The organism is Roseovarius sp. MMSF_3298 (assembly GCF_030733705.1).
Taxonomy (GTDB): domain Bacteria; phylum Pseudomonadota; class Alphaproteobacteria; order Rhodobacterales; family Rhodobacteraceae; genus Roseovarius; species Roseovarius confluentis.
The window spans coordinates 113,259-170,929 of record NZ_JASHIN010000005.1 but is presented as its reverse complement, the minus strand read 5'-3'; the positions used below and the strand labels follow the sequence as shown (position 1 = coordinate 170,929).

General features: G+C 62.0%; 42 protein-coding genes, 1 tRNA gene and 2 pseudogenes (2 of these 45 cut by a window edge). 21 read left to right on the top strand and 24 right to left on the bottom strand.

Features of this window, described 5'->3' with window-relative positions; translation table 11 throughout:
* Positions 1-607 carry the 5' portion of a TIGR04283 family arsenosugar biosynthesis glycosyltransferase gene (locus RBB18_RS07040; RefSeq protein WP_306110629.1) on the bottom strand. 68 nt of this gene lie to the left of the window's left edge, so the window shows 607 of its 675 coding nt (coding positions 1-607); its start codon is at positions 605-607; its stop codon lies beyond the left edge, outside the window.
* A gap of 67 nt (positions 608-674) precedes the next feature.
* Here RBB18_RS07040 and RBB18_RS07035 point away from each other — a divergent pair, with 67 nt between their 5' ends.
* On the top strand, positions 675-1,406 hold the full coding sequence (locus RBB18_RS07035) for a folate-binding protein YgfZ (protein WP_306110628.1): 732 nt from the start codon (positions 675-677) through the stop codon (positions 1,404-1,406).
* Between the two features lie 48 nt (positions 1,407-1,454).
* Here the strand turns inward: RBB18_RS07035 and efp are convergent, their stop codons facing one another.
* A complete protein-coding gene (efp, locus tag RBB18_RS07030; RefSeq protein ID WP_103762309.1) occupies positions 1,455-2,018 on the bottom strand; it encodes an elongation factor P in 564 nt (187 codons plus the stop codon).
* A gap of 218 nt (positions 2,019-2,236) precedes the next feature.
* On the opposite strand from efp, the gene RBB18_RS07025 reads away from it, so the two are divergent.
* The gene (locus tag RBB18_RS07025) at positions 2,237-2,557 is read left to right on the top strand and encodes a DUF6280 family protein (RefSeq protein WP_103762308.1); all 321 of its coding nucleotides are present in this window, start codon (positions 2,237-2,239) and stop codon (positions 2,555-2,557) included.
* A 64-nt stretch (positions 2,558-2,621) separates the two neighbouring features.
* Here RBB18_RS07025 and RBB18_RS07020 read toward each other — a convergent pair whose 3' ends face one another.
* Positions 2,622-3,197, bottom strand: coding sequence for a cobalamin biosynthesis protein CobQ (locus tag RBB18_RS07020; RefSeq protein ID WP_103762307.1), 576 nt, complete (start codon positions 3,195-3,197; stop codon positions 2,622-2,624).
* Between the two features lie 171 nt (positions 3,198-3,368).
* Between RBB18_RS07020 and RBB18_RS07015 the strand changes: the two genes are divergently transcribed.
* Entirely contained in the window at positions 3,369-4,796 is a 1,428-nt protein-coding gene (locus RBB18_RS07015; protein ID WP_306110627.1) for a cobyric acid synthase, read from the top strand.
* On the opposite strand, the gene RBB18_RS07010 is transcribed toward RBB18_RS07015, so the two are convergent.
* The 4 genes and pseudogenes from RBB18_RS07010 to RBB18_RS06995 form a co-directional block, all read right to left on the bottom strand.
* Positions 4,793-6,025, bottom strand: a complete 1,233-nt coding sequence (locus tag RBB18_RS07010) for a hypothetical protein (protein ID WP_306110626.1) — start codon at positions 6,023-6,025, stop codon at positions 4,793-4,795. The two genes, RBB18_RS07015 and RBB18_RS07010, sit on opposite strands and share 4 nt — an antisense overlap.
* 111 nt (positions 6,026-6,136) lie before the next feature.
* A complete protein-coding gene (locus RBB18_RS07005; protein ID WP_306110625.1) occupies positions 6,137-7,522 on the bottom strand; it encodes a TolC family outer membrane protein in 1,386 nt (461 codons plus the stop codon).
* A gap of 74 nt (positions 7,523-7,596) precedes the next feature.
* Positions 7,597-8,250: a protein-L-isoaspartate O-methyltransferase gene (locus RBB18_RS07000; protein WP_103762303.1), complete on the bottom strand. Its 654-nt coding sequence runs from the start codon at positions 8,248-8,250 to the stop codon at positions 7,597-7,599.
* 178 nt (positions 8,251-8,428) lie between these two features.
* Positions 8,429-8,853 (bottom strand): annotated as a pseudogene (locus RBB18_RS06995) (DDE-type integrase/transposase/recombinase); the annotation flags it as partial.
* Between the two features lie 76 nt (positions 8,854-8,929).
* Here RBB18_RS06995 and RBB18_RS06990 point away from each other — a divergent pair.
* Both RBB18_RS06990 and RBB18_RS06985 read left to right on the top strand, forming a co-directional pair.
* A tRNA-Cys gene (locus RBB18_RS06990) sits at positions 8,930-9,003 on the top strand.
* A gap of 292 nt (positions 9,004-9,295) precedes the next feature.
* Positions 9,296-10,657: a site-specific integrase gene (locus RBB18_RS06985; RefSeq protein ID WP_306110624.1), complete on the top strand. Its 1,362-nt coding sequence runs from the start codon at positions 9,296-9,298 to the stop codon at positions 10,655-10,657.
* Positions 10,658-10,885: 228 nt separating this feature from the next.
* On the opposite strand, the gene RBB18_RS06980 is transcribed toward RBB18_RS06985, so the two are convergent.
* The 8 genes and pseudogenes from RBB18_RS06980 to RBB18_RS06945 all read right to left on the bottom strand — a co-directional run bounded on the left by RBB18_RS06980 (position 10,886) and on the right by RBB18_RS06945 (position 22,296).
* Positions 10,886-12,319, bottom strand: coding sequence for a hypothetical protein (locus RBB18_RS06980; protein WP_306110623.1), 1,434 nt, complete (start codon positions 12,317-12,319; stop codon positions 10,886-10,888).
* A 53-nt stretch (positions 12,320-12,372) separates the two neighbouring features.
* Entirely contained in the window at positions 12,373-13,362 is a 990-nt protein-coding gene (locus RBB18_RS06975) for a restriction endonuclease (protein ID WP_306110622.1), read from the bottom strand.
* A 47-nt stretch (positions 13,363-13,409) separates the two neighbouring features.
* Positions 13,410-16,862, bottom strand: a complete 3,453-nt coding sequence (locus tag RBB18_RS06970; protein ID WP_306110621.1) for a DNA methyltransferase — start codon at positions 16,860-16,862, stop codon at positions 13,410-13,412.
* Between the two features lie 46 nt (positions 16,863-16,908).
* On the bottom strand, positions 16,909-18,540 hold the full coding sequence (locus RBB18_RS06965) for a TIGR04141 family sporadically distributed protein (RefSeq protein ID WP_306110620.1): 1,632 nt from the start codon (positions 18,538-18,540) through the stop codon (positions 16,909-16,911).
* 651 nt (positions 18,541-19,191) lie between these two features.
* A pseudogene (locus RBB18_RS06960) lies at positions 19,192-19,323 on the bottom strand (IS110 family transposase); the annotation flags it as partial.
* A 162-nt stretch (positions 19,324-19,485) separates the two neighbouring features.
* Positions 19,486-20,688 (bottom strand): CaiB/BaiF CoA-transferase family protein, encoded by a 1,203-nt coding sequence (locus RBB18_RS06955; protein WP_274592487.1) that lies wholly within the window; start codon positions 20,686-20,688, stop codon positions 19,486-19,488.
* Positions 20,685-21,461 carry an enoyl-CoA hydratase/isomerase family protein gene (locus tag RBB18_RS06950; protein WP_103762300.1) on the bottom strand — a complete coding sequence of 259 codons (777 nt, stop codon included), beginning with the start codon at positions 21,459-21,461 and terminating at the stop codon, positions 20,685-20,687. The genes RBB18_RS06955 and RBB18_RS06950 overlap by 4 nt, the downstream gene beginning before the upstream one ends.
* 133 nt (positions 21,462-21,594) lie before the next feature.
* Positions 21,595-22,296, bottom strand: a complete 702-nt coding sequence (locus RBB18_RS06945) for a GntR family transcriptional regulator (protein ID WP_274592489.1) — start codon at positions 22,294-22,296, stop codon at positions 21,595-21,597.
* Between the two features lie 401 nt (positions 22,297-22,697).
* Between RBB18_RS06945 and RBB18_RS06940 the strand changes: the two genes are divergently transcribed.
* The 5 genes from RBB18_RS06940 (at position 22,698) to RBB18_RS06920 (ending at position 27,313) form a co-directional block, all read left to right on the top strand.
* Entirely contained in the window at positions 22,698-23,885 is a 1,188-nt protein-coding gene (locus RBB18_RS06940; protein WP_306110619.1) for an alanine--glyoxylate aminotransferase family protein, read from the top strand.
* Between the two features lie 33 nt (positions 23,886-23,918).
* Positions 23,919-24,899, top strand: coding sequence for a TRAP transporter substrate-binding protein (locus RBB18_RS06935; protein WP_103762297.1), 981 nt, complete (start codon positions 23,919-23,921; stop codon positions 24,897-24,899).
* A 108-nt stretch (positions 24,900-25,007) separates the two neighbouring features.
* Complete coding sequence (locus RBB18_RS06930; protein WP_103762296.1) at positions 25,008-25,550, top strand: TRAP transporter small permease; 543 nt, start codon at positions 25,008-25,010, stop codon at positions 25,548-25,550.
* Positions 25,550-26,830 (top strand): TRAP transporter large permease, encoded by a 1,281-nt coding sequence (locus RBB18_RS06925; protein WP_103762295.1) that lies wholly within the window; start codon positions 25,550-25,552, stop codon positions 26,828-26,830. Before RBB18_RS06930 ends, RBB18_RS06925 begins: the two co-directional genes overlap by 1 nt.
* Before the next feature lie 63 nt (positions 26,831-26,893).
* The gene (locus RBB18_RS06920) at positions 26,894-27,313 is read left to right on the top strand and encodes a heme-binding protein (protein WP_274592491.1); all 420 of its coding nucleotides are present in this window, start codon (positions 26,894-26,896) and stop codon (positions 27,311-27,313) included.
* A 487-nt stretch (positions 27,314-27,800) separates the two neighbouring features.
* On the opposite strand, the gene RBB18_RS06915 is transcribed toward RBB18_RS06920, so the two are convergent.
* From RBB18_RS06915 to RBB18_RS06895, 5 genes are all read right to left on the bottom strand, one after another.
* Positions 27,801-30,437 (bottom strand): phosphoenolpyruvate carboxylase, encoded by a 2,637-nt coding sequence (locus RBB18_RS06915; protein ID WP_306110618.1) that lies wholly within the window; start codon positions 30,435-30,437, stop codon positions 27,801-27,803.
* A gap of 623 nt (positions 30,438-31,060) precedes the next feature.
* Positions 31,061-33,070 (bottom strand): CocE/NonD family hydrolase, encoded by a 2,010-nt coding sequence (locus tag RBB18_RS06910; protein WP_306110617.1) that lies wholly within the window; start codon positions 33,068-33,070, stop codon positions 31,061-31,063.
* A gap of 151 nt (positions 33,071-33,221) precedes the next feature.
* Positions 33,222-34,520 (bottom strand): acetyl-CoA carboxylase biotin carboxylase subunit family protein, encoded by a 1,299-nt coding sequence (locus RBB18_RS06905; protein ID WP_306110616.1) that lies wholly within the window; start codon positions 34,518-34,520, stop codon positions 33,222-33,224.
* Between the two features lie 65 nt (positions 34,521-34,585).
* Positions 34,586-37,228 (bottom strand): cyanophycin synthetase, encoded by a 2,643-nt coding sequence (gene cphA / locus RBB18_RS06900; protein ID WP_274592494.1) that lies wholly within the window; start codon positions 37,226-37,228, stop codon positions 34,586-34,588.
* On the bottom strand, positions 37,215-38,075 hold the full coding sequence (locus tag RBB18_RS06895; RefSeq protein WP_103762290.1) for a cyanophycinase: 861 nt from the start codon (positions 38,073-38,075) through the stop codon (positions 37,215-37,217). Before RBB18_RS06895 ends, cphA begins: the two co-directional genes overlap by 14 nt.
* Positions 38,076-38,264: 189 nt before the next feature.
* On the opposite strand from RBB18_RS06895, the gene RBB18_RS06890 reads away from it, so the two are divergent.
* Positions 38,265-39,191 (top strand): isoaspartyl peptidase/L-asparaginase family protein, encoded by a 927-nt coding sequence (locus RBB18_RS06890; protein ID WP_306110615.1) that lies wholly within the window; start codon positions 38,265-38,267, stop codon positions 39,189-39,191.
* Between the two features lie 34 nt (positions 39,192-39,225).
* Here RBB18_RS06890 and RBB18_RS06885 read toward each other — a convergent pair whose 3' ends face one another.
* Positions 39,226-40,377: an AI-2E family transporter gene (locus RBB18_RS06885; protein ID WP_103762288.1), complete on the bottom strand. Its 1,152-nt coding sequence runs from the start codon at positions 40,375-40,377 to the stop codon at positions 39,226-39,228.
* Between the two features lie 416 nt (positions 40,378-40,793).
* Here RBB18_RS06885 and RBB18_RS06880 point away from each other — a divergent pair, with 416 nt between their 5' ends.
* Both RBB18_RS06880 and RBB18_RS06875 read left to right on the top strand, forming a co-directional pair.
* Positions 40,794-42,548, top strand: coding sequence for an autotransporter assembly complex family protein (locus tag RBB18_RS06880; protein WP_274592496.1), 1,755 nt, complete (start codon positions 40,794-40,796; stop codon positions 42,546-42,548).
* Positions 42,548-46,804: a translocation/assembly module TamB domain-containing protein gene (locus RBB18_RS06875; RefSeq protein WP_306110614.1), complete on the top strand. Its 4,257-nt coding sequence runs from the start codon at positions 42,548-42,550 to the stop codon at positions 46,802-46,804. Before RBB18_RS06880 ends, RBB18_RS06875 begins: the two co-directional genes overlap by 1 nt.
* On the opposite strand, the gene RBB18_RS06870 is transcribed toward RBB18_RS06875, so the two are convergent.
* Positions 46,798-47,706 carry a hydrogen peroxide-inducible genes activator gene (locus tag RBB18_RS06870; RefSeq protein WP_306110613.1) on the bottom strand — a complete coding sequence of 303 codons (909 nt, stop codon included), beginning with the start codon at positions 47,704-47,706 and terminating at the stop codon, positions 46,798-46,800. The genes RBB18_RS06875 and RBB18_RS06870 overlap by 7 nt on opposite strands.
* Before the next feature lie 190 nt (positions 47,707-47,896).
* On the opposite strand from RBB18_RS06870, the gene katG reads away from it, so the two are divergent.
* The 4 genes from katG (at position 47,897) to RBB18_RS06850 (ending at position 52,551) form a co-directional block, all read left to right on the top strand.
* Entirely contained in the window at positions 47,897-50,116 is a 2,220-nt protein-coding gene (gene katG / locus RBB18_RS06865) for a catalase/peroxidase HPI (RefSeq protein WP_306110612.1), read from the top strand.
* Between the two features lie 151 nt (positions 50,117-50,267).
* Positions 50,268-50,822, top strand: a complete 555-nt coding sequence (locus RBB18_RS06860; protein WP_103762284.1) for a response regulator transcription factor — start codon at positions 50,268-50,270, stop codon at positions 50,820-50,822.
* 2 nt (positions 50,823-50,824) lie between these two features.
* Positions 50,825-51,226, top strand: a complete 402-nt coding sequence (locus RBB18_RS06855) for a thiol-disulfide oxidoreductase DCC family protein (RefSeq protein WP_103762283.1) — start codon at positions 50,825-50,827, stop codon at positions 51,224-51,226.
* Positions 51,223-52,551, top strand: coding sequence for an AarF/ABC1/UbiB kinase family protein (locus RBB18_RS06850; protein WP_306110611.1), 1,329 nt, complete (start codon positions 51,223-51,225; stop codon positions 52,549-52,551). The genes RBB18_RS06855 and RBB18_RS06850 overlap by 4 nt, the downstream gene beginning before the upstream one ends.
* On the opposite strand, the gene RBB18_RS06845 is transcribed toward RBB18_RS06850, so the two are convergent.
* The gene (locus RBB18_RS06845; protein WP_211286116.1) at positions 52,548-52,688 is read right to left on the bottom strand and encodes a DUF2256 domain-containing protein; all 141 of its coding nucleotides are present in this window, start codon (positions 52,686-52,688) and stop codon (positions 52,548-52,550) included. The two genes, RBB18_RS06850 and RBB18_RS06845, sit on opposite strands and share 4 nt — an antisense overlap.
* Before the next feature lie 225 nt (positions 52,689-52,913).
* Between RBB18_RS06845 and RBB18_RS06840 the strand changes: the two genes are divergently transcribed.
* From RBB18_RS06840 to RBB18_RS06830, 3 genes are all read left to right on the top strand, one after another.
* Entirely contained in the window at positions 52,914-54,494 is a 1,581-nt protein-coding gene (locus tag RBB18_RS06840) for an ABC transporter substrate-binding protein (protein WP_306110610.1), read from the top strand.
* A gap of 75 nt (positions 54,495-54,569) precedes the next feature.
* Positions 54,570-55,556 (top strand): ABC transporter permease, encoded by a 987-nt coding sequence (locus tag RBB18_RS06835; RefSeq protein ID WP_306112094.1) that lies wholly within the window; start codon positions 54,570-54,572, stop codon positions 55,554-55,556.
* Positions 55,556-56,512, top strand: coding sequence for an ABC transporter permease (locus RBB18_RS06830; protein WP_103762278.1), 957 nt, complete (start codon positions 55,556-55,558; stop codon positions 56,510-56,512). The genes RBB18_RS06835 and RBB18_RS06830 overlap by 1 nt, the downstream gene beginning before the upstream one ends.
* Positions 56,513-56,523: 11 nt before the next feature.
* Here RBB18_RS06830 and RBB18_RS06825 read toward each other — a convergent pair whose 3' ends face one another.
* Positions 56,524-56,736, bottom strand: coding sequence for a hypothetical protein (locus RBB18_RS06825; protein WP_103762277.1), 213 nt, complete (start codon positions 56,734-56,736; stop codon positions 56,524-56,526).
* 191 nt (positions 56,737-56,927) lie between these two features.
* Here RBB18_RS06825 and RBB18_RS06820 point away from each other — a divergent pair, with 191 nt between their 5' ends.
* A protein-coding gene (locus tag RBB18_RS06820) for an ABC transporter ATP-binding protein (RefSeq protein WP_306112093.1) crosses the window boundary here: on the top strand, positions 56,928-57,671 show its 5' portion. It continues 252 nt past the right edge of the window; 744 of the gene's 996 nt are visible here — the first part of the coding sequence; it begins with the start codon at positions 56,928-56,930; its stop codon lies off the right edge, out of view.

Below are 57,671 nucleotides of genomic sequence, written 5' to 3'. Positions count from 1 at the left end.
GCCCACCACGGCGCAGCCACCCGTCGCGCCTGTAGCGTTCCGCGCTGGTCGTCACCGTCGCGGGCAAAAGCGTGATCCGCCGCCCCAGCGCCCTTGCAAGGGCCACATCCTCCATCAGGGGGATGTCCGGATAACCTCCGGCGGCATCGTAGTCGAACCGCGACAGCAACAGCCCCTGGTCCCCATAGGGCAGCCCGAAAACGTTGCTACGCAGGTTCGCCCAGCCTGCCACGACCCGCGGCATCAGCCCCCGCGAATCGAACGAAAGCCGGAACGCCGCCGGTCCCTGCCCGTTTGCGATATGCGCCTTCACGACCTCCGGCCAACCCGGCGGCAAACCCGTGTCCGCGTGCAGCACCAACAGCCACTCGCCCCGCGCCACGCGCACGCCCCGCCGCAATTGCCCGCCGCGCGACGCCGCGCCGGTGACCAGCACCGCCCCCGCGGCCTCGGCAATCTGGCTCGTGGCATCCTCCGATCCTCCGTCAGAGATCACCAGTTCCCGGATCAGTCCCGCCTCCAACCCTTCGGCCAGCGCGGGCAGCGACCGCGCCAGCCCGGCCTCGGCGTTCAGTGTCGGCATCACCACGGAAAGTTTTGCCCGCATCGCTGCAAACCCTGTCATTTCATTGCCGGTTTCTTATATGACGCCCATGACAAAGACGAGGCCCCCGATGACCCGCAAGATATTTCAAATCACCGGCGCCGAGGCCAGGTCCTTTCTCCAGGGGCTGGTCACCAACGACATTGCGAAACTGGACCAGGGTCTGGTCTATGCCGCCATGCTGACACCGCAGGGCAAGTATCTCGCCGACTTCCTTCTGGTCCCGTGGGACGGCGCGACCCTGCTCGACGTCGACGAAAGCCTGGCCGACGGGCTGCTGCAACGGCTCAACATGTACAAGCTGCGCGCCGATGTGCAGATCACGCAGACCGACCTTGCCGTCTGGCGTGGGACCGGCGAGCGTCCCGAGGGTGCCTTTGCCGATCCGCGCCACCCTGCCCTCGGCTGGCGCCTTTACGGTGCCGAGTCAGGCGATGACGGCAGCGATTTCGAGGCCATCCGCGTGGCGCATTGCATTCCCCGCACGAATGTCGAGCTGACGCCTGATACCTTCATCCTCGAGGCCGGGTTCGAGCGACTGAACGGCGTCGATTTCCGCAAGGGATGTTATGTCGGGCAGGAAGTGACCGCGCGAATGAAGCACAAGACCGAACTGCGCAAGGGGCTGGCATCCGTTGCGCTCGATGGCAGCGCCCCGGTCGGCACGCCGATCACCGCGGACGGCAAGGACGCGGGCACGCTGTTCACCCAATCGGGCGACCGCGCCATCGCCTATCTGCGATTTAATCGTGCGAAAGGCGCGATGCAGGCGGGATCGGCGACCGTCACCCTGCCCGAGTGACGCGACGTCTCGACGCAGCCGGCCCGGCGCAGGCGGTGCGCCAGAGGATCAGGCGCGTTCGGCGTAATCCATCGTTTCGGTGTTGACGACGATTTCCTCGTCGGGGCCGACGAAAGGCGGCACCATCACCTTTACTCCGTTGTCGAGAATCGCCGGCTTGAAACTGTTGGCGGCCGTCTGCCCCTTGACCACAGGCTCGGTCTCGGCCACGCGGCAGTTCACCTTCTGCGGCAAAGTCGCGTTCAGCGCCTCGTTCTCGTAAAATTCGACGGTGATCGTCATGCCGTCCTGAAGAAAGGGACGGCGCTCACCCAAAAGCTCGGCAGGCAGTTCGATCTGCTCGTAAGTCTCTGAATCCATGAAGACAAGCATTCCGTCCGTCTCATAAAGGAACTGCTGATCCTTTTGCTCCAGCCGGACGCGCTCGACTTTGTCAGCACTTCTAAACCGTTCGTTAAGCTTTGATCCGTTACGAAGGTTGCGCAACTCCACCTGGGCGAACGCGCCGCCTTTGCCGGGCTTGACGTGATCCACTTTGACGGCACTCCAAAGGCCATCATTGTGCTCTAGGACGTTACCGGGACGTATTTCGTTTCCGTTGATTTTGGGCATTGTGACGAAACCATGACAAGAGGTTGATCGATATTAGTCCAACCCTATATCTAGCGAAGCGATGACGTGCAAGACGACGACATATCGTGCTGCAAGCGCAGCCAGCCATGCGGGAAATGCAAGGGTGTTATGTGATTGGGGGCTATCCGAATCGCAAAAAACTCTCCATAACCGGCGTCACGCCTGAAGCACAAGAGCAATAAAAACAAGGACGAAACATGAAAGATTTCGTTGACGGTACGGCTTTCAACGCTGAACAAGGCAACCGTGCCCGCAAACTCTTCGCAGCCGTCGTACTGGCTGCTCTGGACGACGCCATTGCCGACGACAAGAAGTATGGCAATGGGCCGGAACAGATCGCCCGCTGGGCCCGTTCCCGCGATGGACGCGAGGTGTTGTCCTGCGCCGGGATCGACCCGAACGAACGTGTCGTGACCGGTCTGATGGATTTCGTGGGCAAAGGTGTGCGCACCTCGGTTGCCCTGTCGCGCGAGGAAAGCGAGCGTCGCAATGCCGCCGCGCAGGCCGAAGCCGCCTGACACGCGACAAACCCCAAAGTGAAAGAGCCCTGCCGATGCGGCAGGGCTCTTTCGTTTCCAACGGTTACGTGGCGAACACGAAGGCCCAGATGAACAGCGGGAAAAGCTCCAACCCCGCCAACACCGCGATCAACAGCCGCGACCGCAAACTGGGAAACCGCCATATCAGAACGCCGCACAGCACCGCCGACACGCCCATTTCAATCGGCCCGACCACCCCGGCATGATGCGCCCTGTCCCAGTAACTGATCGGGCTTTGAAACACCCAGTCGGTCAGCGGCCAGAAATGCGGCCGTCCGTCATCGTGGTGCAAGGCCAAATCCAGCGCCAGATGCATCAGGCCTGATGCGGCAAACACCATGCCGTTCCGCGCGCCACACCACCACGACAATACCAGCCCCAGGCCCCAGACAAGAACCGAATTGTCGATCCGGAACACCTGTTGCCACGCGTCGGAAAAGTAAAGCGTGCCAAAAACATACCCCGGATCAAGCCCCAGCAGGTAAAGCGAGACCGCGACCATCACGTAAAGCGACAGATCAGGCGCCAGCCCGCCGGCCACAGCGGCAACCGTGCGCCGCCGATCAAACGGTCGGGCAAAGGCCGCCGCCGCGAATATCACGTGGGCCGGCGTGTTCATCTCTTCCCTCCCCGCCGGTGCAACCGTACCCCTGTGCACGAACTAAAGCGTTTCGCGATAACCCTGTGTCACAGCTTATCGCGAAACGCAGCACAACAGCCAATCGTTGCAGGCGTTTCGCCTTTCGCTGCTGGCTCAGGTAAAAGGCGAAACGCTTTATGGAGAGGCACCGTGGCAAAATCCATCATGATCCAGGGCACCGCCTCGAATGTAGGCAAGTCCCTGATCGTCGCCGGTCTGGGCCGGGCCTGCCTGCGCCGCGGCCTGTCCGTCGCCCCGTTCAAGCCACAGAACCTGTCCAACAACGCGGCTGTCACTGAAGATGGCGGCGAGATCGGCCGCGCCCAGGCATTGCAGGCCAGGGCCTGTGGTCGCGCGCCCCACACGGACATGAACCCTGTGCTGCTCAAGCCTCAGGCCGAGGGCGACATGCAGGTAATTGTACACGGGCAACGATGCACCGATCCCCGGCCTCTCCTGCCTCTGGTCATGGACAGTTTTCGAAGGCTCTGTGGAACTGCCGATCTGATCCTGGTCGAGGGCGCGGGAAGCCCGGCAGAGATCAACCTGCGCCAGTCGGACATCGCCAACATGGGCGTCGCCGAAGCAGCCGACCTGCCCGTCATCCTCGTGGGCGACATAGAGCGGGGCGGCGTCATCGCCCAGCTTGTCGGCACCCAAGCGGTGCTCGCGCCCTCCGACGCAGCGCGCATCAAGGCCTTTGCCATCAACAAGTTCCATGGTGATCCCCGGCTGTTCGACGACGGGCTCGCACAGATCGCCGCCCGCACCGGCTGGTCTTCGCTGGGCGTCATCCCGTGGTTCCACGACGCCTGGCGCCTGCCTGCCGAAGACGTGATCGACATCGCCCAGTCCGCCGGCGCCGGGCTGCGCGTGGCCGTACCTCAGCTCGATCGCATCGCCAATTTCGACGATTTCGATCCGCTCGCTTGCGAGCCGCAAGTCAGCGTCGAGATCATTGCGCCCGGCCGCCCCCTGCCGGGCGATGCAGATCTCGTGCTGATCCCCGGCAGCAAATCCACCATCGCCGATCTTGCCGCCTTCCGCGCCAATGGCTGGGACATAGACCTTGCCGCGCATATCCGTCGCGGCGGGCATGTACTCGGGCTTTGCGGCGGCTATCAGATGCTGGGCCGCTCGGTGTCCGACCCAGAGGGGATCGAAGGCACGGCTGGAACCGTTGCCGGCCTTGGCCATCTGGACTGCAAAACCCTCCTGGGTCCCGAGAAGCACCTGTCGCAGGCAAGAGCCACCTACCTGCCGACAGGCGAAACGCTGACAGGCTACGAGATCCACATGGGCCGCACGGAAGGTTCCGATTGTGCCCGGGCCTGGCTGTCCATCGACGGCCGCCCCGAGGGCGCCGCCGATCCCTCGGGCCGCATCATGGGCTGCTACATGCACGGGATTTTCGCTTCAGACACGTTCCGCGCAGCTTTCCTCGCCGGTTTCGGGCAACGATCAGAAATCGCTTTCGACATGTCTGTCGAGGCGGCGCTCGACGCGCTGGCCGATCACCTGGAAAACACACTGAACGTAGATATGATTCTGGATCTGGCCGAAACACCCAGGGGCTAGTCGAGGTCCTGGCCCATCATCGCGCGGTGGATTTCGCGCCGTACCAGTTTCCGAACGTTGCGCGTGATCCGTTCACCCAGCGTGCCTTGCAATTCCTGCCGCACGATCTCGCTCACCAGGTCGCGCAGCGCGTCCTCGTCCAGGACCGCGTCGGTATCCTCGCGGTACCAGCTATTGTCGTTTCCGGCATTCTCTGCCTCGACGGTGCCGGACTTGCGCGCGTGCGAGGCCTGCCCCTCATCCTTCTCCGCCTCTGGCTCGGGGCGCGCGGTCTGGCCGGACGCCATGTCCGGCTCCGCAAAGGTCATGTCAGCATCTGGCTCGCCCGCGTCCTGGGCGGCATCCGCCGGCTCTTTATGCATCATGCGCGACGTGAAAACGGGCACGGCCGCCTCTAAATGATCTTCCCAAGGCAGCGGTTCAGTCTGCCCCCCCGCATAGGCGTCTTCGGACGCGCCATCCGGCTCCCATTGATCATCGCGCGCGGCGACGGCGGCCTCGACCTCCGCGATCCGCGCCTCAAGCTCTGAGCCCACGGTCTCACGTCCGGACCATTCGCCTTCGGCGGCAACGCCGGCCTCACCGGGCGCGACATCCACATCTTCCGCGAACGCCGCCGCTTCGAAATCATCATCCTCGTCGGACAGGTCCTCGGGCCCGTCGCCAGGCGCCTCGTTCTCGTCTTGCCAAGCGTCAGGGGACGCGGCCATGTCGCCCTCTGCGGTCAGCCACTCTTTCAGCTGCGCGTCGTCACCCTGCGGCGACTCCTCGCTCTCTTCGGGCGACAGATCGCTCAGAGCCTCCGGCTGCGTTGTTTCGTGGTCGTCATCCGGGTCACCTTCATCCGACTGCTCCAGCGCCCCAGCCTCGGCATCATCGGGATCGACCTGCCATTGCCCAAGCGTCAGATGCTGCGGGTCCTCGTCCTCTGGCGCTTTCACGTCATGCTCGGCGCCGTCCGCGTCGTCCTTCTGATCTTCCGGCTCAACCCGGAACGACGGGGTCAGCACCAGCCGCGCATCGCCTTTGGGCGCAGCCTCGTCCGGCTTGACGGGCGCGGCATCATCGGGCAGCCCGTGATCTTGGAGAGAATGGTCCGTGGCTTTCTCGGCCTCGGCTGCACGCTCAGGGCTCGCGTCCTTCGAAACAGAGGGTTTGTCGACGGATACGAGCCGACGAATAGAAGACAAAACGTCTTCGATTTCCGCATTCGAGACGGGATCAGACATGCTCAACTACCATTCTTGCCTGTGCGTCACTGTAGCGGCTGCTGCATATTCGCACAACATTTTAGAACGCCGCCTTTTAGGCGCTTTCGCCGCTCCGGGCCCGCTTGGCGGTCATTTACGTCCAAGCGATTTCAGAACCCGGTCCAGTTGCTTTCCCTGCTTGCTCAGCGGCACGGGCGCATCCTTGACCAGGTTGTAATAGGCCGCCGGGTCGTAGGTCTGCACGTTCAGGTTCAGGTCCTTCGCCGTCAATTGGCCGATGGCCGAAAGTACCTGGTAAGCCGCGATGGCCACGTCGACATCCGCTGAAATCAGGTTGCTGCGTGCGTCGAGCAGTTCCTGCTCGGCGTTCAGCACATCCAGCGTCGTCCTCGCGCCCAGCGTCGCCTCTTCGCGGACGCCACGGAACGCAACTTGTGCTGCGCGCACTTGCTCACGGCTGGCTTCACGCACAACCTGGGCCGATTGCAAGATGGCAAATGCGTTGCCGACGTCCTGCACGACCGCGCGGCGCACAACGTGAAGGTTGCCTCGGGCCGCGTCACGCTGTGCCTGCGCTTGCCGCTTGGCCGAACTCAGCAGCCCACCCTGGTAGATCGGCGCCCGCATGTTCAGCCCGAAACTGCCCGACCGGTTGTAATCGCTGTTGTCCAGGCTTTCGCTGACGCCTAGCGTGCCTTGTGCGGTAAACCGCGGCTTCATCGCGGCATCGGCGGCCAGGATCGTCAAATCAGCCGATGCCACCCGGCGCTGTGCCTCCAGGATGTCGGGATGGTTGCGTACCGCGATGTTCTTCGAGGTTTCGACCCCGCCGGACAGGTTCGGCAGCTGGCGCGGAGATTGCAACGCTCCCGGCGACCGGCCCACCACGGCAATGTATTCCTCGATCGCCTGCGCAAGGTTGCCCTGCGCCTGGGCCAGTTCCCCTTGCGTGCTGGCGACACGCGCTTCGGCCTGAGCCACGTCGGTGCGCGTCACCTCGCCCACTTCGAAACGGTCGCGGGCAGCCCGCAACTCCTGCCGCAGCAGGCGCAGGTTGTTCTGGCGCAGCGACACGAACTCGCGATTGCGTTGCACGTCGTAAAAGGCCGCCACGGCCCGCAACAACACCTGCTGCTCGATGCTGCGCAACGATTGCCGCGTGGCAAGGACGGTCTCTTTTGCAGCGTCGATCTGGAACCGGGTCTGGCCGAAATCGAACAGCAACAGTTCCAGCGTGACGCCGGTGCTGAACGTCACATCGCGCGTGGTATTGATCAGGTTGTTGCCCCGGCCCTCGCCGAAGTCCCGCGTGATGTCGGCCGTCCAGTTGATGATCGGCCGCAACCCGGCGACGGCCTGCGCCACATCCTCATCCGCCGCCCGCAACAGCGCACGGTTCTGCTCCAGCAGACCGCTGTGCTCATAGGCCCAGGCCAGCGCCTGACCCAGCGTCTCGGATTTCGCAGCACCCGGTAGCGCCGTTGCGCCCGCCAGCACAAGAATTCCGGCCGCCATCCACTTCCTCACCATCGGGAAGGGGGCGTTTTTCGCTGTCGTTTCCGGCCTCTGCACGGCTTGCCCTCGCCCGATCATAGGGTAAACGCCGCGTGCCGTTCGAAGCCCGCCAGAACGGGCGCACCGGCATTGAAAGCAAACCGCCAATTCATCTCTCCGTCGATCTTGTAGCCCACGCGCACCGCGCCCAGTCCGCCCTCTGCGAAAAGGCAGGCGATGCGCCCGCCTTCCTTGATCTGGTCAATGATCGCTTCCGGCAGGTGTTCGACCGCGCCCTGAACCATCACCACGTCATAGGGGCCATGTTCCGCCGCACCGTCCGCCAACGGACCTTCGTGAACAATCACGTTGTCGGAGCCCTGCTCCGACAGGATCCCACGGGCTTCCTCGGCCATGTCCCCGATCTCCTCGACGGCAACCACGGCTTCACCCATGCGGGCGGCAACGGCAGATGAATATCCATAGCCACACCCCAGATCGAGCACCAATTCGTCGGCACGAATATCCAATGCATCCAGCATCTTGGACAGCGTCCGCGGCTCCAGGGCAACCCGACCGCCGCCAAGGTCGATATTCTCCCCGACATAGGCCGCCTCTCTCAGGTGACGGGGCACGAATGCTTCACGCGCGACCGACAGCATGGCGTCGATGATGGGAAACTTGGTGACATCAGAGGGGCGCACCTGGGTATCGACCATCATGGTCCGGCGCGCGGCGAAATCGGTCATCTGGTCTTCCCTGTAGTTGAAGAATCCTGCCTAACGTTTTGCCACAAACCCTCGCCCCTCACAATGGGCTTAAACCGAGCGGTACAGATCACACCTTCCCCGTTCAGGAAACAGTCGGCAAAACACCCCCCAGCCAGGTCTGTCGTACGGGTCTGCCGCCGGCTTCGTGGACGGCGACTTAAGCTTTCATAGCCCGCTCCTTCAGGTTGACAGGGCTTGGATAGCCGATAGTCGAGTGCCGAAGCTTGGGATTGAAAAGTCGTTTGATGTCTTCGAAGACGTATGCACAAGCGTGGTTCCTGGTATTGTAAGCGTTGCGCCTGTTCCGTTCTGTTTTCTGCGACAAAAAAACGCTCTCCGTCCCCGCGTTGTCCCGGACTTTTACGAAACGGTTCATCCATTGCCGGGCAGGCGTATACAAGGCATGCCGCCGAGCGGCGAACATATGATACCGTGATCCGCCATCAGGCGCTGAAATGGTTCTTTCGTGTATTGGCTGCCTTGGTCGGAACGATGCAGGAGCTTTTTCGGCCTGCCCCTTAGCCAAATCACCATGACCAGCGTATGCGTGACCATTCGCGATGTCATCCGATCGCTTATCGACCTTGCACAGGAGGTCTGGACATCGCGCCGACGAAACACTAAGCAAGCATTTCAGGCCAGACGGCCCACCACGGATGGCGAGTTGGCGGAGTGGTGACGCAGCGGATTGCAAATCCGTGTACACCGGTTCGATTCCGGTACTCGCCTCCATTTTCTTCTAAATCATAGGCTTAGCGGCTGGATAGTCGGGTGTGACACAAAGTGGGACACAAACCCTATGATGCTGTCATCTTATCTAACTCGCTCCAGACATGGTGTTTTTTACTTCCGCTGGCCTATCCCTCCGTCCATAGAGGGAAAACGACAGACCGTCCGCATATCGCTGCGTACTAGGTGCCCTGACCACGCTGGTGATCTGGCCCGCTACCTAGCATCGTGTGGCAGATTGTTGAAGGACCACAAGGCTTTGACCCGACTTAGGCAAGACGAGATACGCGCGCACGTGCAACAGTACTTCCGGTCCCAACTGGACAAGTACCTTGAGCACATGAATGACAGGGGCCTCTCCCCGCAGTCTTTTGACGCAATGCGTCAGGAGTTGGCGGTGCATGAAAACGCTGAGGACGGCGACGACCTGTTATCCGACCTCTATATCGACCGTGACGAGTTCTGCACAGCCGTGGGTCTTGCCAGACCCCAATGGGACGAAAATCTGCCATCTCTCCGCCGGGAGTGGCGGAAAGGCCGCCAAGACATGCTGAGGCGCGTCCTGGAGGCCGCTGAGCGCCTTGAGCACTATTCCTTTGACGATGTACCGCCGCAAGAGGCTCAGGCCACTCCTGCGCCCGTTATCCCCACCTCCTCGCCCTTGGGTGCCGCTGTGGGCGACTTCATTTCTGAGCACGCTCGCCAGTGGACGCTCAAGACGACGGGGCAGAACCGGGCCTACCTGAACATCCTCATTGAGTACTTCGGGCCGGAGCGACACCTTGGCACGATCACGAAACAAGACGCCAGCGCCGTGAAAAAAGTGCTGCAAGACCTTCCTGCAAGCCGGAACACCAAGCCCAAGTTGAAGGCAAAGCCGCTGATGGAGGTAATCAAGGAGCCGGGGCACAAGAAAGTATCGGCCAAGACGATCAACAGCCATATTCAGATGTTCAAGATGTTTTTCGATTGGGCAGAACGCCATGGATATTCTCCGCATAGCCTCTTTGACGGAATGAAAGTGGCGAAGGCCAAGAAGAGCAAATCTGAACGCAAGCCTTTCTCGCCTAATCAAGTCTGCCGCCTCTACACTGAGTTGACCGAAAACACCTCTGGGCTGGTTCGCAAGGAAAGTCACAAGTGGGGCATGCTGCTAGGCATGTTCACCGGCGCACGTCTGAACGAGATATGCCAACTCGACATTGCCGACGTACAGCAGGATGGCGATATATGGTTCTTGAACATCACTGACACAGGCGACGAAGCAAAGCGTGTTAAGTCCAAAGCAGGCAGGCGCAAGGTGCCCGTACATTCTGAGTTGGTTGGTCTAGGCTTCCTTGATTTTGTAGATAGTCGCCGACGCGGGACACGCCTATTCCCAGATTACAGCTACAGCGCCAATGGTGGCTACGGCCGGAACTTGGGCCGCTGGTGCAATGAGAGTTTCTTACCCAAGCTAGGCATCAAGGAGCCGGGTCTAGTATTCCATAGCTTTCGGCACACGGCCATAACACGGATGCGTCAAGCGAGTGTTGAGTTGCCGTTGGTACAGGAGATCGTCGGGCACGAGCGCGAAACAGTGACAGACGGCTATTTCGTAGAGGGCCACACGCTGGGACAGAAGAAAAAAGCTATCGAGAAAATCACTATACAATAGGCTGCCCTCAAGCTGGCCACCGAAACCAAACTGCTTATTTGAACCACGTCAAATAGCCCAATCCAACCCGCCCGTCATTTATGAAGGAAGTCATCCGCTTTTGGCGCTCCTTATCGTTACCAGTAATGAGGGAGCGCCGGGAGGCGTGACCGATTGGGTTACATGCCCGGTGTACTCTCAGCCGATACTATTAAGCATTTATTTCATGAGTTGCTTAATCCTTCGTCATTAAAGGGAACAACTAGCGTCGCCCAATAATGCGCGGCCTCGGTTTTGGCGGAAAGCCAACAACCTCGCCTCATAGCCAGATGGGTCCAGTAAATCACCGATGTCCACCTCGATAGGCTGGTCGCCGGGTTCAACCGCCTCGCCTACACCTATGTCGATACAGACCCGTCCAGAGATACCGAACTGCGTTTTGAAAGCCTCATTCATTGCACTGGCTAAGTCTTGCGCAAGTCCGTGGTGGACGATGAAGCTGTCATGCACAGGAAGGCACGCGTAGCCCATGCCTGCAAACACCAACATGACTGTCTCTGCGAGGTCACTGTCTTTGCGTTGCAGACGTAGCCCAACCCCAGACCCAAAGTGGTTGTGGAACTCAGGATACTGCGCAACGACGAACCGCTTGAACTCCTGCCAGCCCCGCCCTGTCAGGTCAGCAGAATAGCTTTCAATCTCATTGATGGTGTCTATATTGTCGGCATTCAGCAGTGCATTAAAGGTGTGCTTCACCAGTTTGCGCTCCGCGGTATTTCCTGTCCCTGTAAGACATCGCTCGTAAGGATCGTCGGGAATGGTCTTGCCTGCCTGGGCATAGAGCATGGCCGCGTGTAGCCCTGAGTAGTCCACTTCAACTGTACGCTTTCCATCGATTAGGATGTAGGGCCTTAGCGCGCTTGAGCAACTGGTCCACCAAGCACCGTAAAAGCGCCCGCCTTGTGCCCAGTCATTGTTGTTGAAAACACGGTAGACGGTCCTTGCCGCGAAGTCGAAGGACTGGGCGGCTTCTTTATCTCTGGTTCTCGCGATCCGCTTCAACTCGACCGCCATTTGATCGTCCGTCAAAGCCAAGTCAGCCCAATGATTTTTGAGCATGTTGTTTATGCTCCGTAGCCGATCACGCGCTTTGTTCGCGAAGGTGTTGTCGTTGTACTCGATGAGAGACTTCTCGGTGTCCTTCAGGCGAATGCCCTCTGCATTCGGATGTCTTCTGAGATCGACCGTCGAAGTGCCTGTAGCGTCAAGACCATGCAATAGCTTCGGCGTAGCCATATAGCGAGCTACACGGCTATTCTTCTTGGCCGGATCGTCCCAATGCGGCGTGCTGACGAAAATCAATCCGGCACTCTTGAGGATTTCCATCGCGTCGGTAAATGTGCGCGCCGATATGAAGCTGGCACCATACCGAGACTGGCTGAAATCCTGCAGTGCCTCCCAGCCAGTAGAAATGCCAACTTCTAGTTCGGGGTCGCTCTCATGTGCTCGAAAGAGGTCCAAAACTATCGCGCGGATCGCCGCCTCAAAGCGTGACTGCGCCTCACTTCGACGTCTGCGACGCCGCGTTTCTGCTGCGGTCAGGTCTGCGCACAAGCGATCCAGATAAGCAGACAGAACCGAGTTATCGGTGGTCCACTGAGGGTCAAACGGACGATCACTCATGGCTTCGTATCTGTTTGCTTTTGCGGTGTCTCACAGCGATCATCGGGCGCGCATTACCGCAGGTCAGGCACATATATCTGCCGAAGCGGTATCATCGTTCGGTACCGAGGAGACAACTGCGAATAATGCTTTACAACCAGCTCAAACAACTCGTCTCCGTCAATGAGCCGTAGCTTAGATAGGTTGCGCTCGGACAGTCGTGCCTTGCGATCATAGGCTCCGAGGGTAACGAATAGCCCGTACTCGCCTTCGACCAGCGTCCCGAGTAGTTCGCGCACCTGTGGCTCGTTTATCTGATTGGTCGTGCGCTTGCACTGGACTTTGATGATGGGTGGCTCAAACCCAAGTTTGTCATTGTGAGCGATGACGTCGATACCACCGTCGCCGGACTTCTGCGTGATGCGAACTGTGTAGCCCATGCACTCCAATAAATGCGCAATGAAGTGCTCGAAGTCGTGCCCAGACAGTTGTGTATGGATGCGCTTAATGACGAAGTCCTGGGCTGTCTCCTCAGCCTGTCGTGTGACAGTGCTCGAAACGCTGTCATCATCCGGTGTCGTGTCTTGGTCCTCGTCCTCACTTGGCGAGACGGTTGGGTCCACCTTCGCTAAGAACTCTGCTGCGTGGTTCTTCACTTTGAAGAGCGTAAGGAACGAGCCGATCTCATAGAGGGCTGATTGGCTAAAGTCGCTACGCGGGAAGTGTCCGAGCCACTTTACGATACGAGAGTTGGGGTACTCCCGTGCATCACTCTTAGGGCCAGCATCATAGGCGAACTCTCCTGTGAACTCTCCGATGTTGATCATGCGGTCATGCTTGGAAGGGTAGACGACATAGTCGCCTGCCTTGGCCTCGTGCACGAAGCGATAAATCACTCCAGCCTCTACAGGCACGGCTCCTTCCTTCTTGTCAGGGTATGCCGAAAAGATCGCTTCCTTGATTGCCGATCTATCGGCGGGCAGCTTGCTTAGGTCTCCCATCTCCGACCAACCGATTGAAACACGCGTGCTGTCTACGGCTGCGGCTCCGATCTCTTCGGGCATGTGAATGCCCCAAACTGTCGCCATCTGTGGTGTCTCCTCGTGTCAGGTCACGCGGTGTAGGTGCCGTTGTCTGTCTGCACAGCCTGACCTAGAGCCGCGAGGCTTTCCAAGAGGGGCTGTACGCTGGTGGTACGGGCGCGTTTGAAGGTACGGGCGATTTGTTCGGGGGTGGCTTCTCCGGCCTCTTCCAGAGCCTCTCGGACGGCGGCGATCTGGTCGGGGAGGGTTTTGGGCCAAGGCGCCTTGTCCACGGTCGTGGCCAAGCCCACGTCGAGTTCGGATTGCTTGCCTTTGGCCTCTGTGGTGCCTGCCGGGTTCTGATACTCTGGGCGGAGCCAGCGGACGTGGCCTTGTGCCTCTTCTGCGGCACGCTCGCGGTTTAGGTCCACGAGGCGGAACAGGATCTCGTCGTCAGAAAGGTCAGCAGGCCAGCCATAGGCTTCGGCAACCGCTGCGTCGATTTGGTCGTGAAGGTCGCGCAGGATGCCGACAAACCCTTGCTCGTAAATCTCGCGATCCTTGCCTTCAATGGTCTCACCCGCGCGTGCCTGCTCCAAGACGTTGTACATTTTGGTCAGGGTCAGCTTCGGGTGTTCCGCGAGCCTTGCCTTCCGGTGCGCGTCCAACTCGTCTGCCAAGAGCCCAAGCCGGGCTTTGAGTTGCGGCGTGATCTCCGGGAATGGGAAAGGGTCGAAACAGCGGGATTTATTGTAACGCGGGTCGTTGCCATATCCGAGCCGCCCACCTGCGGCCAAGGACCACACAATATGGATACGGCTGGACAGAATGGCGAGGTGTTCGCCGCCGTCGAGACCAATGGCTATGAGCATGTTGTCGGGCAGGATCGCGGCATCTAGAAACTGGAACACGCGGTGCTTGGTCGTCTCGACAGTTGCTATATAGCGAGGCAGGCCTGCGAGCGCGGGGCGCAGGTCCTTGCGGGGTTCCCCATGTATCCACCAGTTCTTGCGGTAGCTATCGCGGTTATTCTGGTCCCGTTCAGGTTTCACGTTGTCCGCTACGTGCTGGTAAACGGCTGGAAACTGGTGTCTGGCCTCTTCCTCCGACAGACCGAAGAGGTCGACCACCATCACGCCGCGCGGGGTCGCTGTCAGGTCGCGTCCGTTTCGGTAGTGACGGATGACGCGTTCGGTGCCGGGGACAGTACCCAGTCCAAGTTTCTTCGCCTCTTCGGGCGTTACGATGAAGCCAGAGCCAATCAACTGCATTCCGCGATAACCAAGGCCGTAGTTGGCAATAAGTGGCTTCGTGCCTGCCAAATCTGCACCAATCGTCAGGTTGGAGTAGATCTTGCCGGTCTGCATACCCAGCGTCACGGCTCGACCATCGGCTTCGTTCCGCTCCTTGTTCTCGGCTTTGACCGTGACCAGCCGACCCATGCGGTTGCCAGCGCCTGCTACCGTCATGGCGATGCGCACAGCGGCCCCATAGAGCGTATCGACCCACGGGTGGTCCGGGATAGCGAAGAGCAGCGAGACGGGCTTTTTGGGATCGGCCAGATGCGGCTCCAGCACCCGGCGGTTGAACGTCTGGCGCAGCGAGTTGGTGGTAATCAATCCGAACCGCCGCACGCCCTTGCTCGTCCTAGCGTTGTAGCTACGAGCCAAGAGCGCGGCTTTCTCCCACCAATACATCACCAAATCGGCGCTTTGTGGCATCTTGGGGTAGGCCTTCCACAGCGCCTCTGCATAGCCGTCGCCAAGGCTCTCACGCAGTCGGCTGGCGCCGATAAACGGCGGGTTTCCAACGATGAAATCCGCTTCGGGCCATGTGGTAGCCTTGGGCTTCACATAGTCATAGACCTGCACGCGGGCGTCAGGGTCCGGCACCTCTTCGCCTGTCACCGGATGGCGTTTGGTGGTCACACCGTCCCAGCGGGTCACAGGCGCTCCGTCTACGTCCATGCGGGGTAGACGATCCTCCCAACCCAGCACCGCGTCCCGGTGTTCGATGTTATGGAAGTCACGCAGTACAGGCTCGGACGGTGAGGCATTGCCATGTGTGCGAAAGTGCCATTGGAGATAGCCGATCCAGAGCACGAGTTCTGCAACATTAGCGGCCCACGGGTTGAGTTCGATCCCGAGGAACTGGTGTGGGTCAACAGTCATGCCTGATAGACCCAGAGCGCCTTGATCTTCGCCCAGATCGGATAGAAGCGCCGTCACTTCACCCTCTAACCGTTTCATCATCTCTAGTGCTACGTAGAGGAAGTTGCCGGAGCCACAGGCGGGGTCCAGCACGCGTGTTTCACACAGTTTTCGGTGGAAGCCGTGGACCAGCTTGCGGGCCTCGTCATCCTTGCCGTCCTCGGTGAGGCGCTGCACGGCGGTCTGCACGTCTTTCCAGTCCTCACGCAGCGGTTCGATGATTGTGGGGGTCACGAGCCTCTCCACATAGGCGCGTGGCGTGTAATGCGCTCCCAGCTTGTGGCGCTGGGTCTTGTCGAGGGCGCGTTCGAGGAGTGTGCCGAAAATAGCCGGCTCCACCTGCTTCCAATCTGCCTCTGCAGCTTCGATGAGCAGCCCGAGTTGAAGTTCATTCAGGGGCAACGCGTCGGCGTCCTTGAACAGCCCGCCGTTGAACTTTTTGAGGTCCTGCATGAGGATTTGCGAGAAGCCACCGGTATTCATCACCTCCCAAAGCCCTTTGAGTGCGGGTTCGGCATGTTCTGGGTGGCCCCTGAGCTTGATGAGGAGGTCTGTGAAGCTGCGGGCTGGAATGAGTTCCACGTCTTCTGCGAACATGGAGAAGAGGCAACGCATGAGGAAACGGGCCACAGTCTCGGTAGAATGTCCCTGGCCCTCGAAACTCTTGCCGAGTTCGGCCAAGTGCGCGGCAATGTCTCGTGTAACGGCCGCAGACACAAGCGAGGGGTCGAGGTCTATGGGCTTCTCCCAGATGAGCCTGAGGCGCTCACGGACGTCCTCATCTCTGAGGTCGTCCATTGTGATGCGGTAGCGGTTGCCATCCGGGTATTGAGTGTAGCCCTGACCTTGGCCGGAGAAGTCGGCGTAGACTTCAATCACATGACCTACATCTACGACAAGTAGGAAGGGAGGCCAGCCATCTTCGCGGGCGATGGCACGGGCGTATCGATCCGCTTGGTTGCGGGCCTTGAGCATAGTGTCGTCCCAGCGCCGTGTGCCCCGGACGCCGTGCCCTACTCTTGCCTGACTTGGTGCATCATCGGTGAGCATAGAAAGCTGGTTCGGGTCCTGCCTTGTCTTGCCCTCTGTTCCCTGCTTAGCTTCGAGGACGAAACACCCCTTTCGGTAGAGGTCGATGAAGCCGTGGGAACGTGTGGAGGTCGGGCCGAAGTCAACGGGTCGTTCAAAGCGGTAGTGGTCGTTCTGGTTGTCACTGGTGGCTACGGCAGGTTCCTCGACGCCAAGTAGTTGCGTCAGCTCGATACCGAAGCGTTGGAAGTTGGCACGTTCGCTACCGCCACTGGAACGCCAGCGTTTGATGAAATCGTCCACCGCTACAGACATTGGTCAACCAATACTCGGGCAAAAATGTTGTGTCTCACTCTGCCTTCTTCGCTCTTGGCTTGCGTTTCTTCTTTTTTCCCGCCTTCTTCGGTGACACATCGGAGACGTAGCCAAAGTATGCAGGTATACTCATTCGTCGAAAATCTCTCATGACCCTCGACAAAGCAATCCTTGAAAATAGAGGGAGGTTTTCTGACAGCTTGGATACGTCCTTGTGTGTTGCGATAGCATACCAAACCTCGAAACCGTTGCCTTGTAGCGATTTCTTGAAGCTGACACTGTCGATACCAAGGTCATTTGCCAGTTTCACAAACTTGTCCAAGCACGCGGCCTCATCTTTGTGGGCTATGGTCGCCACTAGTCCTTGATTGAACAAGTGGCTTAGTTGGTTTGAGAGCGTTGAGACCTTCACATGGATATGCTTGAACTCTGATCCATTTTTTTGAACAAGATCACATGGTTCGATTTGTGTTTGGCCTTTTGGAGCGATGTTCGTTTTATCAAATAGGTATGTATCCGCGATAGCCTTCGACACATCCTTATTGTAGTCGCCTTCAGTGGCATGATTGTAATCGGGTAGGCCGACTGCCTTGCAGAGTGGATCAAGCGTTGCGCTTAGCTCGGCTACAAAGCTGTCTTCAACCTTGAACCAACCGCCGTCGTTTAGATGGTACAACGCCCCAGAGGCGGGCTCTCGCAAATCGACGACCAAGCATCTTAGCATCGGCCATGATTGCCGAACCTGACCTTCCTCGTTCGTAAGCCGAAGGCTATGCCTTTTTAGGTCCGCAATAGTTATCGAGGCTATATCGAAATCGTTTTCTTCTAGGTACTCGAGGTAAATGCCGAAATAGAGATCGTCGTAAATACGGCTCGCTCCAGCACCGGAGAATGAGGACCAATCATTATCGCCATAATCGACTATCTCAGGGATACAAAGTGCAACTGCCTCATCCCGTTCGGCGACTTTCTGAATAAGAAGCCGATTAAGCTTCTCGATAGTTTCAGGGTCCTTAACAGGCGCGACATTCTGCACATTTGGAAAGGTCTCCTTAAAATCCTCCGCGCTGTAAAGCGTCAACAGCTTCGCAAGAAGCTTGGAAAGTTCCTTGGGCTGCACCTTTGATGCAATACGAAGACTACTTGCGCCGGTAGCGTGCTTAAAAAAGTCATGAAACTCGCTCTTTACGTGGCCTGTTAGTGTCTTCAACACCGAAGTGTCTGCATCGAAGTCGAAATACGTTAGGTCGGAAACCGTTGGAACTTGCGTTCTCCTCCTCCGAGAAACACCGGGCTCCAACGTGTCCGTACTTTTGAGCTTGTGGGGGTCTAGTGCATTTAGTGTGACGCGGATGCCAAAGTCGTACTCGTAGGAGTATGGTTTTAAGTTATGCATGACATGTCCGAAAGTCAGAGCAAAAGTTCGACCTCCTGATGGAACTATTGCGATGACCCCCTTCAACGTCTGCTTAATGTCTTTCTTTATGCCGAAGTAGCCGCGCCACCACGGAGAAATAGGGACGCTATCAAGAAGGTATAGCTTAGAGCCTTCTGGCAGGATGCTTACATCGTCTACTTCTTCAAGAGGATGGTCGTCCTTTAGAGCATTTGATGCGTCGTATTCCTGCTTAAGCAAGTAGATCGAAAATGATCTGGTCTTTGTCATATAAGTGCCTAACGAATAAAGGTTTTGGTTGCCCCCAAACTACAACTCAAAGGTGTGACGAAAACAAGTCCTTCGGATCGTTATACTGCACGTCATTTCTCGACACTTTTTTTCGAGGACCCATCTACCCGTCCGAGCATGCGATGTTCCCCCGTAACCCTACCCCCGGTCACTTGATCCGAAACAGGACATCATTGCCGCTCTACTTTTTCCATAGCCCCAAGACGAGTAAACCGCCCAGCCAAAACATAAGGCGCTTTTTGGAGGGGCAATGCGCACCAGTCTGGACGCTTATAGTCGGAGGCGACTAGCAGGATCGGCCTTGACAGCAGGGGCTACCGGAATGCATGAGTGTGACACAAAGTGCGACACACAACTCAACCTCGCACTCGATTTTCCAAGCCCCCCAATGGCTTAGAAATATGGTAGCGGGTCCGGTACTCGCCTCCATTTAATATCAATGACTTAGTATATTTCGACGTGAGCGCAGGCAGCAGCGTTTACAGTATCGTTTACACTTTTGTTCATGCTCTGCCCCTTTTGGCATCCGCCAGCTTTCGCAATACCGCGTCGGTTTCCGCCGGCGAAAACGCTCTCCACAAAATCCTGGCAAATCCAACAATACAGCGCGGCCAGCTTCTCAAAAGTTGCTGCCAGCGTCAGTGGCCTGATCTGCTTGCGCAGAACCCGGTGCCCAGACGTATCGAAACCCACGATGTGAAATGTGTCCTTGCCGATATCGATGCCGATCGACATCAGCCCATTTAAGTCTTTTTTCACCATGCTACTTCTCCAATTGGCAGAAGCAGGCAAAGCTGAACCTGCCGGTGAAGCAGCCGGTACATCCCATTGCCGGACATTCCTGGTGATTGCGGCGAAGGTCCCAAAGAAAACCTGAACCCGCGATTGCCGCGACCAGTAGCGAGCGCAAACTCGATCAAGCAACTACGACACGATAAGCGCCCCTTTCCCCTCGAGCGAACGGATCTCGTCTTGCGAATACCCATGCTCGGTCAAGATTTCCGCGCCATGCTGACCGAGCGTGGGCGCCGGGATGGTAACGGCGCCCGGGGTGCCGCTGAACTTGATCGGAAGCCCGATGGCCTTGACCGCGCCGGCCTCCGGATGATCGGTTTCCACGATCATGTCCCGTGCCAGGGCCTGCGGGTCGCGGTGCATCTCGGAGATGGTCATCACCGGCCCCGCGGGCAGGCCCGCGGCCTCCATCCGGTCCAGCCAGTCTTTCGTGTCTTGCTGTACGAAATGGCTTTCGAGAATCGGAACGAGCTCCTGCAGGTTTTGCATACGAGCGTGGTTGGTCTCGAATCGGGGATCGCTGCCGAGTTCGGGCGCGTCGAGGATCTCGAGCAGGCGCATCCAGTTGCGCTGGTTGGCGGCGCCCACATTGATCCAGCCGTCGCGCGTGCGGAACGATTGGTAAGGCGCGTTGAGCGGATGGGCCGAACCGAGTGCGCCCGGCGACTCGCCTGTGGCGAAAGCGATTGCGGATTGCCAGTACGTCAGGGAGATACCCGCCTCGAAGAGCGAGGTATCAACCATCTGTCCTTCGCCCGTCTTTTGGGCATGCGAATAGGCTGAAACGCACCCCAGGGCCGCTAGAAAACCAGCGGTGATATCTGAAATCGGCGCGCCCGGCTTGACCGGTGGACGGCCCGGCCCTTCGCCCGTGATCGACATCAGGCCCGACATGCCCTGCGCGATCAGGTCAAAGCCGCCACGCTCGGCATAGGGACCAGTGCGCCCAAACCCGGAGATTGCGCAATAGACCAGCTTCGGATTGCTTTTGCGCAGGCTTTCATAGCCGAGACCAAGCCGCTCCATCGTATCGTGGCGATAGTTCTCGATCACCACGTCGGCACTTTCGAGAAGTTTGCGCAGGGCCGCGATAGCATCCGGTTCTTTAAGGTTCAGCGCGATGCCGCGCTTGTTGCGGTTCATCATCAGGTAGGCGGCGCTTTCGCCGTTGATGTCGGGCGGCAGAAAACGGCGACTGTCGTCGCCGTCCGGCTTTTCGACCTTGATCACGTCGGCGCCCATGTCGGCGAGCATCATGCCGCAAGCAGGGCCGGCCATGATATGCGCCAGTTCGATGACTTTCATGCCGGCAAGGGGACCTTGGTTGCTCATTTTCCACTCCACTCGGGTTTGGTCTTGTTCAGGAAGGCTTCCAGCCCGTGCTTGAAATCCTCGCTCATGTAGCACATGGCGATAAGGTCCTTGTCCTCCACAGCGAGCGCCTCTCGATTGCGGCGCATCGCCTCCTTCGTGGCCCTCAGGGTCAGCGGCGCCATGTCAGCCAGGTGGTCGGCCAGTGCTTGGGCACGCTGCAGGAGAGCCTCTTCATCGGAAAGGACCTCGGAAACGAGGCCGGTCGCCAGGGCTTCGTCGGCGGTCATCAGGCGCGCGGTGAATATCATCTCGCGGACGCGCCCGGCGCCGATTAGCTCACTCAGGCGGGCGAGGTTGCCGGCATTGAGGCAATTGCCCAGCGTCCGGGCGATGGGAAAGCCGAACTTCAGCTGCGCGCTCGCGATCCTGATGTCGCAGGCCGCGGCGATCGAGGCACCACCGCCGGTACAAGCGCCGTGGATGGCAGCCACGGTGGGCACGGGACAAGTATCCACGGCGGTCAGGATGCGGGTGATCTCGTTCTCGTAGTCATGCGCGTCCTGCGCCGTCTTGAAGCCGCGGAACTGCGTCATGTCCGTGCCCGCCGCGAAGGCCTTGCCGCCTGCGCCATGGATGACCACCGCGCGCACCGATCCGTCTGTCGGAACGTTGGCGCAGATGTCGGCCAATTCCTCGTACATGGCGAAGGTGAGGGCATTGCGCGCCTCGGGCCGGTTGAAAGCGATCCAGAGCGTGTTGTCGCGACGCTGGGAGTGAAGTTCGTTTGTCATCTTGAGAAGGTCTCCACGGAATTACGGGGATTTGCTGATCGGAAATCGAGCAGCATGCGGGGTGTGAGCAGGTCGGCGGGCCGAGGGTGGCGGCGGCGCGGCGCGTGCTCTTCCGGTACGGAAGGTGGCGCTGTCATCGCGGGGCCGGCGTTTCAGGCGTTTCGACGTCGAGAACGCCAGAGCCCAACGCCTTCAGGTGCGCCGCGAACTTGTTCATCATGTGCGTCTTCATTACCTGTCCAAGTCCTTTCGCATCGCGGTTGCGAAGTTTCTCCATGATCTCCTCATGCTCCTCGATCGCCTGTGCCCAGCGCTCTTCCGACAGGTTGACCATAAACCGTGCTCGGCGGATGCGTGCGCCGAGCATACGGTGGTGCAGTTCCAGGATATCGTTTCGCGCGCCCTTCAGCAGTGCGTTGTGGATGTCCTGATTGGCCTTGAAGTAGGTTTTGCGATTTCCGGCTTTGTATGCACTGACCATCGCGGCGTGCCTTTTCTCGATGCCTTGGACCTCGGCCTCGCTGAGGTTGCTGCAGGCCATCTCGCCGATGAGTTGTTCCAGCGCCGCGATGACGGGAAACGTGCTCTCGATCTCCGCGCGCGTCACCTCGGCAACGCGCGCGCCCCGGTTTGCCTGCAGGATGACAAGCCCCTCGGAGCCGAGCACCTTGAGCGCTTCGCGCAACGGCGTCCTCGAGACGCCGAAGGTTTCGCAAAGGTCCTTTTCGGGCACCTTCTCGCCCGGTTTGAGGGCATCTTCCACGATCAAGTTGCGCAATCGTTCAACCAGTTCCTGATGGAGGGTCTGGCGGGTGATATTTCCTCCCAAGCTCATGAAGGCCTCCTAATGATCGATGACCTGCTCCGGCAAGCGCGAGGCGTGCTGCCGCCGCGCGGAAGCACCGGCACGGCTTCTTCGCGGGTGATGTCCCTGATGGCCCCGATATCATTCACGCTGCGGGGGACAAGCACCGCGTCCGGAAACGTCTGGTAGATTGATGCGTCCGTTGCACAGCGTGCGCGCGCCGCGTCATTGGCCATTGCAGAACCTTCGACGGCAGCGCTCAGGCAGCTTGAAAGACGGCTGTTTTCACGCATGCAACTCTGATTTTCCTCCCTGTTCCGGGCGTGATCCTGAACGCGGAACTTTTTTGTTGACTGAATTATGAGTTCATAATTACGTTCGTGCAATACAAATTAGCGTCGGCCAACGTGCGCCACGGAGGACAAGTTGCGATGCGCCAAGCTGGCAGACACTTCCTGCAAATCCCCGGCCCAAGTGCTGTTCCCGATCGGATACTGAAGGCGATCGGACAGCAAACCATCGATCATCGCGGTCCCGATTTTGCCGATGTCGGCAAGAGGGCGCTGGACGGCATGAAGAGCATCTTCAAGACCGAACAGAACGTATTCATCTTCCCGGCCTCGGGCACCGGCGCGTGGGAGGCGGCACTGGTGAACACATTGTCGCCCGGCGACAAGGTACTGATGTTCGAGACCGGGCACTTCGCGACGCTGTGGAACAAGATGGCGCGCAAAATCGGGCTGGAGCCGGAGTTCCTGGAAGGCGACTGGCGCGGCGGGGCCGAGCCCGACCGGATCGAGGCGCGCCTGCGCGAGGACAAGGGCCACGAGATCAAGGCGGTCTGCGTGGTGCATAACGAGACCTCGACGGGGTCGGTTTCGCCCATCGCTGAAGTGCGCAAGGCGATCGACGCGGCGGGGCATCCGGCGCTTTTGATGGTCGACTCGATCTCGGGCCTCGCCTCAATCGACTTCCGCTTCGACGAATGGGGGGTGGATGTTTGCGTGTCGGGCTCGCAGAAGGGGCTGATGCTTCCACCGGGGCTGAGTTTCAATGCCGTGAGCGAGCGCGCGCTCAAGCATGCCAAGTCTGTGACCATGCCGCGCAGCTATTGGGACTGGCAGGACATGGTCGGGCCGAACGCAACGGGGTATTTTCCCTACACGCCCGGCACCAACCTGCTTTACGGTTTGAACGAAGCAATCGACATGCTGCACGAGGAAGGCCTGGACAACGTCTTTGCCCGCCATGCGCGCCATGGCGCCGCGACGCGGGCGGCGGTGCGAGCATGGGGTCTCGAGGTCCTCTGTGCCCGGCAAGGGCAGGAATCCGGGGTCCTGACCGCGGTGATGGTCCCTGAAGGCCATTCTGCCGATGTGTTCCGCGCAACAACGCTGAAACACTATGACATCTCGCTCGGCAATGGCCTGTCGAAAGTGGCCGACAAGGTGTTCCGCATCGGGCATCTGGGCGACTTCAACGACCTGATGCTGATGGCAACGCTGTCCGGTGTTGAAATGGGGCTGGGAAAAGCCGGCGTCCCGCACCAGTCTGGAGGCGCGCAAGCGGCGATGGACCACCTGAAGGAATCCGACAAGTCGCGGTTTGCCGCGGAATAACGCTCTGGGAGGAGCATTTAGGGAGGAGAACCTATGACTATCAAAGCAACTATTCTAGCCAGCGTGGCCGCGATCGCCATGCCATTGGCGGCAACCGCCGCGGACCTGACACTGCGCTTCGGCCATGTCGGCAACCCCGGATCGCTCTTCGAGGCCTCCGCGGATGCCTTTGCCGAGTGCGCGAACGGCAAGCTGGGCGACAAGGCCGAAGTGCAGACTTTCGGCGCCAGCCAGCTGGGCAAGGACCGCGAGCTGCTGCAGAAGCTGAAGCTCGGACAGGTGGATTTCTCGCTGCCGTCGTCGGTGATGTCGTCGGTCGCGCCGGAATTCGGCGTTTTCGAGATGCCCTACATCGTCAAGGACCGCGATCACATGCGCCGCATTCAGGCCGAACTGGGTGACGTATTCCAGGCGGCGGCGCAGCGCGAGGGATACCGGATCATCGGTTACTTCGAGAACGGTTTCCGCCATATCACCAACAACATTCGTCCGATCAACAAGCCTGAGGACTTGGAAGGCGTCAAGCTGCGCACGCCGAACGGCGAGTGGCGTGTGAAGATGTTCCAGCTTTACGGCGCGAACCCATCGCCGATGGCGTTCTCGGAAGTCTTTACCGCGCTGCAGACCAACGTGATCGACGGGCAGGAAAACCCCTACGCTCAGATCGCATCGGCGAAGTTCCAGGAAGTGCAGAAGTACCTGTCGATCACGGGGCACGTCTACACGCCGGGTTATGTCCTCGTTGCCGAAAACCAGTGGCAGAAGCTGCCGGAAGATGTGCGCGCCGAACTCGAGGCGTGCGGTGCCGAGACGCAGGATTTTGTCTATGAGCACGCGGCGAAGCTGGAGACCGAGCTTCTCGAGGTAATCCGCGAGGCCGGCGTCGAGGTCAACGAGGCCGACAACCAGGCCTTCATCGATGCCTCAGCGCCGATCTACGAAGAGTTCTCTACGTCTGTCGAGGGCGGTGCGGAACTGATCGAGACAATTCAGAGCCTCGCGTCCGGCTCCTGACCCCGAATGCGCAGGGGGCCGTCAGCGGCCCCCTGCATACCTTGCTGCACGAGTTCATCACACGTCGGATGTAACAGTACCGGGTACGTTGCCCGGCAGGGACCAATCATGTTCAAATCACTGCGCAAATTCTTTGAAAGTGCCTTGGAGTACTTTCTGGTCTTCCTCATGGTCATCCTGACCGCAGTTGTTGTCGTCGCGGTGATCTACCGTCTTCTGGGGGCCAGCCTGGCCTGGTACGATGAGATTGCCGCCATCCTGCTGGCATGGATCACCTATTACGGCTCGGCGCTGGCCGCGTTGCGACGTCGCCATATCGGGTTCGATACCGTGCTGCTGGCGATCCCGATGCCTGCGCGCATGTGGGCGGTCGCGCTGGCCGAGGCCATCACCGCCGGCTTTTTCATCCTGCTGGCTTGGGCGGGCTTCACGGTACTGTCGATCCTCGGGGGCATGTCGCTTGTATCGGTCACATGGGTGCCGGTCAGCTTTACCCAATCGGTGATCCCGATCGGCGCGATTCTTTTCCTGATATGCCAAGCGCTGAGCCTGCCTGACTACTGGCGCAAAACGGCCGCGGGCGTGTCGCTCGAACATGCCGATATCGAAGAAGAGGTCGAAACAGAAATGAAGAAAGCGGGGAACGCCTGATGCTGATGCTCGGTATCTTCATCGCGATGGTCGTGATGATCTGTCTGAACGTGCCGATCGCGATTGCGCTGGCCGTGTCCGCGATCGGCGGGCTTCTGGTGCTCGAGGGCACCAACTCGCTCGTGAATGTCGCGCTGGACATGTATGGTGGCGCGACCAAGTTCTCTCTTATCGCGATCCCGATGTTCGTGCTGGCCGGCGCGATCATGAACGCGGGGGGCATCACCGACCGGCTGATCAATTTCGTGGCAGCCCTGATCGGCTTCATCCGGGGCGGGCTGGCCCATGTGAACATTGGCGTGTCTCTGTTCTTTGCCGAAATCTCCGGCTCGGCCGTCGCGGACGTCGCGGCGATGGGGTCGGTGCTGATCCCGCAGATGAAAAAACGGGGATACTCGGGCGCGCTGGCCGCGGCGGTGACCTCGTCTTCCGCATCGCTTGCGATCATCATTCCTCCGTCGATCCCGATGATCCTTTACGCAACCTCCGCCAATGTTTCGGTCGAGCAGCTTTTCGTGGCCGGCGTGGTTCCGGGCGTGATGGGCGCGGCGGGCCTGATGGGCGTCGCTTATTACTTCGCGCGCCGCTACGACCTGCCCCGCGAAGAGGCGTTTTCGGGCCGCCGCGTGTGGGAAACATTCGTTGATGCGCTGCCGACATTCGCGTTGCCGGTCATCATCCTCGGCGGCATCTTCGGCGGGTACGTCACGGCGACCGAGGCCGCGGGCCTTGCCGTTCTGGCGGCCATCGCGATTAGCCTTTGGTACCGTCAGGTAGATCTCAAACACCTGCAGCAGTCGATGCTCGACGGCGGCATGCAGACGGCCGTCGTCATGCTGCTCGTGGCGGCATCCGTGGTGATGGGCGGGTTTCTGACGCGCGCACAATATCCTCAGGAACTGGCGGCCGGGATCCTGAACATCACGGAAAACAAGTGGCTGATCCTGTTGATCCTGAACTTTTTCTTCCTCGTCATCGGCTTTTTCCTGCACTCGGCCGCCGCGATCATTCTCGTCGTGCCAATTGTCATTCCGCTGATCGAAGCTGTTGATATCAACCCGATTCACTTTGGCCTTGTTGTCACGCTGAACCTCGCCATCGGGCAACAAACGCCACCCGTCGCCAGTGTTCTGATCACGGCATGTGCGGTGGCGCGGGCGAACATATGGGAAGTGAGCAAGGTCAACATCTACTTCGTCGCCGTCCTGCTCACCGTGCTCCTGATGTGCACGTACATTCCATCGATTCCGCTCTTCCTGGTGGATTATTTCTACAATTGAGGGCGAAGGTCTCGCTGGCTTGCATCACCTTGCAAGCCGGCGAGACGTTGAGGAGATGCTGACATGAACCTTGAACTTGCAAATGCACTGATCGTCTCTGCCTTGGAGTATCGGCGCGCGCATGACATGAAACCCCTCACGATTGCCGTCATAGATGCCGGAGGGCATCTTGTTGCACTTCAACGCGAGGACGGCACCAGCAACCTGCGACCCGAGATCGCACAGGGCAAGGCGAAAGGCGCAGTGGCAATGGGCCTCGGATCCCGAGCGCTGTACACGCGGGCACAGGAACAACCGTTCTTCATTGATGCCATGAACGCACTGAACCAAGGCCTGTTGGTTCCTGTTCCCGGTGGTGTCCTGATTTACCGTGACGAGAAGCTGATCGGGGCCATTGGTATCACAGGCGATTCATCGGATAACGATGAAGCATGCGCCGTGTCCGCTATAAACGTTCATGGATTGACTGCACAAACAGGTTGAACCATCCTTGGTGTTCGCAGCCCGACGGGTGTTTCCGGTGAGGCAATTCAAGGTCTGGCCCAGACACCCCTGCCTTCAAAGCAAAACGCCTCAACGGGATCGAACCCTATCCTCACGGGGCTGTCGGGCGTCATATCCTCAGAGAGAATTGATATTCCCCTACCGGCATTCGTCTCGAAGTGAAAACCCCACCAAATGTTCTTTAATAATATCCGGTGGTGAACTGCGGCCAATAGCTGGCTTTTCCGCAAGGCTGACGTAAACGCACCGCGCAGCGAACAACCGCTCTCCGCCCGCAGTCTCACTTGAGCGCTCAAGTTTCTTGAATGCCTATCCCAAACCGCACTCGTAGTTTGGCATGGGTACCCGGGAATTCACCCATAGCTAACCTTCTTTGGTGCAGCAAATGCTGTCGAAGACGTGGCACCAAACGGTGACAGGCCCACCTCGAGATTTCCACGGCACCGGCAGCCGGCCAGATATAGGCCTAGCCGGTCCACCCAAGGCCAGAAGAAATCGAGTTCATGGATTGAAGCAACGGAATCGAGACCCGGTTCGGTTCATCCCGAGACCGTACATCGCGCAGCAATGACACCTGCAGTGCATTGATCCGGTCCAGACCGGGGCGTATCCGGTCAAAGCGGGCTCTCATGCGCGGGAAACGCTCGGCGATGGTCTTCTGGCCGGTCAGGAAGGTGATCCCCTCGCAGGCCAGCGCGTATTCCTTGCGGACCGCGTCCGTGACACGCTTCCGGGTGTCGTCATCCGTAACCAGCGACGCATATTCCCAGGCGATGTCGAGGTCGCTTTGAAAGAGTGATTTCTCCACCTCGTCCACGATCAGCCGGAACAGCTTGGTTTTCTCGAACATGGTGCGAAGCGTCTCCTCGCCACGGGTGCCCTGGAACTTTCGAAACGACTCGATGGCAGAGCCGAACCCGTACCAGCCCGTGATCAGGTGCCGGTTCTGCGACCACGCGAACACCCATGGAATGGCCCGCAGGTCATCCAGCGACGCCGCGCCGAAACGACGCGCAGGCCGCGAGCCGATCTTCAGCATGGCCAGCTCCTCTACCGGGCTGGCCTGCTGGAAATAGTCGATGAAGCCGGGCATGTGCAGCAGCGTGGAATAGGCGGTCTGCGACAGGCCCGACAGCGCATCCAGCGCATCGTTGAATTCCGGCGCACGGGGCGGATCGTTCGCATCCGCCGTATGTTTCAGAACGCTCGAGGCCAGAAGCTCAAGATGCGCCGCCGCGGTGCCACGATTGGCATAATTGGCCGATACGACCTCGCCCTGCTCCGTCAGACGCATCCTGCCGTTCACGGTATCCGTCGGCTGGGCCGCGATGGCGCGGTCCATCGGGGCGCCGCCCCGGCTGACCGATCCGCCGCGCCCGTGAAAGAAGACAGGCTTCAGACCCTGCGACGCCAGGACCCGCGTGATCTTGCGCTGCGCCTGGTCCAGTTCGCAGGTCGAGCACACAAAGCCGCCGTCCTTGTTGCTGTCGGAATAGCCGAGCATGACCTCGATCAAGGGTCCGTCCCGCGTCAGGCTGCGTTTTGCCAGCGGCACCTTCAGCAGGTCGACAAGGATATCCGGCCCCGCCCTCAGGTCCTCGATGGTCTCGAACAATGGCACGACCTTGAGCTCCAGCGTCTCAGCACCAAAACCCGCGTACCGCGCCAGCAGGAATACCCCCAGCAGGTCGTCCGAGGAGCGGGTCATGGACAAAATGAACGGGCCGACCGCCGCCGGGTCCGGGCCGTACTGCCGCTTCGACATCAGGTTCAGCAGCTTGAGAAGCTCAACGGCCTGATCCGACAACGCGTTCTGGTCGGGCTCGGGCAGTTGCGGTTCCGCCAGCTCGGCCCGAAGCCGTTTCGACCATGCGGAATCGCCATATTCCGGCACCTCGCCATCATCCCGGCTCCGCCAGATTTCGGTGATTGTGTCCGTCGTCACCGTGGAGTTCTGACGAATATCGAGCGTAAAGATGCTGAATCCGAAAACCGAGGCCCGCCAGCGGATCGGGCGAATGTAGCGGCGCGCCAACTGCCCCGCGTCGACTGACTCAAGTGCGTTTTCGATCATTTCCAGGTCGGCAATGAAATGGCTGATGTGCCGATATGATTCCAACCTATGCAGGATCGCCGATATCGCCTGGCGAAACAGTTCGTTGGGGTTACGATCATGCGTCGGCGATACCGAGGCAAGACGCTCGAGCCCGCCCTGCACCTCCGGATCAAGCGGCACGATCCTGTTGCTGATGCTCAGGCGTTCGGCCGCAATCCGCAGATGCCCCTTGTACATGTCCATCACCGCGTCGCGCGCCCGTTTCAGCGCGTGGGCGGTACTGTCGGCGGTGACGTTCGGGTTGCCATCCCGGTCACCGCCGATCCAGGAATGAAAGCGGATGCAGGGGGACACCGCGTCAGGTGTCCCGAACCTGTTCGTGGCGGCCTGCTCGAATTGCTCGAACACCTGCGGCACGGCGTCAAAGATCCCGTCGCGAAAGAACTGCAACCCCCATTCGATCTCGTCGCTAAGATCAGGGCGTTCCAGCCGCAACTCGCCCGTCATCCACAGCAGGTCGATCTCGCTCTCGATATCTGAAAGGATCGCGGCGCGTTCCCGGCTAGTCCAGCGTTGCGCCTCCAATGAAACCAGATTGCGATAGATCCTGCGGTGGATCTCCAGCACCGTGACACGCTTGGCTTCGGTCGGATGCGCCGTCAGGGTTGGGCCGACAGACAGGTTTTGCGATATCTCGGCAAAGCGTTCCCGCGTCAGATCCTCACGCGCCAGCGCCTGGGCAAAGCTGCTGGGAACGGTCTCTGCCCCGCTTTGCGTCTCGACGTGGCGCCGGTCCCGGATCGCGGCGTTTTCCTCCACGATCCGCAAAAGCTGAAACCAGATGTTCAGCGCCTGAAGATAGGGCACGGCACCAGGCCCTGCTGGAATCACGTGCTCAGTGTCGCTATGCGCCCACTCGGCCACATGCGGCGCGCGCCGCGTCAGCACGTTGCCCCAAAGATCGAAAAGCTCCCTGCGCAGGTCGGCGGCATAGGATTCGTCACTGTCGGTGACACCGCAGGCGGCGTTCAGCAAAACCGAAGGCATCAGTCTATGTCCCGGTTTTCGCGCAAACGGCGACCCGCATGCACGTGACGCCCGCCAGGCCTTGCGAAACAGCACCCGATGATATGTTCACACGTCCTGAAACAGATGCTTTCGCTTAGCCGCATGCCGTACATGACTTCCCTTCCCTTGGTATCGCTCACCAGCCGTCCCACACGCTCTCCTGCCACACGTTTCACCTGACTTTAGCGCAATGGCGCCCTGTTCCTCCGCGTGAGGCTACTGCCCATGTCCGTACATTGGCCTGCGGATTCCGACAGAACCCAACGTGAATCCACCTGCCCGGCGAGAATATGTGCCCCGGCAAGGTGCCACAGTGCCCCCGCGTCTGACTACCTACACTTGAGTGTGTAGTATCTTCAGGCGACGCACCTCTGTTTGAGTGCTCTCGCCCCGACACAAGGTCGGTCCATGCTCAGCCTATACAAAATCCGGTATCTGCTTTCGCGGCAAAGCGGATGGGCATGCGCCACCGCTTCAACTCCAGCCGCATCAACCGGCTGTCCAACCAGCCCCCGTGACAGCTCGACGAAGACGGCGGGCATTCGATCAACTGGTAAACAACCTCGGGCGCGATGAACGCGCTCGCCGGTCTTACGCCGCTGTCAATTATGGTCGCGCGGAATCCGGACGTCCCAGTCAAGCTCGCGGATGCAATCGCCGTTCAGGAACGCTTCAAGCCGCGCCGTGATCAGATAATCGCTGGCGGTGCAGGTCATTCGTGTCCGGGTGACGGTTTTCACGCTCCAATCCTCGCGCGCCATCTCGTGAGTCCACGTCACCTCGCCGGTGGCCGAAGTCGGATCTTCGGGCAAAATCGTGTAATGTTCCTTGGCCGCGGCCGCATGGAAATACCCCTGACTCCGGATCGTCGCCGCTCCCTCGTCGTCGGTCACCTCGATACTCAACATTCCGGTGTCGACGTCCTCGCCCAGGCGCCAGGTCGCGCCCGGCGCACGTTCAACGTCCAACTCCAGCAATTCGGCCGATCGGGCCGGGCCGAAGGCATCGACCGCCTCGGGCGCGTCTTTGCGCATCGGCAGTTCCAGCACGCACTCTCCCGTCAGCATGGTCAGGGTCACCGGCTCCGGCGCGGGCCAGGCAACGGGAAAATAACTGGTCGAAACGCCCAGCCGGATACGATGCCCCGCGCGGAAGGTCTGCGCGACATGCTTCATCGGCACGCGCACCGTGTACTTGCGCCCGGGTTCCAGGTTTTCCGGATGCTCGTGGCTGTCGCGATGCGTCAGGTTCAGCAAGCCATAGCTCACCCGTGTCGCCGCACCGTCGGGGGCCACGTCCATCAACCGCAGGGCCACCTGCGCCACCGGTTTGTCCACCTCGAACGTCAGGGTCAGCTCCGGATCGCCGACCATGTGGCAATCCTCGGTCAAGGGCGCCGTCTGGAACGTCAGGCTGCCCGCATCCTCGCGCCGCTGGTCGCCTGGCTGGTCCCCGGGATGCCCGTAAGAGCACCATTTGCCGCCATGCCGCCCGACCCAGAGCGGCGAGCAAATGTCCAGCGCGTCCTGTGGCCCCTCCGCGCCAAGACCTCCGTCGGAAGTCAGCGAAAACGCGCGGCGCTCCACGTTGGGCGACGGCCAGGCCGGCTCGTCGATCCAGACGCCGTCCCGCGTGTCATAATGCGTCTGTGGCCGGGCGTGATCCTGCAGGAACACACGCAGCTTCGGCTCATCCGCGATGCCCGTGTCCCGCCCCTTCATCCACTGGTCCCACCAGCGCACTTCTTCAGTCAGCCAGTCGATGGCCGGGCCCGGCTCGCCCAGATGCGGATAGCGATGCGACCACGGGCCCACCAGCCCCTTCACCGGGCTCTTCAGGTTCTCCACCAGCCGGAACACCGCCCGGCAATAGCCGTCGGCCCAGCCGCTGACGGCATAGACCGGCACCTCGATATCCGAAAAATCCTCGCAGACAGATCCATGCTTCCAGAACGCGTCCCGCGTCTGGTGCTGCATCCAGTTCTCCAGCCACAGGCCCGACCCGTCCAGTCGCTCTTCCCACATCTCGCGCCAGCGGTCGCCCACATGCGCAGGGTCCGGCGGCAGGGTATTGATTCCGAACATCACCGATGCCCAGGACAGGTGATCGCCCAGCAGCGTGCCGCCCATGTAGTGGATGTCATCGGCATAGCGGTCGTCGGTCGAACAGATCGTGACCACCGCCTTCAGCGCCGGGGGCCGCAGCGCGGCAAGCTGCAGGCCGTTGAACCCGCCCCACGAAATGCCGACGATCCCGACGCCGCCATCGCACCAGTCCTGCGCGGCGATCCACGCGATCACGTCGCAGCCGTCCTGCAGCTCTTCTTCGGTATATTCGTCCGTCATCAACCCTTCGGACTCGCCCGTGCCACGCAGGTCGACGCGCACATAGGCATAGCCCTGCGCCGCCATCCAGGGCGCACGGGCATGGTCACGCTCCAGCGTCTTGTCATTCTTGCGATAGGGGATGAATTCGAGGATCGCCGGCACCGGCGCTGCCTCGGCGCCCTCCGGCATCCAGACCCGCGCCGCCAGCCGCGTGCCGTCCGGCATGGGGATTTCCAGATGCTCGATTTCGCGGATCGTCTGCGGCAGCGGATGGTCGATTATCATGAGAAACGCTCGGATCTAGGGGCGACGTGGTGTCCGAGCCCGCGTACCGCCCGCGCCGGCGGATGTCCAGCCGATGAAACCAACGCGCCCCATCCCGGGCCTGACCCGGGATCTCGTTCTGAGCGGGATGCCGGCGGGATCTCCTGTCAGCTTATTCCACGATATCCGTGAACTCGTAGTTCAGCTTCTTCATCACCTGCTCGTAGTTCCAAAGCAGCTTGGATTGTTTCTGCGCGCCCATCCAGACCGACGCCACCGCATAGCTGTAGGCGTCCTGCTCCGGCAGTTCCGACAGTTTGGACCCCTTGCTGACGTAAGAGGTGATGCGTGTCCCCTCCACCTGCTCGGCCGCGACCTCCACCTCGGCGCGCGACGGCGCACGGGCCACGGTCGCGTCATTGAAAAACACCCGGTAGAAGAATTCCGCCGCGACGGTTTCCGGCCCCTCGCCCTTCGGCATGTCCGGCTTGCGGCCCAGGCCAAGGTCGACCGTCACCTGCTGGTGGCTGACCCCGTCGACCATCTCGAAAAGGTCGCAGTGGGATTGCGCGATGCGCGTGTTGATCTCCAGCAGCCAGATCTGGTTCTGCACCTCGTCCCAGTAATACTCGATATTAAAGCCGGCATTGTCATAGCCGATGTGCTTCATCACCGTCTTGGTGATCTCAGCCATCTGTTCCTGGATGCGCGGCGGCAGGGTGGACGGGTAGAGATAGTAGAAAAAGCTCAGAACCTGCGGATAACGGATCGAATCCACCGTGCCGTAGGGCACGACCTCGCCGTCATGCACATAGCCCTCGACGGTACATTGCCGCCCGCCGATCACCCGCTCGGCCATGCAGTAATGCCCTTCCACCGTCTTGACGTCTTCGGGCAGGTTCGCCTTGTTCAGGATATAATTGAATGGCTCGGAAATCTCGTTGATCTCGGCGCGAAAGGCTTCGGTCGCATAGGCGAAGTCCTCGGGGCTGTCGATGCGAAAGCCCAGACGCGAGCCGGAAGACTTGATCGGCTTCACGAAGAACGGAAAGCGCAGACCCGCCTCGCCAATCTTGGACAGAGCCTCGTCGTCGAACGGGTCAAAAGCGGTGAAGTTGGGCGTATGATCGGGGATAACCTCGGCCATGACCTTGCGCGACCAATACTTGTGCTCGCACTTCAGAAGCGATTCCAGCGATGCGTTCCGCGTACCGTATTTCTCGCACAGAAGCGGCAGCATGGTGGACACGGGGAAGTCGATATAGCCCACGATAGCATCAATCGAGCCGTCGAACGCATCCAGTGTCTCCTCGGCCCGACGCAGCATGTCGGGAATGTCGAAAATCTGGGTGTCGGAGACTTCCGCGGAGGTGAGCAACGGATGGAAATTCACGTCCTCGACGCCGCGAAGGCGCTTCAACCGCGCCGCATTAAATTCGTTCATTCCAACGACGAAAACGTTTTTTGTCATATCACTCCCTCGGTTATCAACGCCGTTGAGCCGGCGTTGTTCCCTTTCGATTGCGCAACGCTGGCTCAGGTCTGGCCCAGGTCCGACTGCGCTCCGTAGCTGCGCCCTTTCAGGCGCTCTGTCGCACCTTCGATGTCGTCGACAAGCAGCAACAGGAAATCACCGGGCTTCGCGTCACCGATGGCACGATCCATCGCGGCTTGCTCGTCCATGATAAGCTCGACCGTCCCGGCGGATCCGGCGTCTTTCGCGCCCTTCTCGATCAGCCCGGCGGTCTCGCCTTCGCTGCGCCCGCGCGCATCGGTCTCGTAAATGTAGACCGTATCGCACATCTTCGCCAGTTGCGCGCCCAGCGCCGCAAGGTCCTCGTCCCGGCGGTTGCCCGGGGCCGTGGCCACGGCGATCTTGCGCTGCTGCCCCAGGCCGTTGACCAGCGGTTCCAGCGCCTCCAGCGCCGGAACGTTATGGCCATAGTCGATCAGGCATTTGACGCCATCGGCCTCGAAATAGTTGGTCCGCCCCGGCATCTGCGCCGGTGTCGGGTGGAAGCTCAGCAGCCCGGCGCGGATATCGTCGATCTCCAGACCGTGCGCCAGCGCGGCAGCTGTGGCCGCCATGGCGTTCTGCACGTTGAAGGGCGCGTGCCCCTCGAACGAAATCGGGACGTCGTTGACCGCCGCCACCTCGACCTCGACCTGGCCGCGCAACAGCACGATCCGGCCCTGGCGCACGGTGATGACCATCTTGTGGTCGGCCAGGTGTTGCTTGAGGTCCGGATTTTCGGGGTCCATCGTGAAATAGATGATCTCGCCCCGCGCCCAGTAGGTGCCCTGGTCCATCACCAGCGGGTCGTCGGCGTTCAGCACGCAGAAGCCGCCGATCTTCTTGACGGCGTCGACCACCACGGTCTTGCACCGCGCCAGTTCCTCCAGCGTGTGGATATCGCGCTCGCCCAGATGGTCCGACGCGATGTTCAGCAGAACGCCCACATCGCATTCGTCAAACCCGAGCCCCCGGCGCATGATCCCGCCGCGCGCAACCTCGAGCACGGCGTGCTCTACCGTCGGTTCCCGCAGCACCGCGTGTGCGGCGGCGGGGCCGGAATAGTCGCCCCGCAAGATGACGTGGTTGTCGATCTCGATCGTGCCGGTACAGCCCATGCCCACCGAGTTGCCCGCCTGCCGCAGGATATGCGTGATCAGGCGCGTCGTCGTGGTCTTGCCGTTGGTACCGGTGATCGCGGTGATCGGGATGCGCCCGTCATCCGTCGGGTCCGGGAACAGCATGTCGACAACGGCCTCGCCCACCGGCCGCGGCGTGCCGTGCGTGGGCGCCATATGCATCCGAAAGCCGGGGCCCGCATTGACCTCGACCACCCCGGCCGATTGCTGGTCCAGCGGCTTGGACAAGGTTTCGGCCAGCATGTCGATCCCGATGATATCCAGACCGACAATCCGTCCGATCCGTTCCATCGCGAACTTGATCTCGGGATGCACCTCGTCGGTCAGGTCCGTCGCGGTGCCGCCGGTCGAGATATTGGCGGTGGATTTCAGATAGACGATGTCGCCCTTGGCAGGCACGGAGTCGAGCGTCAGCTCGGCCTGCTCCAGCAGGCGCATCGTCTGTTCGTCCACGATGATCTGGGTCAACAGGTTCTCGTGCCCCACACCGCGGCGCGGGTCCTCGTTTTCCTTGTCGATCAGCTGCTGGATGGTGGATTTGCCGTCACCTTCGACATGCGCCGGACGGCGGCGGGCGGCGGCTATCATCTTGCCTCCGACCACCAGAATGCGGTGATCTTCGCCCTTGATATAGCTCTCTACGATGACCGCGCCGTAATCGTCGCGACAGCGCGCCAGCGCGGCCTCGTAGCCCGATTTCAGCTCTTCCTCGTTGGTGATGTCCGTGGTCACGCCCCGCCCGTGATTGCCCGACAGCGGCTTGGTGACGACCGGCCAGCCGATCCAGTCGGCGGCATCCTTGATCTCGTCCCAGGAGTAGCAGATGTAGCCCTTGGGCACCGCCACGCCGGCATCGTCGAGCACCTGCTTGGTCCATTCCTTGTCGTCGGCAATCGAGTGTCCGATGATCCCCGACGCATCCGTCACGGTGGCCTGGAACTTGCGCTGCTTCACGCCGTGGCCAAGCTGGGTATAGCTGGTGCCCTCGGTCAGGTTGTACCAGGGAATGTTGCGCGCCTTCGCGGCGTTCACGATCGACCCGGTCGACGGTCCCAGCGCGTTCGCGTCCCGCACCTCTTTCAGCCGATCGATCACCGGCTCAAGGTCCACGTCCTTGCCGTCGTAAAGCGCCTGGACGATCTCGACCGCCTCTTCGCCGCAGGCCAGTCCGCTCGCTTCGTCGCGATAGCGGTAGACAACGTGGTACACGCCCTTGTCGTAGCTATCGACGGTCTTGCCGTAGCCCACCGAAAAGCCGATCAGGTTCTGCAATTCAATCGCCACATGTTCGACCATGTGACCGGCCCAGGTGCCGTCTTTCACCCGGGACAAGAACCCACCGGCCTCTCCTACCGAGCAACGATGTTCATAGATCGTGGGAATGAGCGCTTGCAGCTTGTCTGCAATACCATCGACCTTGTCACTCGGCCGGTCTTCTAGTTCCTCGATGTCCAGCCGCATATAGATCGACTGGTAGCGGCTGTAGTAGTTCGGTCCGCGCAGCGCACGGTGTTCAAGTATACGCATCCTTCAGCTCCAGGCTCTCGGCCCCAAGCTGTTTGGCACTCAGGACCTGCCGGTCCGCCAGGTTGTATCCATCACCCTCGACCAGCGCATGCATCACGACGTTGTGGACGCTCACCGCCTCACCGTCTGATAGATCAAATACATTGCAACTGGATATTCTCGAACTGTCAACGAGGATTACGTGACCGGGCCCAAAGGCCTTAATTACACCGTTCTCGAACAATACGGCGGCGTCCTCGCCCAACCCGATCCCCAGGTATTCGGGGTTGGTGGCCCCCACTTCCATCAGCCGCGAAAAGCGGCCGCGTTCCAGAAAATGGGTGTCGATGATGACCCCTTCGATCAGGCCGAAGCCGGCGCTCATCTTGACCGCGCCCTTGCGAAGGCTGTCGATAGCGCTGCCGCCATAAACCATGGTTGTCGACTGGCAGGCCGCGCCGGCGCTGGTCCCGGCGATCACGGCGCCCTCGTGGTAAATGGATCGGATCGCCTCCAGCGCCGCCGAGGCGCCGAAAATGCTGGTCAGACGCATCTGGTCGCCGCCCGAGATGAAAAGAACGTCGCAATTGCGGATCATTTCGACCATCTTGGCATCGTCGGCGTCGGACCGCTCGCGGATGCGCACATCCAGCACTTCGGCGGCGCCCAGCGCGTTGAACGCCTCCTCGTAGGCCGGGAAGACCTCATCGGGGATGCTGCTGGCGGTGGTGATCACCCCGACCACCGGCGCCTCGGCAGATGACAACTTCAGGACCCGTCCAAGAATGGCCGCCTTCGCCGATTTGTCTTCGGCGCCACCAATTGCGACAAGTTTGCCCCGGGGCCTCGGTTTCACGGACATATCCATCGAGTAACTCCATCCATCTCTGGATTCTTATCTATATGTTGTGGATGTTACCATCCCGTTCACAAGAATGTCACGTTAACCAAGCCCCGCAACTGCAAAAGCGGTCGCAACGTCACGAATCCCGCGTTATGTGGGATTCTCGGCAACCAAAGCCCGCCAAAACGGCAGAAAACAACGCAGGAGCGAGAAATGGCTGACGGATTCGCACTGGCAATTCACGGTGGCGCAGGGGTTCTGCCCCGATCGGAAATGAGCGCAGAGCGTGAAGCGGCCTGCCATGCCGCGCTTGCCCGCGTTCTGGAGGCAGGTGAGTCGGTGCTGGCGGCCGATGGCACCGCACTCGATGCCGTCGCCGCCGCCGTGCGCGCGCTGGAGGACGAGCCACTGTTCAATGCCGGGCGCGGGGCCGTCTTTACCCGTGCAGGAACACACGAGATGGACGCCGCCATCATGGACGGGCGCGACCGCCGTGCGGGGGCCGTGGCGGGCATCTGCGGCCCGCGCCACCCGATCGATGCCGCCCGTGCGGTCCTGGAACATACCTCGCATGTGCTCATGGCCGGAGAAGGCGCCCACGCAGTCGCCCGCGAGGCCGGCCTGCCGTTCGAGGAAGAGCGTTATTTCTTCACACAGGAACGTTGGGACACGCTGCAAGAGACCTTGCAGATGGAAGCCGACGGCACGCTCGACGACGATCCTTCCCGCCGCCACGGCACTGTCGGCGCCGTGGCCCGCGACCGGGCCGGAAACCTCGCCGCCGCCACCTCCACCGGCGGCATGACGGCCAAGAGCGCCGGACGCATCGGCGACAGCCCCCTGATCGGTGCCGGCACGCTCGCTCTCAACGAAAGCTGCGCGGTCTCCGCCACCGGCGATGGCGAGGCGTTCATCCGCTTGTCCGTCGCACATGAAATCGACGCCCGCATCCGGTTGGCCGGCCAGACCGTCACCGACGCCGCGGCGCAGGTGGTGATGCAGGATCTCGTGGCGATAGGGGGATCGGGCGGTCTCATTGCCATCGGCGCGGACGGCACCGTCACCATGCCCTTCAACTGCGAAGGCATGTATCGCGGGCAGTCAGTCGAAGGTAGGAGCCGCGACACCTTGATCTACTGATCGGGTCCTCCGCGCGCGACGCTGTCCGCCTGCCTCAGGAGGCCCTCCGGCTTTCGATCTCCTCGTTCAGCCGGTCTAATTCGCGGTCGTCCTCTGGCAGGCCTTCGCGCGAGAGCAGCACGGCCACCTTCCGCAATTGCGGCACATGGCTGCAAATCACCAGCAGCATCACCATGATCGGTACCGACAGGAACATCCCCGGAATGCCCCAGACCGCGCCCCAGAACGCCAGGCTGATGATGATCCCGAACGATGACAAGCGCAGCGCCCGTCCCATCAGCCACGGGTCGATCACGTTGCCGTTCACGAACTGGATGATCCCGGTCATCACGAACAGCCCCGCCGTCACCGATGCCTCGCCCGTCTCGACATAGCCCACCAACGCCACCATGCCGGTGGCCACGATCGACCCGATATTGGGAATGTAGTTCAGGATGAAGGTCAGGATGCCCAGTGACAGCGCCAGCTCGATCCCGAAGAACGTCGCGACTGCGTACACCATGGCCCCGGTGATCAGGCTGACCAGCGACTTGATCAGCAGGTAATAATTCACCCGGTGAATGATCGAGTTGAAGATCCGGTTCGCCCGCTCCGCCTGCGCCGGATCGTCAAAGAAGTTCGACATCTTGGTCCCGAACCATATCCGCTCCGCGAACAGGAAGCCGAAGAAAAGGATGACCAGCACCGTGCCCTGCATCAGGCTGCCCGCCTGCCCGGCCACGGTCCGCACGTATCCCGACACTTCGACACTGTTGAGCGAGTTCAGCACCGCCCGTTCCACGTCCTCGCCCATCCACGCGAACAGCGACGCCACCGCCGACGGCGCGCGCTCGGCATAGGACAGCGTCGTGCCCAGGACCGTGTTCAATTGTGCCAGGATGATCGACGACAACAGCAGCAGCGCCGTCGAGATCAGCAAGAGCGCCACGATGGACGCCAGCCAGTTGGGAATGCGGAACCGCCCGATACTCTGCCGCGCGATCAGCCGGATCACGTCCGAGGTCAGCGTGAACAGGATCACGGCCACCGCCAGCGAAATCAGGATGAAGCGGGCCTGCACCAGCAGGAACAGCACCACGGCGAAGGCGATGATCACCAACGCCACCGTCCGGACCTGAGAATATTTCTGCGTGTCCCCCAAGTGCCCTTTCAACGGCTCGAGTTCTCTTATCTTACCTGACGTCATATTCCCTCTTGCGGCTATGAGCAATCGCCCTGCCCTGCGCGTTTTGCTCCAATCGCACCTCCAGCCGGCCGCAAAGGCGCTGCGTCGATACCGCGCGTTACGGCGTTTGCTGACCATACGCCATCACGCGCCTACCGGGAAAGAACAGGGACGTCCGGATACTCCCGCGTCAACATCACTTCGGAGAAATCTTGCCGATCACGGAAGAGTTTGCGCCCGATCGCCTTGAAAATGAACTTTCTTGCTGGGAATGACGCTGTCCCCGTTCTAGTTTGTTCGCGGATGGGGGACACGCGCAGCGCGGCACTGGCGCATGACGCATTCTGCCCATAGTCACGCCTTGGGCCCGCTGCGGGCCCCGGAAACGGAGCTGCCTGTTGTTCGAATGTCGTCGCGTCGCGCCCTGGTTAGTCATCTTGACCTTGCTGTTGATCCGCCCCGTGCTGGCGGTCGAAGCCACGGTCCAGGTCCGGGGAGCACCGCAGGACCTGGTCGAGTACCTCAGCAGGTCCTCGCTTTCCGTTGAAACCGCTGGCACCGAGGACGCCACGGCGCAGGACATCCTCGCCGCCGCCCGCGCTGATTACGCCCGCATGGTTGGCGCGCTCTACGACGCGGGCTATTACGGCGGCGTGGTCAGCATCCGCGTCGACGGGCGCGAGGCGGCCGACATCTCGCCCATCGCCGGGCCCAGCCGCGTGAACCGTGTCGACGTGATCGTGCAGCCCGGAACACCTTTCACTTTTTCCCGTGCTGCCATCGGCCCGGTCGCCCCTGAAACCGAGTTGCCCGAAGGGTATGCCCGTGGTCAGCGCGCCGGCGCCAGCGTCATCCGCAGAACGGCAGAGGCGGGCGTCACCGGCTGGCGCGAGGCCGGCCACGCCAAGGTCGAACTCGACGGCCAGTCGATCACCGCCGACCACCGCAATTCGACGCTGGCATCCGAGATCCGCCTGTCCCCCGGCCCACAGCTGCGCTTCGGCGACCTCGTGATCACCCGCCCCAGCGCCGTGCGCGCCAACCGCATCCGCGCCATCGCCGGCCTGCCCTCAGGCAAGGTCTTTTCGCCCGAGGAACTCGAAGATGCCAGCCAGCGCCTGCGCCGCACCGGCGCGTTCCGCTCGGTCGTGCTGAACGAGGCCGAGGTGCCCAACCCCGACGGCACGCTCGATATCCAGGCCGAGGTCATCGACGCCAAGCCCCGCCGCATCGGCTTCGGCGCCGAAATCGCCTCGCTCGAAGGCCTGACGCTCAGCGGCTTCTGGCTCCACCGTAACCTTCTTGGCGGCGCCGAACGCCTGCGTATCGAAGGCGAGGTCGGCGGCATCGGCGGCGACTCGGGCGGCATCGACTATCGCCTCTCCGCCCGGTTCGAGCGCCCCGCCACCTTCACGCCCGACACCACCGCCTTTCTCCAGGCCCGGGCCGAGGAACTGGACGAAGAGGAATACCGCCAGCGCACCTTCGAGATCGGCGGCGGCGTGTCGCACATCTTCTCGGACGAGTTGGAAGGCGAGATCGGCATCGCCTATCAATATGCCGAGATCGACGACGACCTCGGCTCGCGCACCAACGAACTGCTGCTGCTGCCGGGCAAGCTGACCTTCGACAATCGCGACGACCCGCTGGACGCCACGGAAGGGTTTTACGTCGGGCTGGAGGCCACGCCGTTTCTTGCGCTCGACGCGGGCGACCCGGCCTTCCGCCTCTATGCCGACGCGCGGACCTACGTGGGCTTCGGCGAAAACGACACGATCGTGCTGGCCGGGCGCACCCAGGTCGGCTCGGTCACCGGCGCATCGCTCGTGGACGTGCCGCCCGACATGCTGTTCTTCTCTGGCGGCTCCAACACGGTGCGCGGCCAGCCCTACCAGTCGCTCGGCGTCGATCTTGGCGGCGGCAACACCAGCGGCGGCCGCTCGTTCCTCGCGTTCTCTGGCGAGGTACGCGCCCGGGTAGCCGACGCCTGGCAGGTTGTGGGCTTTGCCGACACCGGCTTTGTCGGTCGCGACAGCTTCGGCAGCGACAACGGCGACTGGCATTCCGGTGCCGGCTTCGGCATCCGCTACGACACCGGCATCGGCCCGATCCGCTTTGACGTGGCCACCCCGCTCGACGGCGACGCGGGCGAGGATTACGAGTTCTACATCGGTATTGGACAGGCATTCTGATGCGCCTACTGCTTTCTTTCCTTCTCATTCTCACCTTCGCGATCTCGACGCCCCTGCTGGCCCAGGATCAGGAGGAACAAGACAAGTCCTTCATCGAGAACTGGCTGCAGGACAACCTTTCCGGCGCGGGCCGCGATGTAAATGTCACCGGGTTTCGCGGCGCTCTTTCGTCCAATGCCACGCTCGAACAGCTGACAATCGCCGACGAGAATGGCGTCTGGCTGACCCTTCGCGACGCATCGCTGGTCTGGTCCCGGTCCGCCCTGCTGCGCGGCCGGCTGGAGGTCGATGAGCTTACTGCCGCCGAAGTCATCCTCGAACGTCTGCCCGCCGGCGGTGAAACCGTCAGCACCGACGACGCCGAGGCCACACAGTTCTCATTGCCTGAACTGCCCGTGTCGGTGAATGTCGAACTGGTCCAGATAGAGAGTGTGGAACTCGGGGAGTCCGTGCTTGGCGAACCGGCCCGGCTGTCGCTGGAAGGCAGCGTCAACCTGGCCGACGGTCAGGGCGCCGCCGACCTCGCCATCCAGCGGCTGGACCGGCAGGACAGCCTGACTTTCGAAGGCTCCTTTGCGAACGAAACCCGCGTCCTCGCACTCGATCTCGATTTCGAGGAAGGCCCCGAAGGCATCGTCTCCACCCTGCTCGGCATCCCGGATACGCCCGCCCTGCGTCTGCAGGTGACCGGCGACGCCCCGCTGTCGGATTTCTCCGCACGCATCCTGCTCAGCTCCGATGGCCAGGAACGCTTTGGCGGCACCGTGAATGTCGGCGCCATCGACGGCGACGATGCCCAGGGCTACACCTTCGCCGCAGACCTTGATGGCGACCTGCGCCCGCTGTTCGAGGAACAGTTCCAACCCTTCTTCGGCGAAGCCACCAGCCTCGCCGTCTCCGGCCAGACCGAGGCAACCGGTCGGCTGGTACTCGACGAACTGGCTCTCGCCTCCGAGGCGCTGGAGCTTCAGGGCAACCTAGCGCTTTCCGCCTCCGGCTGGCCCGAAACGCTCCAGCTTGAGGGCCGCATCGGCAGCGACGAGGGCGATGTCGTGCGCCTTCCGATCTCCGGCGCGCCGACAACGCTTCAGAATGCCCGGCTCACCGCCAGCTTCGATGCCGCACAGGACGACGCGTGGCAGGCCGAAATGCAGATCGTCGACCTCGTTCAGGAGAACGGAGTGCAACTGGACCGTGCCACCCTTTCGGGCACCGGCCAGATCACGGATGCCCCCGGCAGATCCTTTTCCGGCGACATCACCTTCAATGCCGAAGGCGTGGATCATTCCGACCCCGCGCTGGCCGAGGCCATCGGCGCCGCACCGGCGGGCAGCATGACCCTCGACTGGCAACAGGATCAGCCCCTTGTGATCGACGCACTCGACGTCGAAAGCGGCAACGTCACCCTCACGGCCAACGGTGAACTCGAGAGCCTCGAAGACGGCTTTCCCTTCACCGGCAGCGCGACCCTGAACGCCGCCGACCTCTCGCGCTTTGCGGCCATTTCGAACCAGGATATCTCCGGCGCCGCCAATGCCACGCTGGAAGGCACAGGCACGCTTCTGGGCGGGTCATTCGATATCGAACTCGAAGCCGAAACCAACGATCTGGCCATCGGCCAACCGCGCCTCGACCCGCTCATGACCGGCCAGGGCACCCTGTCGCTGGTCGCGCGCCGCGACACCACCGGCACCGTGCTTGAACGCCTCACGATTCAGACACAGGCCCTTGCCGCCAATGCTTCCGGCCGGCTCGACGCGGATGAAGGCCAGCTGGACATCGAGGCACGGCTGCAGAACGTCGCGCAAGTCGAGCCCACGCTGTCCGGCCCGGCCACGCTGACGACATCGGTCAACTGGAGCACCGGCGACGCGCTCAACATCTCCGCGCTCGAAGCCACCCTGGCCGAGGTCACGCTCACTGGCAGCGGCGCGGTCTTCCCCGAAGACCCGAACCTGCCCGCCGAGGGCAAGGTGACCCTCGCCGCGCAGGACCTGTCGCGCTTTGCCCAACTCGCGGGCCGTGATCTGGACGGCGCGGCGACCGTCGTGCTCGAAGGCTCCGGACGCATCCGCGGCGGCGCGTTCGACATCGTGCTCGACGCCGAAACCAATGACGTGGAAATCGGCGAGCCGCGCGTCGACGCGCTGATGAACGGCGCGGGCACAGTGTCCATCGCCGCACAGCGCGACACCGACGGTACCGTGCTCGAACGCTTCTCGGTGCGCACCCCGGCGCTCGAGGCCGACGCCTCGGGCCGGCTCGACTCCGACGATGGCGAACTGACCCTGAAGGCCGTCATCGCCGACCTCGCCCGGATCGAACCGCGCATGTCCGGCCCCGCCACGCTCGACACCGCCGCCACCTGGGAAAAGGGCGGCGCGGTCACCATCTCGCGGCTCGAGGCCTCCGGCGCAGGCACGACCCTGTCGGCCACCGGCGCCGCCTTCCCCGAGGATGCACTGCTGCCGGTCGAAGGCCAGATGACGCTCAATGCCAGCGACCTGTCACGCCTCGCGCCGCTCCTGAACCGCCCGCTGACCGGCACGCTCGACATGACGCTCGAAGGCTCCGGCCAGGTTCGCGGCCGCACGCTCGACATCACGACCGATATCGACGGCTCCAACCTGCGCACCGGCATCGCCCAGGTCGATCAACTGATCGCCGGCAGTATCGACGCGCGCGCCTCCGTCGCACTGGGCGAGTCCGCGCCCGGCATCCGCTATATCGAGATCCAGACGCCCCGCGTGACCGTCGACGCCCAAGGCAGCGGCCCCGGCGCGCCCGTCAACCTGTCGGCCCGGCTGGCCGACCTTGGCATATTCGTGCCCGCCTTCCCCGGCGCGGTTTCGGCCAACGGCACGATCACCATCGTCGACCGGGCCGGCGAACGGATCCGCCTGTCGCTCGATGCCACCGGACCCGGCGGCATCAATGCACGCGTGAACGGGTCGATCAACAGCTACGGCAACAGCCTCGATCTCGACGTGAACGGCTCCGCGCCCCTCGCGCTGGCCAACCCGTTCCTCGCGCCACGGTCCATTGTCGGCCTTGCCAATTTCGACCTCAGCGTCAACGGCCCGCCCGCGCTGAATTCCCTGTCGGGCGTGGTCAACGTCTCGGACGGCCGCTTCGCCCTGCCGTCCCTTTCGACCGCCATCACCGGCATCACCGGCGCTGTCCGCCTGGCCTCGGGCCGGGCCGAAACAAACATTACCGCCTCGATGGGCACCGGCGGCAATTTCCGCGTGCGCGGGCCGATCACCCTGTCGGCCCCGTTCAACGCCAATCTCGAAGCCGCGCTCAACGATCTCGTCGTCACTGATCCCGACCTCTACACGACAACCCTGTCGGGGCAGGTCGGCATCAACGGCCCGCTCACCGGCGGCGCCACCATCGGCGGCACGGTCAACCTGGGCCGGACCGAACTGCGCGTGCCCTCGGGCAGCGGCACCCGCACCCCGGGCGACATTCCCGAGATCACCCATGTGGGCGAACCCGCCGACGTGCGCCGAACCCGCGCCCGCGCCGGCATCATCGGGCAGGACAGCGGCGCCAATCCCGTCGCCTTCCCCCTGGACCTTGTCATCAACGCACCAAACCGGATCTTCGTGCGCGGCCGCGGCCTCGACGCCGAACTGGGTGGCCGCGTGCGCCTTCAGGGCACCACCGCCGACGTCGTGCCCAGCGGCCTTTTCGAACTGATCCGGGGCCGGCTCGACATCTTGGGCCGCCGCCTCGAGCTGACCGAAGGCGTCATCGACCTGCGCGGCGCGCTCGACCCCTACCTGCGCTTCGTGGCCGAAACGGAAAATGACGGCATCCTTGTGCGCACCATCATCGAGGGGCTGGCAAGCTCGCCTTCCGTTTCGTTCGAATCCGTGCCCGACCTGCCCCAGGACGAGGCCGTCGCACGGCTGCTCTTCGGTCGTGGGCTCGAAGACATCTCGGCCTTCCAGGCAGCCCAGCTGGTCGCCGCCGCCGCCACGCTTTCGGGCCAGCGCTCCGGCGGGCTGGACATTCGCGGCGCCCTCGGCCTCAGCGATCTCGACGTGTCGACTTCCGAGGATGGCGCGACACAGGTCACCGCCGGCGCCTACCTGTCGGAAAACCTTTATTCCGAGGTCACCGCCGACAGCGAAGGCAACCAGGAGATCAACCTCAACCTCGACATCGGGCGCAACCTGACGGTCAAGGGCTCGACCAGCACCACCGGCAACACCGGCGTCGGCATCTTTTTTGAGAAGGACTACTGAGCGTCCACTGACGGTTCGGACGCATCCGGCGCCAGCAGGTCCGCGATCGCCCGGAACCGTTCTGCCAGCGGGCTGGTCTTGCGCCAGACCATGCCCACCTGCCGCCTCGGCTGCGGCCCACGGAACCGTGCCACCGAGACCGGCGCAGACCGGGTTTCCACCGGCACCGCCATTTCGGGGATCAACGTGATCCCCATCCCCGCGCCCACCATCTGCACCAACGTCGACAGCGACGTGCCTTCCAGCCCGTCGCGCAGCCCGCCGCCCGGGATGTTGCAAAACGCCAGCGCCTGGTCGCGAAAGCAATGCCCCTCCTCCAGCAGCAACAGGCGCCGCATGTGCAGTGTGGTCACGTCCGGCACCGGCGCATCCGCCTCGGCTTCGGGGCGGACCAGCACCATAGGTTCCTCGAAGACCGGGTATTCTTCCAGCGACCGCTCCGACACCGGCAGCGCGACAAGCGCCAGATCCAGCCCGCCCTCGCCCAGCTCCGCGATCAGGCGCGGCGTGATGCTCTCGCGCACCTGCACGTCCAGATCGGGAAACGCCCCGTTCAGCCGCGTCAGGAACCGCGGAAGAAGATAGGGCGCGATCGTCGGGATGACCCCCAGCCGCAGCCGCCCGCTCAACCCCTCCTGCGCCTTGCGCGCAAGGTCCGACAGCTCGTCGACCGACCGCAGGATCTCGCGCACCCGCTCCGCGAACTCCACCCCGAACCCGGTCAACCGCACTTCGCGCGTCGTGCGCTCGAACAGCGCCGCCCCCGCCGACGCCTCCAATGCCTTGATCTGCACCGACAGCGCCGGCTGGGTGACCGCGCAAATCTCGGCGGCCTGCCCGAAATGGCCCGTCCGGGCCAGCACCTCGAAATAGCGCAACTGTTTCAACGAGAGATTTTTCATAATAAAGATTTATCAATCCAATCAATAAATGCAACTTATTCTCATTGAAATGCCTTGCTATGCTTCGCCGTATGAAAGCGATTCCCGCGTTGCATCGCGCGCGGCAATGCTTACGTCTTTTAAACAAGCAATCGGCCCCGGATCACACGCATCCGGGCACAGTCAGACAGCAAACCCTGGGAGAGACTCAATGGACGGCAACGATCTCGAAAACTCCGGCAAATGCCCGGTCATGCATGGTGCGACGCGGTTCAGCGTCCAATCCAACCGCGATTGGTGGCCGAACCAGCTGAACCTCAAGATCCTGCATCAGAACACCCCTGAATCCGACCCGATGGGCCCCGATTTCAGCTATGCCGAAGCCTTCAAGGGCCTCGACATGGAGGCGCTGAAAAAAGACCTCAAGGCGCTGATGACCGACAGCCAGGACTGGTGGCCGGCCGACTATGGTCACTACGGCGGCTTCTTCATCCGCATGGCGTGGCACTCGGCGGGCACCTACCGCACCTCCGACGGGCGCGGCGGCTCGCGCTCGGGCACCCAGCGGTTTGCCCCGCTCAACAGCTGGCCCGACAACGGCAACCTCGACAAGGCCCGCCGCCTGCTCTGGCCCATCAAGCAGAAATACGGCAACGCCATTTCCTGGGCAGACCTGATGATCCTCGCCGGCAACATGGCGATCGAGGACATGGGCGGCCCGATCTTCGGCTTCGGCGGCGGCCGCAAGGATGTGTTCGAGCCCGAGGAAGACGTCTACTGGGGCTCGGAAAAGGAGTGGCTCGCCACCTCCGACAAACCCAACAGCCGCTATTCCGGCGACCGCAAGCTGGAAGATCCGCTTGCCGCCGTGCAGATGGGCCTGATCTACGTGAACCCCGAAGGTCCCGACGGCCAGCCCGATCCCCTTGCCTCGGCCCGCGACATCCGCGAAACCTTCGCGCGCATGGCGATGAACGACTATGAAACCGTCGCGCTGACGGCCGGCGGCCACACGTTCGGCAAAGCACATGGCGCGGGCGATCCATCGCATGTCGGCAGCGAACCCGAGGCCGGCGCGATGGAGGCCCAAGGCTTTGGCTGGCTCTCCACCTACGGCTCCGGCAAAGGCCGCGACGCCATCACGTCGGGCATCGAAGGCGCATGGACGCCTCGCCCGACACAATGGGATATGGGCTATTTCGACGTGCTCTTCGGCTATGAGTGGGAACTGGTCAAAAGCCCCGCCGGCGCATGGCAATGGCAGCCCAAGGACCAGAAGCCCGAGGACATGGCCCCGGACCCCGAGGACCCCTCGAAGCACAATCAGCACATCATGATGACGACGGCCGACATGGCGATGCGCATGGACCCCGAGTACGAGAAAATCTCGCGCCACTTCCATGCCAACCCCGACGAGTTCGCGGACGCCTTCGCCCGCGCGTGGTTCAAGCTGACCCACCGCGACATGGGCCCGCGCTCCATGTATCTGGGCAACGAGGTGCCGGACGAAGTGCTGATCTGGCAGGATCCGGTGCCCGAGGTCGATCACCCGCTGGTCGATGACGCCGACGTGGCCAGCCTCAAGGCCAAGCTGCGCGATTCCGGCCTGTCGGTCTCCGAACTGGCCTACACGGCATGGTCCTCGGCCTCGACCTTCCGCGGCTCGGACATGCGCGGCGGCGCCAATGGTGCCCGCATCCGTCTTGCTCCGCAAAAGGACTGGGACGTCAACCAGCCCGAGCAACTGGCCAAGGTCCTGAAGGTCCTCGAAGGCATCAAGGCCGACTTCGACGCGTCCGCCTCGGGCGGCAAGAAGATCTCGCTGGCCGATCTCATCGTTCTGGGCGGTAACGCCGCTGTCGAGGCGGCGGCCAAGGCCGGCGGTAATGAGGTCAACGTGCCCTTTACCCCGGGCCGGACCGACGCCACCGACGAGATGACCGACGCCGAGTCCTTCGAGATCATGGAGCCGCAGGCCGATGGTTTCCGCAACTACCTCTCCGGCGACTTCACCGTCTCGGCCGAGGAACTGATGATCGACCGCGCGCATCTGCTGGGCCTCTCGGCACCGCAGATGACCGTTCTGATCGGCGGGTTGCGGATGCTGGGCACCAATTACGGCGGCACCGCGCACGGCGTCTTCACCGACCGTGTCGGCACGCTCAGCAACGACTTCTTCGTCAACCTGATGGACATGGGCACCGTCTGGGAAGCCACCGACGACAAGGGCATGACCTTCGTCGGGAAGGACCGCAAGACCGGCGACAAGAAGTGGGATGCGACCCGCTGCGATCTCGTCTTCGGCTCGAACTCGCAACTGCGGGCGCAAGCCGAGGTCTACGCACAGGCCGACAATGGCGGCAAGTTCGTCAAGGACTTCGTCAAGGCATGGGCCAAGGTCATGGATGCCGACCGGGTCCAACCGGGCTAAGGGCCTGATGCCATGCTGAAAAACAGACGGCGCCCCGGATCATCCCGGGGCGTCGTCGGCGTTTCGGCGCCCCTGCGCAAACTGTCGCACCCCGCCCCCGGCAGTCATCCAACCCTGTCCCGCGCACGTAGCACGTGCAAGAGAGGATGATATGACAAAGCTACCCAAAGACACCACGCTCCTGATCGTCGAGAATGACGACGTCTTCCGCGAGCAATTGTCCAAGGTCATGGCCAGCCGCGGCTTTGATCCCATTCCGGCTGGCACCGTGGCCGAGGCCGCCGCCGCGATCGACGCGCGACAACCTGCCTTCGCTATCATCGACCTGCATCTCGGCGAAGGTTCGGGGCTCGAGGTAATCGAGATGCTGAAGAAACAGCGTACCTCCGCCCGCGCCCTCGTCCTGACCGGCTACGGTGACACACCCACTGCCGTCGCGGCAGTCAAGCTCGGCGCCATCGACTACCTGGCCAAGCCCGCCGACGGGGACGAGATCGTCGACGCCCTGCTGGCCGCAGAAGGGGTTCAGCCCCCGGCGCCCGAAAACCCGATTTCGCCCGAAGAGGCCAAGCGCGTACATATCGAACGCTTCCTGGAGCGCACCGACGGCAACATCACCAAGACGGCACAACTGCTCAAGATGCACCGCCGCACGCTTCAGCGTATTCTCAAGCGCGAGCCCGAACTGGGCAAGGACCCGGGCTGATCGTGCAGGGTGCGGAAGATACCCGGCTGACGGTCTACTACGATGGGTCTTGCCCGCTTTGCCGGGCCGAAGTCGGTTTCTACCAGAAACGCGACCGGGCAGACCGCATCGCCTTCACCGATATCTCGCGCAGCCAGGAGGACCCGGCACCGGACCTCGATCGCGACGCGGCCATGGGCCGGTTTCACACCCGCCGCCCCGACGGCACACTGGTCTCCGGCGCCGCGGGTTTCTTCGAGGTCTGGAAACGCCTGCCCGGCTGGCGCCATCTCGCCAAGCTGTCGCGCATCCCCGGTATCGTACCCGTCGCCGAGCTGGCCTATCGCGCCTTCCTGCGCCTGCGCCCCGCGCTGGTGCGCCTGCTTGGGCCGCGGCTGGAACGACGCGCCGAAGGCACGCGATGAACGACCAGAACCCGCCCGACCAAAAACGCGCCGCCCGCATCCCGACCGGGCGATTAAACCGCATGGCCCGCACCGGCGGCATGGCCACGGTCCTGGCGGGCAACGTCGCCACCCGCGGCGGGTGGCAATTGATGCGCGGCCGCAAGCCCCGCCTGCAAGACCTGCTGATGACACCGTCCAACGTCACCCGCGTGGCCGATCATCTTGCGAACATGCGCGGCGCGGCCATGAAGGCGGGCCAGCTTCTGTCGATGGAAACCGCCGACATGCTTCCGCCCGAGCTGGCCAAGATCCTCGCCCGCCTGCGCGCCGACGCCCAGTTCATGCCGCCCTCGCAGCTGAAGAAAGTGCTTGCCGCCAACTGGGGCCGCGATTTCCTGCGTCATTTCAAACGCTTCGACGTGCACCCCATCGCCGCCGCCTCCATCGGACAGGTGCACCGTGCGCAGACCCGCGACGGCCGCGACCTCGCGATCAAGGTGCAATATCCCGGCATCCGCGACAGCATCGACAGCGACATGCGCAACCTCGGCCTGATCCTGCGCCGGTCCGGCATGATGCCCGCCAGCTTCGACACGGACCGCCTACTTGCCGATGCCGCCGCTCAGCTGCACGAGGAAACCGACTACGCGCGCGAAGCCGTCGCCATCAACCGCTTCCGCACCCATCTCGCGGATGACCCCGATTTCGTCCTGCCTGCCGTCCACGACGACCTCAGCACGCGCGACATCCTCGCCATGAGTTACGTCGATGGCCAAAGCATCGACACCGCGTCCGAACTGGACCAGCCCACCCGCGACCGCATCGCGACGGCGCTCGTAACCCTGACCTTGCGAGAGCTGTTCGAACTGCACGACATGCAGACCGACCCAAATTTCGCCAACTACGGATACCAGCCCGACACGGGCCATATCGTGCTGCTGGATTTCGGCGCGACGCTGCAATTCGACGCCGGGCGCGTGGACAGCTACCGTGCCCTTTTCAACGCTGCGCTGACCGGTGACGATGCCGCGGCCTGGGATGCGATGATTGCCATCGGTCTCGTCGGCGCCGACACGTCTGACATCGACCGCGCCCACATCCTGCGCCTCTTCGGCATCGCCGCTGAACCGCTGCGCCACGGCGGCACGCTCGATTTCGCGACCTGCGGCCTCTTGGCCCGCCTGCGCCGCGAGGGGTTGCTCTTGGCCGATGAACAGGTCGACATCCACGCGCCGCCCACCGACACGCTCTTGCTGCAACGCAAGGTGCTGGGCTGCTACCTTCTGGCCGAGCGGCTCCGCGCCCGGGTCGATCTCGACCGGATCCTCGAACGCTTCGCCTAAACCTTGGGCCGCGCCCGCTTGCACCGTCCCGAGCAATAGCGCACCTCGTCCCAGACCTTTTCCCATTTCTTGCGCCACGTGAACGGCCGTCCACAGGTCGCGCAGACCTTCGTGGGCAAATCCGATTTCCGTCGCATTTTCACAGCTTTCGCACGCCCCCTGCCACTCTGGCTTCGCCTCGAAAGCTAGACCGAAACGCCGCGCGGTCATCCCGGCAAACGCCCGTCTCGGCGGTTTGCCCTTCCGTTTTTCAAGTGACGTGAAGGCATCTGCCCATTCGTTGGCTTGCAGCGCCGGACCACTAAGTTATGTTTTCGGGATCAGCCCGAGGATCAACCCGGGCGATATCCAGGGAGATATTCATGAAAACCAAGACAGTCCTTGCCGCCGCATTGCTCGCCACCACGGCGATGACCGGTGCCTCGGCCGAAACGCTGCGATGGGCCCGCGCGGGCGACTCGCTCACGCTCGACCCCCACGCCCAGAACGAGGGGCCGACCCATACCCTCTCGCACCAGATCTACGAGCCGCTGATCATCCGCGACCACTCGGGCGAGTTCCAGGCCGCGCTGGCGACCGACTGGGCGCCCAAGGAAGGCGACCCGAACGTGTGGGTCTTCAACCTGCGCCAGGACGTCACCTATCACGACGGCGCCGACTTCACCGCCGAGGACGTGGTCTTTTCGATCAACCGCGCAAAGTCCGAAACATCGGCGATGAAGGAACTGCTGACCTCGATCACCGAGGTCCGCGCCGTTGACGACCACACAGTGGAATTCGTCACCGACGGTCCCAACCCGATCCTGCCCGCCAACCTCACCAACCTGTTCATGATGGACAAGGGCTGGGCCGAGGAAAACGACGCCGTCGCAGTTCAGGACGTGGCCAGCGGCGAAACCACCTTTGCCTCGTCCAATACCAACGGCACCGGCGCCTTCACCCTCGTCAGCCGCGAGCCCGACGTGCGCACCGTGCTGGAAGCGAACGAGAATTACTGGGGCAAGGACGAGTTCCCCCTCGACGTGACCGAGATCATCTACACCCCGATCCAGAACGCCGCCACCCGCGTGGCCGCCCTTCTGTCGGGCGAGGTCGACTTCATCCAGGACGTGCCCGTACAGGACCTTGGCCGCGTCGGCGACACCGACGGCCTTGTCGTCAAGACCGCGCCGCAGAACCGCGTCATCTTCTTCGGCATGAACATGGGCGCCGACGATATCGAGAATGACGACGTCGATGGCGCCAACCCGCTGGCCGACGCCAAGGTGCGCAAGGCGATGTCCATGGCGATCAACCGCGACGCCATCAAGCAGGTCGTCATGCGCGACCAGTCGCAGCCCGCGGGCATGATCGCCCCGCCCTTCGTCAACGGCTGGAACGAAGAGATGGACAGCAGCGCCACCACCGACATCGAAGGCGCCAAGGCCCTGATGGAAGAGGCCGGCTATGGCGACGGCTTCAGCATCCAGCTCGACTGCCCGAACGACCGCTACGTCAACGACGAGGCGATCTGCCAGGCGGCCGTCGGGATGCTCGCGCAGATCGGCGTCACCGTGAACCTCGACGCCAAGCCCAAGGCACAGCACTTCCCGCTCATCGAAAACGGCGAGACGGATTTCTACATGCTGGGCTGGGGCGTTCCGACCTACGATTCGGAATACATCTTCAACTTCCTTGTTCATACCCGCGGCGACGAGCGCGGCAGCTGGAACGGCACCGGCTTCTCCAACTCGGATGTCGACGCCAAGATCGTCAGCCTTGCCTCGGAAACCGATCTCGAGGCGCGCAACGCCACGATCAACGAGATCTGGCAGGTGGTTCAGGAGGAACAGCTCTACATCCCGATCCACCACCAGGTGCTGAACTGGGGCATGACCGATGCGGTCGGCACCGAAGTCAGCCCCGAGGACGATCCCAAGTTCAAGTTCTTCGAGATGAACTAAGCCAATCGCGGGCGGCCCGCCTGCCGTCACAGCCAGCAAAACAACCGTGCGTGACGACCGCTTCGGGGGCAAAAAATGCTAGCTTACATCATCCGGCGCGTGGCCCAGTCCGTGCTCGTGCTACTCGTGGTGGGCCTCGTGGCCTTCGCCATGTTCCGCTTCGTCGGCGATCCGGTCGATAACATGCTGGGACAGGAACGCACCGTCGCCGATATAGAGCGTCTGCGCTCCGAACTCGGCCTCGATCAGAATTTCGCCGTGCAATACTACAAGTTCCTGACCAACGCCGTTCAGGGCAATTTCGGCCTCAGCTACCGGCAGGGCCGGCCCGTGGCCGACATCCTGATCGAACGCCTGCCCGCCACGCTGGAACTTGCCTTCGTCTCGGGGCTTCTTGCGCTCATCGGCGGCATCGGGCTTGGCATCTATACCGCGATCCGAAGGCGCGGGATCTCGGCCAACATGATCATGACCGCCTCTCTCATAGGGGTCTCCCTGCCCACCTTCCTGATCGGCATCCTGCTGATCTACGTCTTCTCGGTCGAGCTTGGCTGGCTGCCCAGTTTCGGGCGCGGCGAGGTGACCTTCGTCAACGGCTGGTCCACCGGGTTCCTGACCAAATCCGGGCTTCAGGCGCTCATCCTGCCCGCGATCACACTGGGTCTCTACCAGATGACCCTGATCATGCGGCTGGTGCGCACCGAGATGCTCGAAGTGCTGCGCATGGACTATATCCGCTTCGCCCGCGCCCGCGGCATCCGCGAACGCTCGATCAACTTCCGCCACGCGCTGAAGAACACGCTGGTGCCCGTCATCACCATCACCGGGCTTCAGCTGGGCTCCATCATCGCCTTCGCCATCATCACGGAAACCGTGTTCCAGTGGCCCGGCGTCGGCCTGCTCTTCATCAACGCGATCCAGTTCGTCGACATCCCCGTGATGGCCGCCTACCTGATGATGATCTCGGTCATGTTCGTGGGCATCAACCTCATCGTCGACATGCTCTATTTCGCCATCGACCCGCGCCTGCGCGTCGATCGCAGCGCTGCAGGAGGCCACTGATGACCGATGCACCCGTCACGACCCCGGCGCCGAAAGTGCGCGACAGCCGCTTCCGCCGCATCTGGGAAAGCGATTTCATGTGGTCCTTCCGGCACGCGCCGGTGGCCATCGCCTCCTTCGCGGTGGTGCTGATCCTGATCCTTTCGGCCGTATTCGCACCGCTCATCGCGCCGTTTGACCCGTTCAACCCGGCCTCGCTGAACCTGATGAACGGCTTCACGCCGCCGGGCGAGGCGAACGCCTTCACCGGCGACACCTTCCTGCTGGGCACCGACGACCAGGGCCGCGACGTCTTTTCGACCATCCTCTACGGGATGCGCATCTCGCTTTTCGTGGGTTTCGCGGCGGTCTTCCTCGCCATGCTGATCGGCATCACGCTGGGGCTGATCGCGGGCTATGTCGGCGGCTGGACCGAAACGATCATCATGCGCATCGCCGATGTGCAGCTGACCTTCCCGGCGATCCTTGTGGCCATGCTGATCTTCGGCATCGCCAAGGGCATCACGCCGCCCGCCTATCGCGACCAGATGGCGCTCTGGGTGCTGATCCTCGCCATCGGCCTGTCCGATTGGGTGCAGTTCGCCCGCGTCGTGCGCGGCACGACTCTGGTGGAAAAGAACAAGGAATATGTCCAGGCCGCCCGCCTGATCGGCCGCTCGCCCATCATCATCATGCTCAAGCATATCCTGCCCAACGTGCTCAACCCGGTGCTGGTCATCGCCACGATTTCGCTGGCCCTCGCCATCATCGCCGAGGCCACGCTCAGCTTCCTCGGCGTCGGCGCCCCGCCCACGAAACCCTCGCTCGGCACGCTCATCCGCATCGGACAGGAGTTCATGTTCTCCGGCGAATGGTGGATCCTGCTCTTCCCCGCCGGCACCCTGCTGGCGCTGGCGCTGTCGATCAACCTGCTGGGCGACTGGCTGCGCGACGCATTGAACCCGAGGCTGAGATGACCGAATCGCTTTCAGCGCATGGTGAAGGGCTGCTTCAGGGGCGCGGTCGTAAACGGCAACCGCGCTTCGGTGTAAGGCGCGGCGGTGCACCATTCATCGACCACCTCGTGCCAGGTGACATCACCCTCGGTGGCATGGACCGTCACGGTCGCGCCCTCGATCGTGAAAATGCCCGTACCGATCATGTTGAGGAACAAGGCAAAAGCTTCATTGGAAAGGCACATGCATGGCCTCCTTTCTTTGCTCGATATTCCTCCCTGACTTCGGTTGCTCCCAGATTAACGCGGAGTCCCACGACGCCACACCAAAACCACGCCGCACCGCAGCAAAAATGCTGCAATTGCAAAATATCGCCCGCTTTTAAGGCAGTCCGCGCCGCACAACAGGCACGGCAGATCGCAAAAGGCAGCACCGCATGACAGACACACCCGTCCTCTCCGTCCGCGATCTGACCGTGGAAATTCCCACCCGGCACGGCATCCTGCGCCCCGTCGATCACGTCAGCTACGACATCCGCGCGGGCGAGATCCTGGGCGTCGTGGGCGAATCCGGCGCCGGGAAATCCATGACCGGCAACGCCGTCATCGGCCTGCTGGATCCGCCCGCCCGCATCACCGGCGGCGAGGTGCTGCTGAAAGGCGAGCCCATCCACGACATCCCGCGCAGCAAGCTGCGCCGCCTGCGGGGCAAGCATATGGGCATGATCTTTCAAGACCCGCTGACATCGCTCAACCCGCTCCTGACCATCGGCGACCAACTGACCGAGACCATCACCGAGCACCTGAACGTCGGGCAGGACGAGGCCCGCAAACGCGCCATCGCGGCGCTGGACGAGGTCGGCATCCCCGCCGCCTCCGCCCGCATCGGCAGCTACCCGCACGAGTTTTCCGGCGGCATGCGCCAGCGCGTCGTCATCGCCCTCGCTCTCTGCGCCGAGCCCGAACTGGTCATCGCCGACGAGCCCACCACCGCGCTCGACGTCTCGGTCCAGGCCCAGATCGTGGCGCTGCTGAAACGCCTCTGCCGCGAACGCGGCGTGGCCGTCATGCTGGTCACCCACGACATGGGCGTCATCGCCGAGGCCGCCGACCGCGTCGCCGTCATGTATGCCGGCCGCCTGGCCGAACTTGGCCCGGTACGCGAGGTCATCACCAACGCC

Bases quoted from the DNA above. Each gene is read 5' to 3' on its own strand.
- RBB18_RS06845 (WP_211286116.1), bottom strand. From the start codon at position 52,688: ATGCGACGGAAATCGGATTTGCCCACGAAGGTCTGCGCGACCTGTGGA.
- RBB18_RS06840 (WP_306110610.1), top strand. From the start codon at position 52,914: ATGAAAACCAAGACAGTCCTTGCCGCCGCATTGCTCGCCACCACGGCG.
- RBB18_RS06850 (WP_306110611.1), top strand. From the start codon at position 51,223: ATGAACGACCAGAACCCGCCCGACCAAAAACGCGCCGCCCGCATCCCG.
- RBB18_RS07035 (WP_306110628.1), top strand. From the start codon at position 675: ATGACCCGCAAGATATTTCAAATCACCGGCGCCGAGGCCAGGTCCTTT.
- RBB18_RS06950 (WP_103762300.1), bottom strand. From the start codon at position 21,461: ATGACAAACGAACTTCACTCCCAGCGTCGCGACAACACGCTCTGGATC.
- RBB18_RS06915 (WP_306110618.1), bottom strand. From the start codon at position 30,437: ATGCCTTCGGTTTTGCTGAACGCCGCCTGCGGTGTCACCGACAGTGAC.
- efp (WP_103762309.1), bottom strand. From the start codon at position 2,018: ATGCCCAAAATCAACGGAAACGAAATACGTCCCGGTAACGTCCTAGAG.
- RBB18_RS06945 (WP_274592489.1), bottom strand. From the start codon at position 22,296: ATGAGCTTGGGAGGAAATATCACCCGCCAGACCCTCCATCAGGAACTG.
- RBB18_RS06885 (WP_103762288.1), bottom strand. From the start codon at position 40,377: ATGACGTCAGGTAAGATAAGAGAACTCGAGCCGTTGAAAGGGCACTTG.
- RBB18_RS07005 (WP_306110625.1), bottom strand. From the start codon at position 7,522: ATGGCGGCCGGAATTCTTGTGCTGGCGGGCGCAACGGCGCTACCGGGT.
- RBB18_RS06935 (WP_103762297.1), top strand. From the start codon at position 23,919: ATGACTATCAAAGCAACTATTCTAGCCAGCGTGGCCGCGATCGCCATG.
- RBB18_RS06870 (WP_306110613.1), bottom strand. From the start codon at position 47,706: ATGAAAAATCTCTCGTTGAAACAGTTGCGCTATTTCGAGGTGCTGGCC.
- RBB18_RS06890 (WP_306110615.1), top strand. From the start codon at position 38,265: ATGGCTGACGGATTCGCACTGGCAATTCACGGTGGCGCAGGGGTTCTG.
- RBB18_RS06955 (WP_274592487.1), bottom strand. From the start codon at position 20,688: ATGAGCAACCAAGGTCCCCTTGCCGGCATGAAAGTCATCGAACTGGCG.
- RBB18_RS06895 (WP_103762290.1), bottom strand. From the start codon at position 38,075: ATGGATATGTCCGTGAAACCGAGGCCCCGGGGCAAACTTGTCGCAATT.
- RBB18_RS06835 (WP_306112094.1), top strand. From the start codon at position 54,570: ATGCTAGCTTACATCATCCGGCGCGTGGCCCAGTCCGTGCTCGTGCTA.
- RBB18_RS07000 (WP_103762303.1), bottom strand. From the start codon at position 8,250: ATGACCGATTTCGCCGCGCGCCGGACCATGATGGTCGATACCCAGGTG.
- RBB18_RS07025 (WP_103762308.1), top strand. From the start codon at position 2,237: ATGAAAGATTTCGTTGACGGTACGGCTTTCAACGCTGAACAAGGCAAC.
- RBB18_RS06965 (WP_306110620.1), bottom strand. From the start codon at position 18,540: ATGACAAAGACCAGATCATTTTCGATCTACTTGCTTAAGCAGGAATAC.
- RBB18_RS06920 (WP_274592491.1), top strand. From the start codon at position 26,894: ATGAACCTTGAACTTGCAAATGCACTGATCGTCTCTGCCTTGGAGTAT.
- RBB18_RS07010 (WP_306110626.1), bottom strand. From the start codon at position 6,025: ATGTCTGATCCCGTCTCGAATGCGGAAATCGAAGACGTTTTGTCTTCT.
- RBB18_RS06825 (WP_103762277.1), bottom strand. From the start codon at position 56,736: ATGTGCCTTTCCAATGAAGCTTTTGCCTTGTTCCTCAACATGATCGGT.
- RBB18_RS06925 (WP_103762295.1), top strand. From the start codon at position 25,550: ATGCTGATGCTCGGTATCTTCATCGCGATGGTCGTGATGATCTGTCTG.
- RBB18_RS06830 (WP_103762278.1), top strand. From the start codon at position 55,556: ATGACCGATGCACCCGTCACGACCCCGGCGCCGAAAGTGCGCGACAGC.
- RBB18_RS06975 (WP_306110622.1), bottom strand. From the start codon at position 13,362: ATGCCCGAAGAGATCGGAGCCGCAGCCGTAGACAGCACGCGTGTTTCA.
- RBB18_RS06980 (WP_306110623.1), bottom strand. From the start codon at position 12,319: ATGAGTGATCGTCCGTTTGACCCTCAGTGGACCACCGATAACTCGGTT.
- RBB18_RS06930 (WP_103762296.1), top strand. From the start codon at position 25,008: ATGTTCAAATCACTGCGCAAATTCTTTGAAAGTGCCTTGGAGTACTTT.
- RBB18_RS07020 (WP_103762307.1), bottom strand. From the start codon at position 3,197: ATGAACACGCCGGCCCACGTGATATTCGCGGCGGCGGCCTTTGCCCGA.
- RBB18_RS06875 (WP_306110614.1), top strand. From the start codon at position 42,548: ATGCGCCTACTGCTTTCTTTCCTTCTCATTCTCACCTTCGCGATCTCG.
- RBB18_RS06860 (WP_103762284.1), top strand. From the start codon at position 50,268: ATGACAAAGCTACCCAAAGACACCACGCTCCTGATCGTCGAGAATGAC.
- katG (WP_306110612.1), top strand. From the start codon at position 47,897: ATGGACGGCAACGATCTCGAAAACTCCGGCAAATGCCCGGTCATGCAT.
- RBB18_RS06905 (WP_306110616.1), bottom strand. From the start codon at position 34,520: ATGACAAAAAACGTTTTCGTCGTTGGAATGAACGAATTTAATGCGGCG.
- RBB18_RS06910 (WP_306110617.1), bottom strand. From the start codon at position 33,070: ATGATAATCGACCATCCGCTGCCGCAGACGATCCGCGAAATCGAGCAT.
- cphA (WP_274592494.1), bottom strand. From the start codon at position 37,228: ATGCGTATACTTGAACACCGTGCGCTGCGCGGACCGAACTACTACAGC.
- RBB18_RS06940 (WP_306110619.1), top strand. From the start codon at position 22,698: ATGCGCCAAGCTGGCAGACACTTCCTGCAAATCCCCGGCCCAAGTGCT.